The sequence below is a fragment of the Kribbella sp. NPDC006257 genome, from assembly GCF_040613535.1.
GTDB lineage: Bacteria > Actinomycetota > Actinomycetes > Propionibacteriales > Kribbellaceae > Kribbella.
Map to the genome: position 1 here is coordinate 1 of NZ_JBEXSJ010000043.1, position 55360 is coordinate 55360.

A 55360-nucleotide genomic window follows, 5' to 3' on the forward strand; every position below is an offset into this window, starting at 1 on the left:
AAGCACCACGGCGACTGGCAAGTCTTCACCACCGACACCGGCACACTCGTCTTCATCAGCCCCACCGGACGCGCCTACCTCGAACCACCCACCATGCCCAACACCACACCCGGCACACCCAACGCGGAGTCACCCCCCAACACACCCAACGCGGAGGCACACCCCAACACACCCAACGTGGAGGCACGCCCCCACACCGAAGCCGCCTGACACGCGCGCGCTTGGGCAAGGCTCGGAATAGCATCTGGCAGTGACCGACTTGGCTGGTGAGCTGCAGAGACTGCACGAGGCCGGCACGACGGAGGAGTTTGTCGATGCCGTGTGGGATCTGCGGGACTCCGCGTACGACCACCCGGAGGCCTGGACGGGCTTGACTGCGGAGACGCTGTTCAGGCTCCGGGGGAGACGCTGGAGGGTGAGCTGACTCGGAGGGCTGATGACGAGTCGGCCAATCGCCTGCTCGCCAAAGCTTTGAGGAATGCGCTCGGTTTGCCGGACTAGCCCGGCCGGGTGCTAGAGCGAACTCCGGCGGGTTTGTAGGTCCGCTCGGGGGCTCATCTAGGTCCGCTCGGGGTGCTCGTCACCTCGCTCGGGAGGGGGTTCTTCGTCGCTGACGACGGGGTGGGACGCAGCTTAGCGCGGGCTGCCCTTGGTCGGTCGGCGGGAGCGATCGCGGTTGTTCGGCGAGTTGGGGTGCGCGGCATCACGGGCGTGGGTCGGAGGCGCCAAAGGAACAGTCGCCCGCGAGGGCGGTGTCCGATTCACACGCTGAAACCGGCGGCGACGGCATCGTCACTGGCGGCGTGCCTTCCCGCCACAGCAACACCGACCTCGAACTGCTCTTTCGCCTGTGCTGGTTGTGATTTGGGTCATGGGTGGGGATGGGTTTACGCCTGTGGGCCGGGTTGGCGTCTGGGGGTGATGTCACGAATTGGGGCGCTGCGGGGTCGTACAGGTAGCCGCGGGGTTCGCGGCCGGAGTGGACAGTGATGGCGAGAGGACTGGCCGATGCACCGCTCGTTGAGAGGTCTGCGGGGAAGGGTGTTCCCCGACCACTGGTCGCTGTTGTTCGGCCAGGTCGCGTTCTACAGCTTCGTCGTGGTGATGGTGACCGGCGTGATCTTGATGGTTCCGTACGAACCTTCGGTCGATCACGTCGTCTACGACGGACCGTACGGGCCGCTTCAAGGCGTGTCCATGTCGCGGGCACTGGATTCGACCCTGGCGATCAGCTTCGAGGTTCGCTCGGGCTTGCTGGTGCGCCAGGTCCATCACTGGGCGTCCTTGCTGATGGTGGCAGCGATCATGCTGCATCTGCTGCGCCTGTTCTTCACCGGCGGGTTCCGTCGACCACGCCGGCTGAGCTGGCTGGTCGTCTTCGGCCTGCTCATTGTGACGCTCGGCGCCTGTCTCACCGGTACCGCGCTGCCGGACGACATGTTGTCGGGCTCGAGTCTCGCTGTCACCGATGGCGTGGTGAAGTCGGTCCCGTTCGTCGGCTCGGCTCTTTCGAGCCTGCTGTTCGGCGGGGAGTTCCCGGGGAACGTCATCGCCCGCTTCTATCCGTTGCACGTCTACGTTCTGCCCGTCGTACTCGTCGCGCTCTTCATCCTGCTCGCGGTCCTGGCCCTCAAGCGTGGGCCCGCCCAGTTCGCCGGACCTGGGCGAACGAACGACAACGTAGTGGGACGCCCGGCGGCTGTGGCCGCGGTCAAGGGCGCCGGGATGTTCTGTTTCGTGGTCGGCGTCGCGTTGCTGATGGGTGCCACGGCGACCATCAACCCGATCTGGATGTACGGCCCGGCCGATCCCGCCAACGCCTCGGCAGGAATCGGCCCGGCCTGGTATCTCGCGTTCCTGGACGGCGCGTTGCGGCTGGCGCCGGGATGGGAGGTCGTCTGGTGGGGGAGGACCGTCACTCTCGCCGTCCTGCTGCCGGTCGTGCTCTGCACGTTGTTTCTCGCACTGGTCGCCGTCTACCCGTTCATCGAGGGGTGGATCAGCGGCGACCAGGGTGATCAGAACCTGCTCGAACGACCTCGCCACAACCCGACCCGGACTGGCATCGGCGTCGCCGGCATCGTCTTCTACGGCGTTCTGTGGGCCGCCGCCGGCGCCGACACCATGGCCGTCCTGTTCCACCTCTCGGTGAACGCGCTCATCCACCTGTTCCAGGTACTGCTGATCGTCGGTCCGCCGGCCGCCTTCGTCGTGACCCGTCGCCTCTGTGTGGGACTGCAGAACCGGGATCTGGACATCGCAGTGCACGGTGTCGAGACCGGCCGGGTCGTCCGGCTGCCGGACGGCGGGTACGTCGAGGACCACCGGCCGGTGGATGCCTACCAACGCTGGCGGCTAGCCGGCTTCGTCCGTGGTGAACCCGCGCAGCTGCCCGGCACCAGCCGTCGCATCTCCCCGGTACGACGGCTGCGGGCCCGGCTGGCGACATTCTTCAACCAGGACCGGCTGATTCCTCCGGTGACCCACTGACGCCAGGGTCAGAGGAGGGGGCGGATGGACTTCATCAGTACCTCGGCCCAGAACGCCGTACCGACTCCAGCTTTGGGGTGGACGCCGTCGGAGAGGTAGTAGTTGATGTAGTCCTTGCCTCGGTACTGGAGCCACCTGCTCCACGGGATCACCCGGTCCGGCCCCATGGTGTCGTGGATCTGCAGGTTGACCCAGCCGGAGTTGCGTTGGTCGGCAACCTGGACGGCGGAGGGCTCCGACCAGCGGGAGGCATGGGTGTCGACCCAAAGCACCTTGGTAGTCGACGGTACGCCGGCCAGCAGCCGGTTGATCTGCGTCGTCATCACCGACGGGTCGAAGATGTCGTTCGTGCCGGTGGCCATCACCAGGATCTTCGGCTTGGTGGTCAGCGACAGCACCCAGTCGACGGCCGGTGTTGTCGGCCGGCCGGACCAGTAGTTCACCGCGACAGTGTGGCCTTCCGCGGTCATCGCCGAGATCAGGTCGGACCGTCCCAGCGTGGTGATCGAATCCCCGACGACGAACACGTCCGCGACCGGAGTGCCATCGGCTTCGGTCACATCGCCGACGGTCCCGTGCTGGTTCCCCGTCCAGTCGCCGATCGCTCCACTGCCGAAGTCGACCGCCGTCGTACGGGCTCCCGCCGGACCGACCAGCCCGGTCACCACAGCAAGGACAAGCAGGCTGGTCAGGGCCGGCCGGAGGGTGCGTTTGAACATGATCCGCCTCTCGTCAAAAGATCGCGACGAGCGTAGAGCCAGCCCGGCCTGAGACGTGAGGAAGTTGCACCTTGTTGCAGCCGGGTCAGGACCACCACTTCTCGTCAGCAGCCTTGGCTTCCGCGGTGTGCTGTGTGGTGTCCAGGGCATCCAGCGCCGCCATCGACTCTTCGTCCAGGGAGAAGTCGAGCGCGCCGAAGTTCTCCTCGATGCGAGCGGGCCTCGACGACTTCGGGATCACCGAGACGCCGCGCTGCAAGGACCAACGGATCAGCACCTGGGCAGCAGTGCGGCCAGTGGCGGCGGCGATCTTCGCGACAACCGGGTCGTCAAGATGCTCGCCGGTTCCCAACGGGCTGTACCCCTGCGGTACTACACCCGCAGCCAAGCAAGCCTCGACCAACCCCCGCCGATCTACGAACGGGCTGTACTGGAACTGGTTGACCATCGGCGGGACCTCTGCAACTGCAGACACCTCAGCGAGTTCAGCAGCACTGAAGTTCGACACCCCGATGCCCTTGGCCAGACCAGCTGCATGGGCAGCCTCCATCCCCGGCCAGGCAACCGTCGCGCCACCCTGCGGCCAGTGCACAAGATAGAGATCCACGTACGCCGTATCGAGGCGCTCCAAGCTCTTCTCCATCTCAGCCAGCGGATCGCGCCGGCCCGGGTGGAACTTGGTCGTCAGGAAGATCTCCCCCCGCGGCACCCCACTGCTCCGAAGCGCGCGACCAACGCTGGCCTCATTCCCATAGGCCTGCGCCGTGTCGATCAGCCGATACCCACTCTCGAGCGCCGCAGTCACCGCCCGTTCACAGACAGGTCCGTCCGGCACCTGCCAGACCCCCAGCCCCAGCGCGGGAATCTCGCTACCGTTCGCAAGCTTGAGCATCTCTACTCCCAGTTCGGATGTGTCAGCGCTTGGTGGCCAGCAGGACTGCGGCGTCCGGGGCGACCATGACCTCTACTGTGGTGAAGCGTTTGTCCATCAGCCATTCCTGGCGGAGGGCGTCGACGCGGCCTTCGTACATGGGGGGCCAGACCATCGACGGGGTGAAGTCGTCCAGTACTACGAAGCCGCCGGGCTCTACTGCCTCGGCGATGACGTCGCGGGCCGAGAGCTTCGCCTCGCGGGCGTCCACGAAGAGCAGTGAGAACGGGCCGCGTTCGATCAGGGCGGACCAGTCGGCGGAAAGCACCTCGATGCGGCCGTCTTCGGCGAAGAGTTCGGCGACCGCCTTCGCGAGCTGGGGGTCGCTCTCGGCGGTGACGATCTTGGTGTGGTCGGTGGCGCCGGAGCGCAGCCAGGCGGAACCGACGCCGCAACCGGTGCCGACCTCGCCGAGGGTGCCGGTCCGGGATGCCGCGAGCGTCGCCAGTAATCGGCCGGTCTCGTTGCGGGTGGCGCTGACGAATCCGCGCCGGCCGGACAGGCTGAGGGCCGCCGAAACCAGCGGTGGTAGTTCTGGAGGAGCACTCACCGGTTGAGAGTTGCACAGCATTGGTCCAGCAGCGTTACCGACATCTCACATCTCGGGACAGTCTGCCCGCATTGTGGCGAAATAGTCGGACGCCAGAGTATCTTCGGACCCATCATGCAGTTCGTGGTACGCCTTATTCGCTGCCGCGCCGGGGTCCGCTGAGGCCGACCTCCCCGGCGCGGGTTTCGGCGTACTCCCGCCCGGTAGTGCCAGTCGTCGGCCGTTTGTGACAGCACGAGACCAAACGGGAGAGCAGCATGTACGACATGTATCCGGCCAACTGGAAGGTCGTCGACGGACGCGAGCGCAAGGCCGCCCGCCGTCGCCGTCCCGCACCTCGTCAGGCCGAGACCCAACCAGTCCAAGAGGCCATGAACCGCCGCGACAACGGGGGAGAACCCAAGAAGTGAGCACGCAACAGCACTCGAACAAGACGGCGTTCAAGCTGGCAGTGGTCGGTGGCGACGGGATCGGTCCCGAGGTCACCGCCGAGGCGCTCAAGGTCCTCGACGCGGTCAGCGCGAACTACGGCGTCACGTTCGAGCGCACGGAGTACGACCTCGGCGCGAAGCGCTGGCACGCGACCGGGGAGACCCTGCCGGACGCCGAGCTCGAGGAGATCCGCGGTCACGACGCGATCCTGCTCGGTGCGGTCGGCGACCCGACGGTGCCGTCCGGCGTACTGGAGCGCGGCCTGCTCCTCAAGCTCCGCTTCGCCCTCGACCACTACGTGAACCTGCGGCCGTCGAAGATCTACCCGAGTGTCGGCTCCCCGCTGGCGAACCCGGGCGAGGTCGACTTCGTCGTCGTCCGCGAGGGCACCGAAGGCCCGTACGTCGGCAACGGTGGCGCCCTCCGCGTCGGCACGCCGGCCGAGATCGCGACCGAGGTGAGCGTCAACACGGCGTACGGCGTGGAGCGGGTCGTCCGGGACGCGTTCGCCCGGGCGCAGGCGCGGCCGCGCAAGAAGCTGACGCTGGTGCACAAGAACAACGTCCTCGTGTACGCCGGTCACCTGTGGACCCGGACGGTGGACAAGGTGAAGGCGGAGTTCCCCGAGATCACCGTCGACTACCTGCACGTGGACGCGGCGACGATCTTCCTGGTCACCGACCCGGCGCGGTTCGATGTGATCGTCACCGACAACCTGTTCGGCGACATCATCACCGACCTGGCGGCCGCGATCAGCGGTGGGATCGGGCTGGCGGCGAGCGGCAACATCAACCCGGACCGGACCGCGCCGAGCATGTTCGAGCCGGTGCACGGCTCCGCGCCGGACATCGCCGGTCAGCAGAAGGCGGACCCGACGGCGGCGATCCTGTCCACCGCGCTGCTCTGCGACCACCTCGGCCTGACCGAGGCGGCCGCGGCCATCGAGGCGGCCGTGACCGCCGACATCGAGGAGCGCACCGGTTCCGCCCGGACCACCTCGGAGATCGGTGACGCGATCGCCAAGCGCGCGGCTGGGTGACCACTCGCATGACCACTTTGGCAAGAGGTACGGTGCGGTTATGAGCGCCGATCTAGAGTTCACCGTTGAGCCAAACACCCAACCGGCCAGCGACGACCAGCGCGCCCAGATCCTGGCGAACCCGGGATTCGGGCAGTACTTCTCCGACCACATGGCGATCGCCACCTGGACCAAGGAGAACGGCTGGCACGACGCGAGGATCACCGCCTTCGGGCCGCTGGAGCTGTCTCCGGCGACCTCGGTGTTCCACTACGCCCAGACCATCTTCGAGGGGATGAAGGCCTACCGGCATCCCGACGACTCGATCCACCTGTTCCGGCCGGAAGCCAACGCGCAGCGGTTCAACCGCTCGGCGCACCGGCTCGCGCTGCCGGAGCTGCCCGAGGACGCGTTCCTGGACTCGCTGCACAAGCTGGTCGAGATCGACAAGGCCTGGGTGCCCGCCGGTGGCGAGACCTCTCTCTACCTGCGCCCGTTCATGTTCGGTTCGGACCCGTTCCTCGGCGTCCGCCCGTCGGCCCAGGTGACCTACGTCGCGATCGCCTCCCCGGCCGGCTCGTACTTCGCCAAGGGCGTCAAGCCGGTCCGGATCTGGCTGAGCGAGGAGTACACCCGGGCAGCCCCCGGTGGTACGGGCGCAGCCAAGACCGGCGGCAACTACGCGTCGTCACTGCTCGCGCAGGCCGAGGCCACCGCGCAGGGCTGTGACCAGGTCGCGTTCCTCGACGCGGTCGAGAAGAAGTGGATCGAAGAGCTCGGCGGGATGAACCTGTACTTCGTCCTCGACGACAAGACCGTCGTCACCCCGGAGCTGTCCGGCACGATCCTCGAGGGGATCACCCGCGACTCGATCCTGAAGCTCGTCACCGACCTCGGCTACTCGGTCGCCGAGCGGAAGATCTCGATCGACGAATGGCGCGACGGTGCGGCCTCGGGCAAGATCCGCGAGGTGTTCGCCTGCGGCACCGCCGCCGTGATCACCCCGGTCGCGTCGCTGAAGTGGAAGGACGGCGAGGTCCAGGTCGCCGACGGCAACGGCGGCCCGGTCACCGGTGCGGTCCGCTCGGCTCTGCTGGATGTCCAGTACGGCCGGTCCAAGGACCCGCACAACTGGATGACCAAGGTCTGCTAGTAAATCGGATTGCGTCTGGTTCATCGAGCGCCGTACGGTCGGTGCCGATGAACCAGACAGCCGAGCTGTTGCCGCTACCGGACCGGAAGCCTGCCGATGTCGAGGTGGCGCGGCGGTTGATCGCGGCGCAGTTCCCGGAGTGGGCCGAGCTGGAGATCCGGTCGGTCGACTCGCAAGGGTGGGACAACCGGACGTTCCGGCTCGGTGACTCGCTGCTCGTTCGGCTGCCTACTGCTGCGGAGTACGCGCTGGCGGTCGAGAAGGAGCATCGGTGGTTGCCGGTGTTCGCGCCGTTGCTGCCTGCGGAGATTCCGGCTCCGGTGGTGAAGGGCGTGCCTGGTGACGGGTTTCCGCACGAGTGGTCGGTCTGTATCGGGGTGGGCCGCTGACGACGTACGACGGGTGGGCCCGGGCGTCGCTGAAGACCTTGGCAGGAGTGGTCGACACCGAGTTGGCCGAGGAGATCTGGGAGCGGTCGTTGCGGCCGCCGTGGGACGGGCGGGCGGTGTGGTTCCACGGTGATATTGCGGCGGGGAACCTGCTGGTGCGCGATGGATCGCTGGCGGCCGTGATCGACTTCGGGACCTGTGGGGTGGGGGATCCGGCCTGTGATCTGGCGATCGCGTGGACGATGCTGAGCGGCGAGACCCGGACTGCCTTCCGGGATCGCTTGCAGGTGGACGATCCGACCTGGCAACGGGGTCAAGGGTGGGCGTTGTGGAAGGCGCTGGTCGTCTGCGCGGGGGCTGTTCGCGATGGCGAGGAGCTTCCGGCGGACTCGTCGCTCGTGCTGGCGGAGATTCTGGCGGGTTCGTAGTACGGGACTGGGCGCCGTAGTACTGGTCAGCGTACTGGATGTCCGCTTTCCGAGACAATTCTGCTCGATGTGGAAAGCCTGTGGCAGACTTCCAATTGTTATGAAGCTCTACCAGGTCATTATTCTTTAGGCGCGCTCAGCAAGCAGTACCTGAGCGCGCAAACCTCTCGCACCCTGCGGGAGGTTTTTTGTTTGCCTTTAGCAACCCACACCGGAAGGCGACATCCGTGACTACACCCGCCGAGGCCGACGAATTCCACGTCTACGACACCACCCTGCGCGACGGCGCGCAGCAGGAGGGTCTGGCGCTGTCCGTGGCGGACAAGATCGCCATCGCGCAACACCTGGACGACCTGGGCGTGGGCTTCATCGAGGGCGGCTGGCCGGGTGCGGTGCCGAAGGACACGGAGTTCTTCGCCCGGGCGCGCACCGAGTTGCACCTGCGGCACGCGACGTTCGCTGCTTTCGGCGCGACGTGCAAGCCGGGTGCCCAGGCTGCCGACGACGCCCAGGTCGCTGCGCTGCGCGAGTCGGGTGCGGACGTCGTCACGTTGGTTGCCAAGAGCCACGATGCGCATGTCGAGCGGGCCCTACGGACGACGCTGGACGAGAACCTGCGGATGGTCGCCGACACCGTGCAGCATCTCCGCGCGAATGGTCAGCGGGTTTTCCTCGACACCGAGCACTTCTTCGACGGTTACCGTGCGAATCGCGCCTACGCGCTGGAAGTAGTACGGGTCGCTGCCGAGGCGGGCGCCGACGTGGTCGCGCTCTGCGACACGAACGGCGGCACGCTGCCTCGCGAGCTGCAGGATGTCGTACGGGATGTTCTGGAGACGACCGGTGCCCGGCTCGGCATCCACGCGCACAACGACGGTGGATGCGCGGTCGCCAACTCGATCGCCGCCGTCGAGGCCGGCTGCACGCACGTGCAGGGCACGATCAACGGGTACGGCGAACGCACCGGCAACGCCGATCTGCTCGCGGTCGTCGCCAACCTCGAACTCAAGCGCGGCATGCAACTGCTGCCGCCCGGCCGGCTGGCCGAGTCGTACCGGATCGCGCATGCGATCGCCGAAGTGACGAACGTGCCGCCGTCGACCCGGCAGCCGTACGTCGGTGTGTCTGCTTTCGCCCACAAGGCGGGACTGCACGCCAGCGCCATCAAGGTGGATCCCGATCTCTACCAGCACACGGATCCGGCCCTGGTGGGCAACGACATGAGGATGCTCGTGTCGGAGATGGCCGGCCGGGCAAGCGTGGAGCTGAAGGGCCGCGAGCTCGGGTTCGATCTCGGCAACGACCGCGATCTGGTCAGCCGGGTGACCGACCGGGTGAAGGAGATGGAGGCGCGCGGGTACACCTTCGAGGCCGCCGACGCGTCGTTCGAGCTGCTGCTGACCGAGGAGGTCTCCGGTGCCCGGGCGAGCTTCTTCGACGTCGAGTCGTGGCGGGTGATCACCGAGTCGCGCGCCGACGGCGAGGCGGTCTCGGAGGCGACGGTGAAGCTGGTCGCCGGCGGGGATCGCGAGATCGTCACCGGTGAAGGGAACGGGCCGGTGAACGCGCTCGACCACGCGCTCCGGGTGGCGATCGAGCGGGCGTATCCGGTGGTGAACAAGTTCGATCTGCGCGACTACAAGGTCCGCATCCTCGACCAAGGGCATGGCACGGACGCCGTGATCAGAGTTCTGATCGAGACGGCCGACGGCGAGGGTTCCTGGGTGACGGTCGGGGTCGGGCACAACATCGTCGAGGCTTCCTGGGAGGCGCTGGTCGACGGCGTCACCTACGGCCTGCTTCGCCACAAGGAGGTCGTCCGATGACGATGGTCGATACCCGTACCACGGCACCTGCGTACGTCGTACCGGAACGCGTACTCACCACCTTCACCGCGAAGGTCGTCGAGACCCGCGGCCTGTTCGCCCGGATCGCCGTCCAGCTGAACCCGTACGACGTCCGCGAACTCAAGCTCTGCCTCGAGACCTGCACCCTGCGCATCGTCGTCGAGGGCAAAGGCTTCGACGCCGGCCGGGTCGCCGCCCGCCTCGACAAGATCATCGGAGTCCTGGACGTCAGCTACTCCTAGTCATTGGACAGCGGGATGATCCGCCGGCCTACCTGGATGATCGCGCCCGCGGAGCTGGCTTGTTCGTCGGTGACGGCGCGACCGCTGCCGGCGTCCGGTGTGGAGATGTTGACGGGATCCTTGCCGTTCTCGATCAGGGTGTAGCGGTCGCTGTCACCTCCCACGGCGTCGACGACACTGGTGTGCAGGATCGCCTTGGCTGCGGCGATCTGGGTCAGATCGAGGTCTTCCGCGCGTCCTCGTCCCGTCAGCTTCGGGACCTCGCCGCTGACCGTGTCGGCGACCCTCTGCTCGACGACTTTGTGGTCGCGATCGCGTTGCTCGACGACGGCGTAGCGTCCGCTGATTCGACCGGCGAGCCAGGCGACCGACCAGTCATCCTTGATCGGTACCTGCTGCAGTGCGCCGGTCTCCGGCGTGATGAAGACGGCTCGGTTGCTGTACAAGGCGCGTGCGTTGCCATCGACGACATCGAGCAGCTCCCTGAAGTCTGGGCGTAGGAACTCGGCTGACCAGGTTTGCCCACCCGCGAGCGGAGTTCCGTGTGCGACGCGGCGACCGTGCTTCTCGTAGCCGAACTCGATGAAGGTCTGCCCCGCGATGACGAAGTCGTTGCTCTTGGCCTGTACTACGGCCGCCAGCTGCCCGGTGCCGACGTTGAGCACCGCTGCGGGGAGCCTCTTCGACTTCGGGCCGTCCACGGCGATCCACTCGGAGCGCGGCACCCAACGCTGCGGATTGTACGAACTCTGCCCGCCGGAGCCGGCCGTGGCTCGATCGGGGGACGACCAGACCTTCCTGCCGCTGCGGAGATCGAGCCCGGTGGTCGTCGTCTCGCTCGTGAAGACGATCACCTCATCGTTGGCGGTGAACGGCGTCTGGTCGCCGACATCCTGCTTCCAGCTGGTCCTGCCGTCGGCGATCGAGACGATGGCGGCCTGACCGTGCTGCCGTTCGGAGTCGGAGAAGACGAGCAGGGCGTCACCGAGTGGCTGGGTCTTCACGTCGCTCGGGCCGAAGGATTCGCTCTTCCACACCTCGTCGCCGTCCGAGCGTTGGTGGCCTTGCAACCTGCCGGTGCCGGCATCGAACGTGACCGCGATGTCGCCGGCTGCCGCGACCAGGCGGATGTCCTCGTCGATCGTCCATCCGGCTTGCGTGATCGGCGGGATCCGGACCAGGAGAACGCCGGCGGCGACCAGGGCTCCTGCGGTCACACCGGCGGCAATCCGTTGGACGAGCCCGAAGCGCCAGGACGCGACGACGAGTGCGATGGCGGCGAGCGCCAGGCTGAGCCCCCAGACGACCCATCCCCAGTCGAGCGCGACAGTCAGTACGCCGAGGAGGACAGCGACCGCGAGGACGACGAGTGCCGCGACCGTCCTTCGGCGTACCCGGCGACGGCGCTCCTTGGCGATCTCGGCGGCCAGGTCGGAGTCGAGACCGGGGGCGGTGTCGGGCATCTGGATTTCCTCGGGTCGGGTCTGCTTGCGCAGAGCCTCGAATGGGGCTCTGCGCAAGCACTTTAAGGGATCAGTCCCAGCTGAGGCTGCCGCCGGACTGGTATTCGATGACTCGGGACTCGAAGAAGTTCTTCTCCTTCTTGAGGTCCATCATTTCCGACATCCAGCCGAACGGGTTGCGGGTTTCGCCGAAGATGGGGGCGAGACCGATCTGTTCGGCGCGGCGGTCGGTGATGAAGTGCATGTACTGCTCGCAGAGGTCCGCGGTGAGGCCGAGCATGCCGTTGGGCATGGTGGCTCGGCCGTAGGCGACTTCCAGTTCACAGGCCTCGGTGAGCATCTGGCGGACCTCCGCTTGGAACGCAGCGGTCCACAGGTGTGGGTTCTCCTGTTTGATCTGGTTGATGCAGTCGATGCCGAAGTTCAGGTGGATCGACTCGTCGCGCAGGATGTACTGGTACTGCTCGGCGATCCCGACCATCTTGTTTCGCCGGCCGAGCGAGAGGATCTGGGCGAACCCGGTGTAGAACCACATTCCCTCGAAGACCACGTAGAACGCGATCAGGTCCCGGAGGAAGTCGGTGTCCGACTCCGGCGTACCGGTCTTGAACTCCGGGTCCTCCAGATGCTGGGTGTACTTCAGCGCCCAGGCGTCCTTGTCGGAGATCGACGGCACCTCGCGATACATGTTGAACAGCTCGCCCTCGTCCAGCCCGAGCGACGTGCAGATGTACTGGAAGGTGTGCGTGTGCACAGCCTCCTCGAACGCCTGGCGCAGCAGGTAGTGCCGGCACTCGGGGTTGGTGAGCTGGCGGTAGACCGCGAGCACGATGTTGTTCGCGACCAGCGACTCCGCGGTGGCGAAGAAGCCGAGGTTGCGCTTCAGCATCAGCCGCTCATCCTCGGTCAGGCCGTCCTTCGACTTCCACAGAGCGATGTCGGCCTGCATCGAGACCTCGGTCGGCATCCAGTGGTTGTTGCATCCAGCAAGGTATTTGTCCCACGCCCACTGGTACTTCAGCGGCAGCAGTTGGTTCACGTCCGCGCGCGCGTTGATCATCGCCTTGTCGGCCACCTCGACGCAAGCCGCTCCGAGGGTGATCACTGGCAGGCCTCGCAATCCGGGTCTTCGATCGAACAAGTGGCACCTGTGGGCTCGGGTAGTGCAACCGGTACGGCGTTGAGCCGGCCATCCGTTCCTTGCAGAGTGGACTTCTCGACATGCGTGGCCGACTGCGAACGCAAGTAGTACGTCGTCTTCAGCCCGTAGCGCCACGCCGACCGGTACAGCTCGTCGAGCGCCTTGCCGGACGGAGCCGCCATGTAGAGGTTCAGCGACTGCGCCTGGTCGAGCCACTTCTGCCGGCGCGACGCCGCCTTGATCAGCCACAGCGGGTCCAGCTCGAACGCGGTCGCGTACAGCTCCTGCAGATCAGCTGGCACCCGGTCGATCTGGGACAGCATGCCGTCGTGGTACTTCAGATCCGACACCATCACCTGGTCCCACAGTCCGCGCGCCTTGAGGTCGGCGACGAGGTACGGGTTGGCGACGGTGAACTCACCCGACATGTTCGACTTCACGAACAGGTTGCGGTAGATCGGCTCGATCGACTGGCTCACGCCGCAGATGTTGGAGATCGTCGCGGTCGGGGCGATCGCCAGCACGTTCGAGTTGCGCATGCCTTCGCGGAGCACCTTCCCCCGGAGTACGTCCCAATCGAGTTGCTTGCCGGTGTCAACGGTCAGGTCGCCGTTCCGCGCCTGCCGGAGCAGCTCGAGCGAGTCGATCGGCAGGATGCCCTGGCTCCACAGCGAGCCCTCGTACGTCTGGTAGGTGCCGCGCTCGGCGGCGAGATCCGTCGACGCCTCGATCGCGTGGTAGCTGATCTGCTCCATCGAGCTGTCGGCGAACGCGACGGCGGCCTCGGAGCTGTAGGGGATGCGCAGCGCGAAGAGCGCGTCGGCGAAGCCCATCAGGCCGAGGCCGACCGGGCGATGCCGCTGGTTCGCGCGCTCCGACTCGGGCGTCGTGTAGAAGTTCACGTCGATCACGTTGTCGAGCATCCGAACCGCTGTCTTCACGGTGTCGCGGAGGAGCTCTGCATCTAGGCCGGTCTTGGTCAGGTGTGGGACCAGGTTGACCGAACCGAGGTTGCAGACCGCGGTCTCGTCGACGGTGGTGTTCAGCGTGATCTCGGTACACAGGTTCGACGAGTGGACCACGCCGTCGTGCTGCTGCGGCGAGCGCAGGTTGCACGCGTCCTTGAAGGTGATCCACGGGTGACCGGTCTCGAACAGCACGGTCAGCATCCGGCGCCACAGATCGACGGCCTTGACCCGGCGGAACACCCGGATCTCACCGCGATCGGCAGCCTGCTCATAGTTCTCGTACGCCGTGGCGAAGGCTGCGCCGTACAGGTCATGCAGATCAGGCACCTCGTCGGGCGAGAACAGCGTCCAGTCGCCGCCGGCCTCGACTCGCTGCAGGAACAGGTCCGGCACCCAGTTGGCCGTGTTCATGTCGTGCGTACGACGGCGCTCGTCACCGGTGTTCTTGCGAAGGTCGAGGAACTCCTCGATGTCGATGTGCCAGGTCTCGAGGTACGCACAGACCGCGCCCTTGCGCTTGCCGCCCTGGTTGACCGCGACGGCCGTGTCGTTCGCGATCTTCAGGAACGGTACGACGCCTTGCGACTCGCCGTTGGTGCCGCGGATCTTGGCGCCGATCCCGCGGACCGGCGTCCAGTCGTTGCCGAGACCACCGGAGTACTTGGCGAGCAGCGCGTTGTTCCGGATGCCGGTGAAGATGCCGGACAGGTCATCTTCGACGGTGGTCAGGAAGCAGGAGGAGAGCTGCGGACGCGTCGTACCGGAGTTGAACAGGGTCGGCGTACTCGACATGAACCGGAAGGAGCTGAGCAGCTCGTAGAACTCGATCGCCCGGTCCTCACGGTTCTCTTCTTTGAGAGAGATTCCCATGGCGACGCGGAGGAAGAAGGCCTGCGGCAGCTCGAAGCGGGTCTTGTCGATGTGCAGCAGGTAGCGGTCGTAAAGGGTCTGCAAGCCGAGGAACGCGAAGTCGAGGTCGCGCTCGGGCTTGATCGCCGCGGCCAGCTTGGCCAGGTCGAAAGTGGCCAGCTCTGGGTCGAGCAGGCCTGCCTCGATACCGGTCCGGATGTACAGCGGGAAGTAGTCGACGTACGCCGTGGCCATGTCGGCCTGGCTCGCCTGGCGCGGCTCACCGTGCACCCGGCCGAGCGTCTCGCGGCGGATCTGGTCGAGCAGCAGCCGGGACGCCGCGAAGCTGTACTGCGGTTCGTTCTCCACATAGCCGCGGGCCGCCATCACCAGGGCGAGCTCGACCTCGTGCTGGGCGATGCCGTCGTAGCAGGAGCCCAGGGTTTCGTTGAGGATCAGCTCGGCGTCGACGGCGTCGAGGCCTGCCGCAGCCTCGGCGACGATGACGCGGAGTCGCTCGACGTCAAGTGGAGCGGTGCTGCCGTCGGCCGCGCGGACCGTGATGACCGGCTTCGTGCTCAGCTCTTCGGCGGTGCTGCTGCCGTCACGCCGTACGACGGTCAGTTGGGTCGGTGTTTGGTTCGCCACGCCTGGCTGGGTCGTGGTTTGGGAAAGGATTGTCACAAGCGCTCTCTCCACGCGAGTCTTTGACGACCGGGACCCTGTGGCGTGCGCGCATGACGGGACAGCACAGATCCGCACGAGGTCGTGGCGACCTCGTGTCGTCTGCTGTCACGCCCTGCGGCCCGCCCTCGAGGCCTCGGACAGCGTGTACCGGCGGCACACGCACCGGCGACAGGTATTCGGGCTCACGGGACACGTTCCCCGCTTACCGCTGCGGGGCAGCCCCGGATTTCCACAGGATTCCCCTGGTGCCAGTAGTAGGACCTTAGCTCGCCAACCCCTACATCTAGTGGCAGGACGCGCCGTGTGTCGCACATCTTGTGGAGGTGGTTGTGTCGTCGGGCCATGTCAAGATTGCTGCGACGGCTCCGACCCACTGCTGAGAGTCGCCAGCGTGGCGGCGGTCACGCCCTGGGAAGGAACTGGTATGAGCGATCTGCAGGAGCAGGTTCAAGGGGTCATCGACGGCCTGGTCGAGTCGGGTGCCGAGAACGGAATCCAGGCCGCGGTCTACCACCGCGGCACCCCAATCGTCGACGCAGTCGCCGGCACGGCAGGTCCGTCCGTCGACGCGTCTGAAGCGTCCGCTGAGCGGCCGGTGACCTCGGACACGCTGTTTTACGCCGCCTCTGCGGTCAAAGGTGTTGCGGCGACGGTCATACACGTGCTGGTCGAGGAGGGTGTGTTCGGCTACGACACGTTGGTGGCGGACCTGTGGCCCGAGTTCGGTGCTCGTGGCAAGGAGACGACGACGGTCTGGCATGTTCTGACCCACTCGGCGGGGGTGCCGGCGGTGCCGGCCGATCTGACGGTGGATCAGCTGTGTGACTGGGACGGGATGTGCTCGATGATCGCCGCCCTCGAGCCGTGGTGGACGCCGGGGGAGCGGGTCGGCTACCACGCGGTCACCTTCGGGTTCCTCGTTGGCGAGATCATCCGGCGGGCGACCGGGAATCCGATCTCGCAGGTGCTCGCCGAGGGGATCGGTGCGCGGCTGGGAGTCGCCGACGAACTGTTCTTCGGCGTACCGGCGGACGCGCTGGATCGGGTGGCGTACTTCGAGGACGATCCCGAGGGAACGGCGGCGTTTGCTTCGCTGCCGCCGGAATTCCCGTTGTTCAAGGCTGCTCCGATGCAGTTGTTCCCCAATGCTGCTTACGCCAACAATCCGGGGTTGATCAGCTCCAACGTCCCGGCCGGCGGGATCGTGACGGCGCGAGCGATGGCCAAGATGTACGCCGCGCTGCTCGGTGAGGTCGACGGGGTGCGGTTGGTGAGCGCGGAGCGGTTGCGGGAGATCTCGAGTATCGCTACTTCCGGCGATGACGAGATGACCGGCGGACCAGCGCAGTACGGACTCGGTTACACCGTCGGACAGCTCGGCGGCCGGCCGGTTGCGAAGACCGTCTTCGGTCATGTCGGGGTCGGCGGTGGGGCCGCCTACGCGGATACGGCGAGTGGGATCTCGGTCGCGGTCACCAAGAACCGGTTCAACCCGATCGAGCTGAACGCGTTCGACGCCGTCTGGGACCTGGCCACCAGAGCCCTCTCCTGAGCGGTGGTTTGGAGATACGGACCCTGGCGACCAGGCGTCTGCCGTGCCGGGCCGACCCGCGCGCCTCAGGCGGGTCGGCTCGGCTTGTCACCCCGTGGTTGGTCCGGCGCCTGACCAGTGGCGTCCGGGCCGGGGTGGACTGTGGGTGTCAGGCGGCGAGGGCGTGGAGGTCTTGGAGCGTCATGATCTCGGAGCCGTGGTGGATGAGCTCCCGGTTGAGACGGAGGACAACGTGGCCGAAGGGTTCGGCGGCGTCGAGCTCGGTTGCCTGGCTGAGGCCGACCGTCATTGCCTGCTCCTCGTCGAGCTCAGCGATCGAGTCCTGCCAGGCGTCGACCCAATGCGCGAGCCAGGCCACCGCGTCCTGCGCGTTGCCGTGCAGGGTGATGTCGGCCCGCCCCTGTTTGCTGGCGCCGAAGGTCCACTCCCAGCGCTCGAAGAAGGTCTCGGTCAGATGGGCGATCAGCCAGGCGATGGTCCGCGGCCCGCGATGATCCGGTTCGTCCGGCCACTGCGCGACCCATTCGCCGGACCCGAGCGATCTGAACCGCCCGGCGTACTGCCGTCGCACGACGGTCAGCGCCTCGCTGCTCGGGCGCCAGAAGTACTGCTCGTCGGTCAGCGCGGCGAGTCGCCCGGACAACACCATCCAGCTGAAGCCGAGCTGCCCACGCACCATCGCCATCGCAGACGGCCGCTGCAGGATGTCCCAGTCGAACGGCTCCGGCATCACAGTTCCTCACACTCCCCGTTTTGATCTCGCCTCGAACGTATGTTCGAATTGAACCTCGGTCGATCAACGAAAGTCAACTCACGGAGTGTGTCGGTGCTGGCGTCGAAGGGAGTGGTCTGTTAGGTGGACTTGGGTGCTGCCGGGACTGGTCTGCTGGGTGGTTCGATCCTGGTATCCGCGGCGGGGCTGGCGAAGCGGCGTTCGAGGAGGGTGAAGGCGTCGATGAGTTCAGGGGCCTCGTAGATGCGGTTGCGGCGGGCGTCGGTGACCTCGCGGAGGACGCCGGCGGCTGTCAATCGGGTGAGGGCCTGGTTGGCGGCTTGCTGGGAGCGGTCGATCAGGCGGGCCGCGGCGGCGAGGGTGAGAACGGGGGCCGCGGGCAACGTGTTGATCAGGAGCTCGGTGGCGGAGCCGGCTCGGACAGGGGCTGCTCGTTCGCGCCAGGCGGACTTGAGTTCCGCGGCAGTCCGTTCGAAGCGGGCGGCCTCGGCGGTGGCGTGACTGCACGCGATGGCGAACATGAGTAGCCAGCGGTTGGCCGCCGTACGGGCTCGTTGGTTTGTTGCCTTTCCGGTGTATCTGAAGGCGGTGAGTGCTTCGACGTACTGCGTGGCGTGGGTGGCCAGGGACAGGGAGACCGGGGGAACGGTTCGCTCGACCAGGCCTTCGGCGCGCAGGATGAGGTGGATCAGGGCGCGACCGGTGCGACCGTTGCCGTCGGCAAAGGGATGGATGGTCTCGAACTGGGCGTGGGCGATCGCGGCCTTCGCGAGCACAGGCAGGCGGGATTCGCGCACGAAGGTCATCAGGTCCGCCAGGAGTTCCGGGACGAGTTGTGCGGGCGGCGGAACGTAGTACGCCTCGGCGGGGGAGCGGCCGCCGATCCAGTTCTGCAGGACACGCACTTCACCGCCGTACTCCGGTGTAGGTGAATGCGCCATCAACCGCCGGTGTGCCTCGAGCAGATGCTCCACCTCGAGCTTGTCACCGGTCCCGACGGACTCGGTGACCCAGGTCATCGCGTCCACGGCGCCCAGTACTTCGTCCGCCGTAACGTCGTGGTGCCGCTCGCTGTCCCGGAGCGCCTCGGCTTTGAGGAGTCGCCGGGCCCCGACCACGAGCCCTTCGATCTGCGATGACCCGACGGCCTCGGCGCGCAACAACAAGCGAGCGAGCGCCTCGCTGTTGGTCAGTACCGCGGCTGTCGCATCCAGCCGCGCGAGATCCCCGGCCGCATCCTCCAATGCAGCCAGCACCTCGTCGTCCAGGTCGAACTCCCGTCCCACCAGGGGGTCCGGGAAGTAGAGCTCGTACGACCCGCCCAGCCGCTCGGCCCGGGTGAACCCGTCCGGATGCCCCGGCCACCGATGCAACTCCACCCGCGCCATGTCTCCGAGTGTGCCTTATTCAAGCTTACCGAACAACCTTGAATACTCCGAACTTCGGCGAAGGTTGTGCGCTCAGCCAATGAGCGAATCGTGATTACCGAGCGTGGCGATGAGGAGTATGGTCACGTGCAGTGATCGGGCCGGGGGACGACCTCCGGGTCGCGGCCCGAAATGCACTGTCCATTGCATGAGGGGGAAACTCGTGACGCACGACGCGCAGCAGCCTGCCCAATTCCAGCCGCCATCCGGCCAATTCCAGCCGCCGCCCGGACAAAATCCCGCGCCCGGCCAAGTTCCGCCGCCGGGGCAAATGCCGCCCGGGCCGTTCCAGCAGGCGCAGTACCAGCCACCCTATTTCCAGCCGCCGAAGAAGAAGCACACAGGGGGGACACGCCTTCTCGATCGGAAAGCATGAAACGCTGGCCGGCTGGGCGGTCACGAACGAGGGTGACATGTTCTCGATCACCGGCAAGGTGAAGAATGTCAGCGACACAACCTCCTCAGCTTTCCTGCATTTCAAATTTTCCTGAGCAAGGACGGCGAAGTGCTCGGGAATGTCCAATGCGCGAGCAGCGATCTGGAGCCTGGCCAGACGGTCGCCATGGATTGTCTCCCGGACGGCAAATTCAGCAACGCCTACGTGAAGATCACGGCCGAGGCCACCTTCTGAGAGCGGACGGGAGATCGGTAGCAGGGTCTCCCGCCAACTCGCTCACACGCAGTGAGATTCGCTGCTGCTGCTCCCTGCGCTGGAGAGACTGGTTCTCCAGCGCGATGAGGAGGCGGTTCAGTGAGTCTGGATGCGGATGCACTGCGGATGGTGGCGGCCAATGAGGCTGATTGGGATGCGCGGGCTGCGTTGCATGCGGCGAGTGCGTTCTACGATCGGCCGGCCGAGTTCTGGTTTGCGGAGTATGAGTGGGAAGACCTCGGCGAGCTGGATGGGCGGGACGTAGCACATCTGCAGTGTCATCTGGGGACCGAGACGGTGGCGTTTGCCAGGCGGGGAGCCAAGACCGTCGGGCTTGATCTGTCCGGGAAGTCACTGGAAGAGGCTCGGCGGATCGCCGCGGAGGCAGACGAGAAGGTCGAGTATGTGCATGCGAACGTGTACGACGCGGTCGAGGCGTTGCAGGGAAGGCAGTTCGACGTCGTCTACACCGGCAAGGGCGCGCTCTGCTATCTACCGGATCTGAAGGCCTGGGCCGAGGTGGTCAAGCAGCTTCTGAAACCAGGCGGCTCGCTCTATGTCGTCGAGTTCCACCCTTTGCTGAACGCGCTCGGGCCAGTGGCGTTGCCTGGGGACACGGGCGAGTTGATCATCCGCAAGGACTACCTGGAAGGGCGCGGGTCGATCGCACACGACTCGACGGTCACCTACACCGGTGACCAGGTCCCGGGTCGGCAGCGCAGTTACGAGTGGATGCACGGCCTCGGCGAACTCGTCACCACGCTCGCCACGACCGGCTTCCAGATCACCAGCCTCCGAGAGTCCGAAGTACTGCAATGGCCCCGCTGGCCGTCCATGGAACAAACCCCCGAAGGCTGGTACCGCCTCCCCGACGACGCTCCAAGAATCCCCCTCCTGTTCGCCCTCAAGGCCCAGCGAGCGGACTGACCAGGTCTCCGGCAAGTCGGAGGAGTTGCTCGCAGAGGTCGGTGAGTTGGGTGCGGAGGGGGCGGGCTCGGTCGGCGAAGGAGCGTTGGGTTGCGGCGTACGTCGCTTTGCCGGCGGGGGTTTCGATTTCGATGGGGGAGTAGCCCAAGGCCTTGAAGTCGTAGGGGGAGGCGCGCATGTCGAGGGTGCGGATGTCTCGGGCGAGTTCGAAGCAGTCGAGGAGCAACGAACTGGGGGTGAAGGGCATCAGTTTTGTTGCCCATTTGTAGAGGTCCATGTTGGCGTGGAGGCAGCCGCCTTGTTCCAGCGTGGGCTGTAGCTCGCGCGTGGGTTGCAGGACGTTCAGGGGGCGCGCGGGAGTGGTGAAGAAGCGGAAGGCGTCGTAGTGGGAGCAGGCGATCTTGTGCGACTCGACCACCTCGTCGGTGCCGGCTGGGCCGAGGCGGAGTGGCCAGGAGTGGCGGGTTTCCTCGGTTCGGTAGACCATCGCCCATTCGTGCAGGCCGAAGCAGCCGAACTGGGGCTGCCGGGAGGCCGTTGCCGAGAGCAACTTGTGGATCCAGGCGATCGAGTCCGCCCGGCGCGCCAGCTCTGACGGATCCAGGGAGGCCGCGCCCTCGGCGTACCGGTAGCCCTTCTTCGTTCCGTACTGCGTGGCGCCGCGGAGCCGGATGCCCGGGCCGGGGTGCCAGACCCTGAGTTGGTTCGGGCGGGTCGGGTAATAGGTGAAGAGGAAGTCCTCGACCGGGTGCTTCTCGCGGCGCTGCTTGCGGGCCAGGTGATCGGCGAGCAGGGCGTCGACGCGCGCACCATGAGCAGCCGCCAATGGCTCCCACTCGGCGCGGTCGAGAACGGTCACAGGTCCAGGGTGAACGCGTACAGGTCGACGCCGGGGCGGGGGGACCAGTCGCGTTCGGGGAGCCGGGTGAAGCCGAGGCGTTCGTAGATGCGGTGGGCGGTGGTCATCGCCTGCGCGCTGCTCATCACGACGCGGGTGAAGCCGAGATCGCGGGAGCGCTGGATGCAGTGCTCCGTCAGCAGCGTCCCGATGCCGAGACCACGGGCCGCCGCCGCCACCCCGAGCATCCGGAACTCACCCTCGTCGTCGCGGCCGATCTCACGGTAGACCGAGCCCACCGGACAGAAAGTGACCGTTCCTAACAGTTCCGTGCCGTTGGCCGCGACCCAGAGTTCCGCCTTGGCGGCGCGGTCGGCGGCGGCGGCCAAGGTGCGGGAGTAGTCGGAGCCGGGCGGAGTGAAGCCGTCGTTCGCGTACGCCGCGGCGGTGAGTTCGCCGACGGCGTCGTACTCGGTGGGAAGAGCCGGCCGGATGTCAGGTGTCACCGGATAACTGTCTCACCCTGGCCCGGCGGTAGGCTCGGGCCATTCATTCCCGGAACCACCGCGAAGGCTACAACCCGTGCGTATCGCCAGATTCTCCGTCGACGACGAGCCGAAGTACGGCATCGTCGAGACCGATGACCCCGAGGGGCTCGTCGGCACTGTCGCCGTCCTCGACTCGGACCCGCTCTACCGGCCCGTCCAGTTCACCGGCGAACAACTGCAACTGGCGGACGTCCGGCTGCTCGCCCCGGTGATCCCGCGGAGCAAGGTGGTCGGTGTCGGGCGCAACTACGCCGCGCACGCGGCCGAACTCGGCAACGAGGTGCCGAAGGAGCCGCTGATCTTCCTCAAGCCGAACACCAGCGTGATCGGCCCGCGGGACGGCATCGTCTACCCCGAGCAGACCAACGACCTGCACTTCGAGGGCGAGCTGGCGATCGTGATCGGCCGGATCTGCCGCGACCTGCCCAAGGAGCGCGTGCACGAGGTGATCTTCGGCTACACGATCGCCAACGACGTGACCGCGCGCGACCTGCAGAAGAGCGACGGCCAGTGGGCCCGCGCCAAGGGGTACGACACGTTCTGCCCGCTCGGCCCGTGGATCAGCACCGAGCTGGACGTGGCCGACCTGCGCGTCACCACCACGGTGAACGGCGAGCCGAAGCAGGACGGCCGGACCTCGCAGTTCATCTTCGACATCCCCGAGGTGCTGGCCTACATCACCTCGTTCACCACGTTGCTTCCTGGTGACGTGGTGCTCACCGGCACCCCTGCGGGGGTCGGCCCGATGCTGCCCGGCGACGAGGTCGCGGTCAGCATCGAAGGACTCGGAACTCTGACGAACAAGGTGATCGTGCGTGACTGACAAGCCTGCCGCTGCTTCCTTTGACGACGACGGCGATGTTCTCGGCGGCTTGAAGCCCGAGCAGGTGCGGGTCCGTTTCCCACCGTCGCCCACCGGGCTGCTGACGGTCGGCAACATCCGCAGCGCACTGTTCAACTGGGCCTTCGCCCGGCACTACGGCGGCAAGCTCGTCCTGCGGATCGAGGACACCGACAAGTCCCGGAACACCCCGGAAGCGTTGCAGTACACGCTGGACTCACTGCGTTGGCTCGGCCTGAACTGGGACGAGGGCCCCGAGGTCGGCGGCGAGTTCGGGCCGTACCTGCAGTCCGAGCGGATGGACCTGTACGCCGATGTGGTGGCGAAGCTGCTCGCCGCGGGCAAGGCGTACCACTGCTACTGCTCGCAGGAGGAGCTCGACCAGCGACGCGAAGCGGCTCGCACCGCCGGGCAGCACAGTGGGTACGACGGACACTGCCGGGCGCTGACGCCGGAGCAGGTGCAGGCCTACCTCGACGAGGGCCGGCGTCCCGTCGTACGGCTGCGGATGCCGGACCATCCGATCACGTTCGACGACCTGGTCCGTGGCGAGATCACCTTCCTGCCGGAGAACCTGGGCGACTACGTCCTGGTCCGGGCGAACGGCTACCCGCTCTACCCGCTGGTGAACCCGGTCGACGACGCGCTGATGGAGATCACTCACGTACTCCGTGGCGAGGACCTGCTGCCGTCGACGCCCCGCCAGATCGCGCTCTACGAGGCGCTGGCCGAGATCGGCGTCGGCGCCGGCCGGACGCCGCGGTTCGGGCACCTGCCGTTCGTGATGGGCGAGGGCAACAAGCGGCTGTCCAAGCGGGACGCGGGATCCGGCCTCGGTGAGTACCTCGACCGCGGCTTCCTGCCCGAGGGGCTGCTGAACTACCTGGCCCTGCTCGGCTGGTCGATCGCGGAGGACCGCGACGTGTTCAGCATGGCCGAGATGGTCGAGGCCTTCGACATCCGCAAGGTGAACTCGAACTCGGCCCGGTTCGACCCGAAGAAGTGCGAGGCGATCAACGCCTCGCACATGCGGCTGCTCGAGCCGGCCGACTGGGCTGGGCGTGCGGTGCCGTTCCTGGTGAAGGCCGGGGTGCTGCCGGTCGAGCCGTCGGCGGAGCAGCTCGCGTTGCTGAACGCCGCGGTGCCGTTCGTGCAGGAGCGGATGAACACGTTCTCCGAGGCGCCGGACATGCTCGGCTTCCTGTTCGTCGACGAGTCGGCGTTCTCGATCGACCCGGACGCGGCCGCGAAGGTGCTGACCGGCGACGCCGGCGCCGTACTGGAGGCCACGTCGAAGGCGCTCGCGGACGTGTCCGACTGGACCACCGAGGCGATCGAGGCGGCGCTGCGGGCCTCGCTGATCGAAGGGCTCGGGCTGAAGCCGAAGAACGCGTTCGGCCCGGTCCGGGTGGCGATCTCCGGGCGCCGGATCTCGCCGCCGCTGTTCGAGTCGCTCGAGCTGCTCGGCCGGGACCGTTCGCTCAGCCGGATCGCCGCGGCCCAGGCTGCGGTCGCCTCGGACTGAACTGATGCCGTACGACGTGACGCCGCGTCCCGGGTCGCTCGCCGATACCCGGGACGCGGGGCCCCAGCCGTACCACCGGCTGCTCCGGAACCAGGTCACCGAGTCGTGGACCGTGCTGGTCGGGGCGTTCGCCGTACTGGCCGGCTGGATGTGTGCCTCGCTGATCATCCTGAGCATCCAGCAGTCGATCCGGAAGGATCCTGCGGGGACGGTCTCCTGGCTCGGGCTGCTTGCGACGAACCTGTCGCTGATCGTGCTGATCCCGCTCTGCATGCTGGTCGCGACCAAGCTGAACAAGCAGACGCCGGGGCTGCTGTCCTCGGTGGAGGGCCGGCTTCGGTGGCAGCCGTTGGCCTGGTTCGCGCTGGCGGCCGTTGTGCTGGAGCTCGTGGCACTGGCGGCCGTCGAGTTCGGGGGCGTGGAGGTGCTGAACTCCGGGCACAGCGGGGTCGCGAAGGACGCCGTCGGGGTGATCGCGGTGACGTTGCTGACCTCGTCGTTGCAAGCCGCGGGGGAGGAGTACTTCTTCCGTGGCTATCTGATGCAGACCGTCGGTGCGTTGACGCGGAACCCTTGGGTGTCGGTGCTGGTGACCGCGGTGATCTTCACGATGGCGCACGGGATCTGGCCTTGGCAGAGCCCGGCGTTGTTCCTCGACCGGTTCGCGTTCGGCGTGGTGGCCGGCCTGCTCGTCGTACGGACCGGTGGGTTGGAGGCGTCGATCGCGGCGCATGCGGCGAACAACGTGGTGACGTTCATCTATGCGGCATTGACCGACAGCGTCGGCGACAGTCTGGGAGCCAAGGACGCGCCCTGGTCGCTGGTCGTGCTCGACGTCGCGAAGTTCGTCGCGTTCGGCGTCGTGGCGGTGCTGCTGGCGCGTCGGTTGAAGCTGCAGACAACCTGCGACCTGCCGCTCGTCTCACCACCGGCCGCACCGGGAACGAGGCTGGTGTGACGGGAGTGACAGCCGCTGCGGCCGACCCCGTTTTGGTGTCTGGCGCCTTGCTCGGGTAGGCTCAGCGGGCCAGGTTGTGAGGGCGGAAACGGACTCTCAACTCGGTGAAATGCCTTTGGGGTATGGGGTAATTGGCAGCCCGTCTGATTCTGGTTCAGTTAGTCTAGGTTCGAGTCCTAGTACCCCAGCGAGCGATTGGACCCGACCGGTGAAAATCGGTAGAGTTCTTCCTCGTTGCCCGGTCCGAAAAGACCGAGTGACAACCCTCTGGCCCCGTTGTGTAGCGGCCTAGCACGCCGCCCTCTCAAGGCGGTAGCGCGGGTTCGAATCCCGTCGGGGCTACCAGAGAAAGCGCCTCTCACCACCAGGTGAGAGGCGCTGTTGTTTCCCCGAACAATTGCAACAGCCCGCCGCGGGAAGCGGCGGGCTGTTTGTAGTGCGGGGGTTACTCAGAAGCTCGGCGGAGGGCTTCGGAGAGGCGTTCGGCGGCGGCCATGACGGCGGGGGCGTGCATCCGGCCGGGCTGGCGGGAGAGGCGTTCGATCGGGCCGGAGACCGAGACGGCGGCGATCACCTTGCCGGAGGGGGAGCGGACGGGAGCCGAGACCGAGGCGACGCCTTGTTCGCGTTCGCCGACGGAGTGGGCCCAGCCGCGGCGCCGTACGCCGGCCAGTGCTGCCGCGTTGAAGGTCGCGTTGTGGAGGCCGCGGTGCATCCGCTCCGGGTCTTCCCAGGCAAGCAGTATTTGAGCGGCGGACCCGGCCGCCATCGTCAGCTGGCTGCCGACCGGCACGGTGTCGCGCAGACCGGACGGGCGCTCGGCGGCCGCGACACAGACGCGGTACTCGCCCTGGCGCCGGAACAGCTGCGCCGATTCGCCGGTGATGTCGCGCAGTCGCGCCAGTACCGGACCGGCGGTCGCCAGCAGCCGGTCCTCACCGGCCGCGGAGGCCAACTCGCTGAGTCGCGGCCCGAGCACGAACCGTCCCTGCATGTCGCGTCCCACCAGCCGGTGGTGTTCGAGCGCGACCGCCAGCCGGTGAGCCGTGGGCCGGGCCAGTCCCGTGGCCGCGACGAGTCCGGCCAGGGTCGCCGGTCCGGACTCGAGGGCGGACAGAACGAGAGCTGCTTTGTCGAGAACGCCGACTCCGCTAGAGTTGTCCATGAGACGATATTGCCGTCTCGAATCGTGGAACGCAAGTCGCAGAACAGGCCATCGCCGGAGCACTGTGACAGTTGTGGCACACAACCAGCAAACCGCTAAGGAGAAGTCTGATGGGTAGGACGCTGTCGGAAAAGGTCTGGGACGCGCATGTTGTGCGCCATGCCGACGGAGAGCCCGACCTCCTCTACATCGACCTCCACCTGGTGCACGAGGTGACCAGCCCACAGGCCTTCGACGGTCTGCGGCTGGCCGATCGCAAGGTCCGCCGCCCGGATCTGACGATCGCCACCGAGGACCACAACGTTCCGACCTTCGACGTCGACAAGCCGATCGCCGACCCGGTCTCCCGGACCCAGGTCGACACCCTGCGCAAGAACGCCAAAGAGTTCGGCATCCGGATCCACACCCTCGGCGATCCCGACCAGGGCGTGGTGCACGTGATCGGCCCGCAGCTCGGCCTGACCCAGCCCGGGATGACCGTGGTCTGCGGTGACAGCCACACCTCGACACATGGCGCGTTCGGTGCGATTGCCTTCGGCATCGGAACCAGCGAGGTCGAGCACGTCCTCGCCACCCAGACCCTGATGCAGGCCCGCCCGAAGACGATGGCGGTCACCGTCGACGGCGTACTGCCCGACGGCGTCTCCGCCAAGGACCTGGTGCTTTCGCTGATCGCGCAGGTCGGCACCGGCGGCGGCCAGGGTTACATCGTCGAGTACCGCGGCGAGGCGATCCGCGCGCTGACGATGGAAGCCCGGATGACGATCTGCAACATGTCGATCGAGTGGGGCGCCAAGGCCGGCATGATCGCGCCGGACGAGACGACCTTCGCCTACCTGAAGGACAAGCCGCACGCGCCGCAGGGCGTCGACTGGGAAGCCGCGGTCGAGTACTGGAAGAGCCTCGTCACCGACGACGACGCGACCTTCGACAAGGAGGTCGTGCTGCGGGCCGAGGAGGTCGCGCCGTTCGTCACCTGGGGAACCAACCCGGGCCAGGGCGTGCCGCTGTCCGCGAACGTCCCGTCGCCGGACGACTTCGACAACGAAAACGACAAGATCGCGGCCGAGCGCGCCCTGGAGTACATGGGCCTGACCGCCGGTACGCCGCTCCGCGAGGTCAAGGTGGACACCGTCTTCCTGGGGTCGTGCACCAACGGCCGGATCGAGGATCTCCGCGCCGCCGCCGGCGTACTGGCCGGCCGGAAGGTTGCCGAGGGCACCCGGATGCTCGTCGTACCGGGGTCCGGCCGGGTGCGCCTGCAGGCCGAGTCCGAAGGTCTGGACCGGATCTTCAAGGACGCCGGGGCGGAATGGCGTGGCGCGGGCTGCTCGATGTGCCTGGGGATGAACCCGGACACGCTGGCGCCGGGTGAGCGCAGTGCGTCGACCTCGAACCGCAACTTCGAAGGACGCCAGGGCAAGGGCGGCCGGACGCACCTGGTCTCGCCGTTGGTTGCCGCCGCCACCGCCGTGACCGGGACCCTTGCCGCGCCCGCGGATCTGGAGCCCGTCGCCGTACCCGAGAACGTCTGAGGACAAAGGAATCATGGAAGCCTTCACCCAGCACATCGGCACCGCGGCCCCGCTGCGGCGCAGCAATGTCGACACCGACCAGATCATCCCGGCGGTCTACCTGAAGCGGGTCACCCGCACCGGGTTCGAGGACGGGCTGTTCGCTGCCTGGCGCAACGATCCGGCGTTCGTGCTCAACCAGCCGGAGTACGAAGGCGTCTCGGTGCTGGTCGCCGGCCCCGACTTCGGCACCGGATCGTCGCGGGAGCACGCGGTCTGGGCCCTGATGGACTTCGGTTTCCGGGTCGTCGTGTCGTCGCGGTTCGGCGACATCTTCCGCGGCAACTCCGGCAAGGCTGGATTGCTCGCGGCGCTCGTCGAGCAGGAGGTCGTGGAGCAGCTGTGGACCGCGATCGAGACCGACCCGGGCACCAAGGTGACGGTCGACCTGGAGAACAAGACGATCTCCGCCGGTGACGTCTCGGCTCCGTTCGAGATCGACGACTACACGCGCTACCGGTTGCTCAACGGGCTCGACGACGTCGGCATCACCTTGTCCCACGAGGCCGACATCACGGCGTACGAGGCCACCCGTCCTGCCTTCAAGCCGGCAACACTTCCCGCAAAGGCATAAGACCTCAGGGGCAGCCGTGGCCAGACTCCCTGGCTACGGCTGCCTTTTTGGTTGCGCGGTGCTACCCATCAGACGGGCAGTGGAAACTTCGGCGTAACGAATCGCACACTTGGGCCGATAACTCCGGTGTTACCCTTGCGGAGTTGTCAGAACAAGGCTTGCGAGATTTTGGAGGTGGGGCGCCATGAGCAGCGAACCCTCCAGACATACCGATCTCGCTCGGCCTTGAGGCACTAGGTCCTCTTCCAGGTCAGTCACCCCCGGCGCGATCGCTTGGGGTGTGCTGTGGTGCGCGGCAAACAGAGCCGCGGAGGTCGGGCAGACGACGCCCCGTCACTTCCGCTTTGCTCTCCTTGGAGGACTCACCATGTCCGACCTGCGCATCCGTACCCTCCGCGCCTTCAGCCGCACCCCTTCGCTTCGCGCCGCCGCGCGCCGGTACGCCGCCGGCGTCGCCGAGCCGGCCCAGCTGGAGCAGAAGCCGGCCACCCCGCAGGGCCCCAAGCCCAAGGGGCACAGCGTGGTGGACAGTGCGATCTACTGCAACGGCAGCCGGGTCGCCTCGCCGGAATCGTTGGCAGACACCTACCAGGAACTGCACGAGTCGCCGCACAGCCTGGCCTGGATCGGCCTGTACCGGCCGGATCGCCGCGAACTGAACTCGCTGGCCAAGGAGTTCGACCTGCACGAGCTGGCGATCGAGGACGCCATCCAGGCCCATCAGCGGCCGAAGCTGGAGCGGTACGGCGACACGCTGTTCGTCGTACTGAAGGCCGCTCGCTACCGGGACGCGACCGAGGAGGTCGAGTTCGGCGAGGTGCACCTGTTCGTCGGCCCGGACTTCGTGGTGACGGTCCGGCATGCCGAGGCGCCGAACCTGGCCGCCGTACGGCGTCGCGTCGAACGCGATCCGGAGCTGCTGCGGCGCGGGACCGAGGCTGTTCTCTACGCGATCATGGACAAGGTCGTCGACGGCTACGCACCGGTGGTCGCCGGGCTCGAGAACGACATCGACGAGATCGAGACCGAGGTGTTCCGCGGCGATCCGAAGGTGTCGCGGCGCATCTACGAGTTGTCCCGCGAGGTGATCGAGTTCCAGCGCGCGACCCGGCCGTTGATCGGGATGCTCGACTCGCTGCGGGCCGGCTTCGACAAGTACAAGGTGGACGAGGAACTGCAGCGTTCGCTGCGCGACGTCGCCGACCACGTCACCCAGGTGGTGGAGCGGGTGGACGCGTTCCGCGAACTGCTCCGCGACATCCTGACGGTGAACGCGACATTGGTCGCCCAGCAGCAGAACGAGGAGATGAAGTCCCTCACCGTCGCCAGCAACGCACAGAACGAAGAGGTGAAGCGGATCTCTGCCTGGGCGGCGATCCTGTTCGCACCGACCTTGATCGGCACCGTCTACGGGATGAATTTCGACAAGATGCCGGAGCTGCACTGGCAGTTCGGCTACCCGTTCGCGGTCGGGATGATGGCCTTGGTCTGTGGTGGTCTGCACCTGATCTTCAAGCGCCGCGGCTGGTTGTAGATCCTGTGTTTGCAGGCAGGGCACTAGTCTTCCGCCAACAGATCTAGGAGGCGGAAGACTATGTGGTTGTTCCTACGGCGACGACTGATCATGTGGGTCGTGCTGGCGATCGCGGTGCCCTTGCTGGAGTGGCTGCTGGGCAAGGTGAGTGCCGAACTGCGGGCGCGGAAGGGCGAATCCGCTGTCACCAGAGGGCTCGACACCGCCCAGTCCGGGATCCGCACCCTGCGCGGAAAGCGGCGCTGAAAGCCCGCCGGGACACGTCACCGATGGTCGCCGGTTCGTTGCTCTGAAGGGATTCAGAAGGCTCTGAGAGGCCGTTCGGGAAGAAAAGTGGCCCAAATCGCCTGAAACAAGGCCGAATTGCCGCGTTGGTGTTTGTGCAGAGCGTGCAGAGTCCATAACGTTCACGGAAGATCGAGCGCTGTGCTCGACGCAGGAGTTCACGGAGGGAAGACAGTGAACAAGAGCCAGTTGGTCGAAGCGCTCGCAGTGCACTTCGACGGAAATCGCCGTTCGGCCCAGCACGCCCTGGAGTCGGTGATCGACACCGTCCAGCGCGAGCTGACCAAGAAGGGCGGCAAGGTTGCCATCACCGGGTTCGGGGCCTTCGAGGCCATCGAGCGCGGGGCCCGGATGGTCCGCAACCCGCGGACCGGTGAGGTCAAGCGGGCCAAGAAGACGGTGGTTCCGAAGTTCCGCGCAGGTGCGGAGCTGAAGGCCGTTGTCTCCGGTGCGAAGAAGCTGCCGAAGCTGGTTGCGCCGAAGCCGGCCGCCGCCACCAAGGCTGCCGCTCCCGCCAAGAAGGCCGCGCCGGTCAAGGCCGCCGCGACCAAGACGGCCGCCGCCGCCAAGAAGGCTCCGGCCAAGAAGGCACCCGCCACCAAGACGGTTGCCAAGAAGGCCCCGGCCAAGAAGGCTCCGGCCACCAAGGCCGTCGCCAAGAAGGCTCCGGCCAAGAAGGCAGTCGTAGCCAAGAAGGCGCCGGCCAAGAAGGCCCCCGCCAAGAAGGCTCCGGCGAAGCGCGCAGCTGCACGCTGACCCAGCAACACCCGCGAAGGCCGGTCACCCCACCCGGGGCGACCGGCCTTCGCTGTTGTCCAGCCTTCGCTGTTGTCTAGAGAGTGATGAAGTGGACCGTGGTGATGGTGAGGTCGGCGCCGGAACCTGTGGTCTCCAGGCGGACGCGTTGGCCTGGCCGGAAGAACCGGACCGGGGTGTTGGCGACGGCGTGCACGGTAAAGGGCAGCTCGATTCCCGTGTCGGTCAGCACTGCACCGGAAGCAGTCTCGGCGTCGTAGCGACTCACAGTTCCTTGCATGCCGGCTACGTTAGCTCAGCAAGCCAGTCCTTCGGAGCCTGTTGCGGCGCCTAGAACCAAGGACATGACGTCGGCGGTTGCAGGCCCGACACCTAGTTGTACTGCGTGGGCTAGATCGGCTGCGGTGTCGACGTCCCGGCGTACCGAGTCGATAGATGTCAGGGCGATCGGCAAAGCCCCAGAGGTCTGGTGGGCGAGTGCGGAGCCGACGCCGAAGCGCGGGTCGAGTGGAATACCAGGGCCGGCGGCAAGCATCGTCGTACCGGTTCCTGGCTCGTCTATGACGAAGCTGCGATCCGCAGTGCAAGCGGCCAGCACGGCAGACAGCTCAGCCGTCCGTAGCGCAGGCAGGTCTGCAGACAACGCCGCAACGCCCATCCCTGGGTACTGCGCGGCAGCAACCGCCGCACCATGCTCCAGCGCCCCGTTGAGCCCCACACCAGGCAGATCCGGTACGACGTGCGCTCCGATCGCCGTGACGTCAGCGGAGACCACAGGATCATCCGTGACGACCAGGACCGCGTACACCAGGGGAGAGTCGAGTGCAGCCGCAGTAGTGTCGACCGCGAAGGCGTGGGCGAGCTCCGGACGGTGCTGTGGGTAGGCAGCAGCGAGCCGGCTCTTCGCGATCGCCGTACGCTTCACCGGGATCACGAGGATCCAGGACGCGACCTGTACGTCTGACATCAGGCAGGATTCTCCCATGACCGACGGCACCCACGACGACCAGGAGGCTGAAGTGACGGCCAGGAGGCTGAAGTGAACGGCCCGCGGATCACCGAGGGACCCCGGCCGCGCCGCGGTTTCTGGTTCGGCCTGGTGGTCGCCATCGTCAAACCGTTCATGCTGACCTGGACGAAGCGGGACTTCCGGGGCATGCACAACGTGCCGCGCACCGGTGGCGTGGTGTTCGTGACGAACCACATCTCGCATTTCGACCCGTTCGTGGTCGGGATGTTCATCTGGGAGTGCCGGCGGATCCCGCGGCTGCTCGGCAAGGCGTCGTTGTTCAAGCTGCCGATCGCCGGCCGGATCATCACCAGTGCCGGCCAGATCCCGGTCTACCGCGACTCGGCCGAGGCTGCGGACGCGTTCCGTGCGGCGGTTGCCGCGGTGGAGAAGGGCGAATGCGTCGGCGTCTATCCCGAGGGCACCATCACCCGCGACCCGGAGCTGTGGCCGATGACCGGCAAGACCGGTGCGGCCCGGATCGCGTTGATGACCGGCTGCCCGGTGATCCCGATCGCCAACTGGGGTGCGCAGGAGGTCTTCGCGTCGTACGGCAGCCTGAAGGTCCGGCTGCTGCCACGCAAGCTGATGCGGGTGACGGCCGGCGAGCCGGTCGACCTGAGCGCGTTCCAGGGCAAGCCGATCACCAACGAGCTGTTGCACGAGGCAACCGAAGTGATCATGCGGCGGGTAGCCGCCGAACTCGGCGTGATCCGCGGTGAGACCCCGCCCAAAGAGTTGTTCGACCCCCGCAAGAACAAGGAGACTCGATGACCAAAGTTGCGGTGTTCGGCGCCGGCTCGTGGGGGACCGCCTTCGCCACGGTGCTTGCGCAGGCCGGGAACCAGGTGTCGCTGTGGGCTCGCCGGGAATCCTTGTGCGAGGCGATCAACAGCGGGCATGAGAACCCGGACTACCTCCCCGGCCTGGTCCTCCCGGACGCCATCACCGCAACCCATGACCCTGCTGCCGCCGCCGAAGGTGCCGAGGCGATCGTGCTCGCCGTGCCGAGCCAGTCGCTGCGGGACAACCTGAAGGACTGGGCCGACGTGCTGCCGTCCGCCGTACCGCTGGTCAGCCTGATGAAGGGCGTCGAGGTCGGTACGACGAAGCGGATGAGCGAGGTGATCGCCGAACTCACCGGCGCCGGCCCGGAACGGATCGCGGTGGTGTCGGGTCCGAACCTGGCCCGCGAGATCGCCGAAGGCCAACCGGCTGCTGCCGTCGTGGCTTGTGCCGACGAGGGAACGGCCGCCCGGCTGCAGAAGCTCTGCCATTCGCCGACGTTCCGCCCGTACACGAACAACGACGTGGTCGGCTGCGAGCTCGGTGGTGCGACCAAGAACGTGATCGCGCTGGCGGTCGGGATGGCCGTCGGTCTCGGCTTCGGCGACAACGCCCGCGCTTCGGTGATCACCCGCGGCCTGGTCGAAACAGCACGGCTCGGCAGTGCGCTCGGCGCGGACGAGCACACCTTCTCCGGCCTGGCCGGTCTTGGTGACCTGGTGGCGACCTGCTCATCGCCGTTGTCGCGGAACCGGACCTTCGGGGAGAAGTTGGGTCAGGGGATGACGGTCGCCGAGATCGCGGGCGCGACCCGGCAGGTTGCCGAGGGCGTCAAATCCTGTGCGTCGATCACCGAGCTGGCCCACCGGCACGACGTCGAGATGCCGATCGTCGAACACGTCACCAAGGTGGTGGCCGGCGAGATGACCCCGAAGGACATGCTCTTCAGCCTGGTCTCCCGATCGGCGAAATCCGAACGCTGGGGGTGATCGCCCACCTGTTGAGAGGTGGGTGGCACGCGTTTTCCCGGCCAGGATAGCGTCGTGGTCATGTCCACCTCTGCGCGCAAGAGACTCCGGGTCGGGATCGTCGGTGGCGGCTTCATGGGACGCGTGCACGGGCGCTCAGCCTTGGTCGCGGGAGCTCAGGTGGTCGGCGCTGTCGGCTCGTCGCCGGACCGTGCTGCGGCCGCTGCGGAGGCTACCGGCGCCGAGCAGGGCTTCGACACCCTGGACGACCTGCTCAAGGCCGACGTCGATCTGATCCACGTCTGTACGCCGAACAACACCCATCTCCAGGTCGCCCTGCAAGCCCTCGACGCGGGCAAGCACGTCATCTGTGAGAAGCCACTGGCCACCTCCGCCAAGGACGCCACAGGGTTGCTCGCTGCAGCCGAGGAGGCCGGCCGGGTCGGCACGGTTCCGTTCGTGTACCGCTACCACCCGATGGTTCGCGAGCTGCGGACCAGAGTCGCTGCTGGTGACGCCGGGCAGATCACCTCGCTGCACGGAAGCTATTTGCAGGATTGGCTGGCCGAAGCGGATGACGACAACTGGCGGGTGGACGACCAAGCGGGCGGCCCCTCACGGACCTTCGCCGACATCGGTTCGCACTGGTGTGACCTGACCGAGTTCGTCACCGGTGACCGGATCGCCGCGATCAGTGCGCAGACCCGGACGATCCGGGCTACCCGCGGCGGCGTCGCCGTACGGACTGAAGACCTTGCGACGGCGCAGTTCCGGACAGAGGCGGGTGTGGTCGGCACGGTCGTCGTCAGCCAGGTCGCGGCCGGTCGCAAGAACCGCCTGTACCTCGAAGTCTCGGGGACCGAGTCGAGCTTCGGGTTCGACCAGGAGGACCCGGACCGGCTGTGGGTCGGCCGCCGGGTCGCCAGCGAACTGCTGACCCGCGATCCCGAGACGCTGAGCCCACCCGCTGCCCGGGTGAACCGGTTGCCGGCCGGGCACGCCCAGGGCTACCAGGACGCCTTCGACTCGTTCGTCGCGGACAGCTATGCGGCTGCGGCGGACGGCGACCTTCCGGACGGCCTGCCGGACTTCGCGGCCGGTGCCCGGTCCGCCCATCTCGTCGATGCCGTACTCCGGTCCGCCGCCGCCGATGGCGCCTGGACCACCGTCGAACACTGAGGAGCCAGCAGATGCCACGCCCGATCACCCTGTTCACCGGCCAGTGGGCCGATCTGCCGTTCGAGGAGGTCTGCACGCTGGCCGCCTCCTGGGGCTACGACGGCGTCGAGATCGCTTGCTCGGGGGACCACTTCGACGTCCAGCAGGCCGTCGACGACGAGAACTACATCGCCGGCCGGCACGAGATCCTCAAGCGGCACGGGCTGCAGGTGTTCGCGATCTCGAACCACCTGGTCGGCCAGGCGATCTGCGACAACCCGATCGACTTCCGGCACCAGGCGATACTGCCGTCGCGGGTCTGGGGCGACGGAGATCCCGAAGGTGTGCGGCAGCGCGCGGCCGAGGACATGAAGAACACGGCGCGGGCGGCGGCGAAGCTCGGCGTCAACACCGTCATCGGGTTCACCGGCTCGTCGATCTGGCAGTACGTCGCGATGTTCCCGCCGGTGCCGGCTTCGGCGATCGAGGCCGGGTACAAAGACTTCGCCGATCGGTGGAACCCGATCCTCGACGTGTTCGACGAGGTCGGGGTGCGGTTCGCGCACGAGGTGCACCCGTCGGAGATCGCCTACGACTACTGGACCACCACGCTGACGCTCGAGGCGATCGGGCACCGTGAGGCGTTCGGACTGAACTGGGATCCGTCGCACATGGTCTGGCAGGACATCGACCCGGCCGCGTTCCTGTGGGACTTCAAGGACCGGATCTACCACGTCGACTGCAAGGACACCCGGATGCGGGTCGGCGGCGGGCGCAACGGCCGGCTCGGTTCGCACCTGCCGTGGGGCGACCCGCGGCGCGGCTGGGACTTCTACTCGACCGGTCACGGTGACGTGAACTGGGAGGACTGCTTCCGCGTCCTCAACTCGATCGGCTACGAAGGCCCGATCTCGGTCGAATGGGAAGACGCCGGGATGGAACGCAAGGTCGGCGCCGCCGAAGCCGTCAACACCATCCGCGCCCTCGCCTTCGACAAACCAGAAGGCTCCTTCGACGACGCCTTCGCCACCGACAAGTAACCCCACCCGCCACCGCACCCCGAGTTCCGCCCGCCCCAGCGATCTGATTTTCGCACCCTGGATGGTCTCCGCTCCTCTTCCGGGGGTTCGCCTCCTGCTATGGGAGGGGGTGAACCCCGTGAGGGGGAGTTGAGCCGCCGGTTTGCCGCGTTCGGGTGGTCGGCCCGTTCTCCGGCGCGTCCGCGGTCGCGGCGACCCTGGGTTTGGCGGCTTGGGTTGGCTCGGCTCCTCTTGTGGGGGTTCGCCTCCTGCTATGGGAGGGGGTGAACCCCTTGAGGGGGAGTTGAGCCGCCGGTTTGCCGTTGGGATGGCCGGCCCGTAGTCCGGCGCGCGCGTCGCCGTGGCGAGTGGGGTGGGTTTGGCGGGCTGGGGTGGGTGGGTGGGGCGATGATGGGCTTCTGACTAGGGGGAGGGGTTGTTGTGGCAATCGACTGGGGTGTTGGTAGGTATGAGGCGACGGGGGAGTTGCTGGCGCCGGTGTCGGAGGTTGTTGTCGAGTTGGCAGGGCCGCTGACGGGGCGGTCCGTGCTGGATGTCGGGTGTGGGACCGGGAACGCGGCGTTGGCGGCTGCGGCTCGGGGTGCGGTGGTGACGGGGGTGGATCCGGCGAGCAGGTTGCTGGAGGTTGCCGCCGGCCGGGCTGCTGAGCGGGGGCTGGAGATCGAGTTCGTCGTCGGGGATGCTGCGGCGATCCCGGTGAAGGACCAGTCGGCCGAGCTGGTGATCTCGATCTTCGCGGTAATCTTCGCGCCGGACCCCGCGGCGGCAGTGGCTGAACTGACCCGGGTGGTTGCACCGGATGGGCAGATCATCATCACCGACTGGCTGCCGGGCGGTGCGCTCACTGTCATCAACGGCACCGCTGCCAAGTTCATGGGTGAGGTGCTCGGCGGTCCTGCCCCGAAGAGCGCACCTGCGTCGCTCGCCTGGCACAACGCTGAAGCTTTGCGAGCTGCCTTCGCGCCGTACGGATTCTCTGTCGAGGTCGAAGAGCGGAGCCTGGTCTTCGAGGAGGCTTCGGCGGAGGAGTATCTGGAGCAATCGGCGCAGCACCCGATGGCGGTCTCGGCGGATAGGGCGTTGTCCCAGCGTCCCGATGCCGAGGAGTTGCGCGCCGAACTCAAGTCCCGCCTGCTCGCGGCCGCCGAGTCGGTCAACGAAGATCCCGAAGGCTTCCGGGTCACCGTCGGCTACACGATCGCGACGATTCGCCGCAGCTGACGGCGGGATGTCGAAAAGTCTGAGCCGGATTCGTACCAGTGGTGACGGTGTCCATCGGGGACGCCGAAGGCCCAGGGAGTTCTGATGGTGGAGTTGTTGCTGGACGGGTTGGCGTTCGGGGAGTCACCGCGGTGGCACGACGGACGGCTCTGGTTCTCGAACTGGGGGACCGGTGAGGTGCTCGCGGTCGACGGGGATGGCAAAAGCGAGTTGATGGCGAGCGTTCCGCCGGAGACGTTGCCGTTCTCGATCGACTGGTTGCCCGACGGGCGGTTGCTGATCGTGGCGGGGTCACGCCTGCTGCTGGCGGACGGAGCCGAGTACGCCGATCTGAGCGACCTCGCCGACATCTGCAACGAGATCGTGGTGGATCGGCGCGGGTACGTCTTCGTCAACGGGGGCTCGCTCGACTTCTCCAAGCCGGGAGTCGTCGTGGTGGTGACGCCGGCGGGTGAGGTACGGCAGGTTGCCGACGGCATCGTGTTCGGGAACGGGATGGCGGTGACCGAGGACGGGTCGACGCTGATCGTCGCGGAGTCGCACGGCTGCCGGCTCAGCGCTTTCGACATCGAGCCGGACGGTGGGTTGTCGAACCGACGGGTGTGGGCGGATCTCGGCCAAGGGCAGCACCCGGACGGGATCTGCCTGGATGCCGAGGGCGCTGTCTGGTACGCCGATGTGCCCAATCAGCACTGCGTTCGGGTGCGGGAGGGCGGCGAGGTGCTGCAGACGGTCGCCCTCGACCGGGGCGCCTTCGCCTGCATGCTGGGTGGCGGGGACGGCCGTACCCTCTACATCCTCGCGGCCGAATGGGCCGGCTTCGAGAACATGTTCACCCCGGCGCGAACCGGCCAGGTCCTCACCGCCGCCGCCCCTGCTCCCCACGCCGGCCGCCCGTAAGCCGGTGAGGTCTGAAGGATCGAGGGCGGCCGCGCCGCATGAGGGTCGGCTCTAGGCCGTTCGCGGACGTAGTACCGGCGCGAAGAAGACCAGGCCCAAGGTGAGCACCGTGACGACGATGAAGGAGACGGTGAGGTTGGAGGCCTGGGCGATGCCGCCGATGATGGACGGGGCCACCAGCCCGGAGGCGTAGGAGATCGTGGCCACGCCGGCGATCGCCTGGCTCTTGTTCGTGCCGACGTTGCCCGCAGCAACGAAAGCGAGGGGAATCGCGACGGCCACGCCCAGCCCGATCAGCCCGAACCCGATCATCGCGACGACCGGATCCGGTGCGGTCACGACGAGGATGCCGCCGAGCGTCGCCACGGCACCGGTCACCCGGACGGTCCGGACGGGGCCCCAGCGGTTGACGACCGCGTCGCCGGCGATCCGGGCGATCGCCATCGTCAGCGCGAACCCGGTCGTCGCGCCGGCCGCGACACCGGCCGACGTGGTCAGGACGTCGCGGAGATAGACCGCCGACCAGTCCAGGCTCGCCCCTTCGGCGAAGACCGCGCAGAATCCGACCGCGCCGATCAGCAGCGCCGACTTCGGCGGCAGCGCGAACCGCGGCGGCGCCTCCTCGTCGTCGGTCGGATAGATGTTCAGCACGTACTGCGAAGCAACCATCCCGAGCACGGTGAGGACCAGCGCGGCCGCCAGGTGATGGATCCGGGCACTGATGTCGAGGTGCGCCGCGATCGTGCCGACCCCCGAACCGAGCAGCGCACCGGCACTCCACATCCCGTGCAGTCCGGACATGATCGATCGACCCATCCGGTGTTCCACCTCCACGCCGAGCGCGTTCATCGCCACGTCCGCCATCCCGGCCGTCGCGCCGTAGACGAACAGCGCGGCGCACAGCGTCAGCATGTTGGTGGCCAGCGACGGCAGGATGAGCGCCAGCGTCCAGAGTGCGATCAGCACCCGCTGGGCGGCCCGGGTGCCGAACCGGTGGCTGATCCGGGCTGCCAGCGGCATCGACAGGGAGGCGCCGATCGCCGGGAAGGCCAGCGACAGCCCCAGCTGCCCGGCGCTCACCGACGCGTGCTCCTGGATCCACGGCACCCGGGTCGCGAACGACCCGGTCACCGAGCCGTGCACACAGAAGATCGCCGCCACCGCGATCCGCGACCGGCGCACCAGCCGGGCTTCCTGAACCGCCTGCAAGTCATCGACCACGAACGAACCCCTCAGAGCGGGTCTGTGCGTTTGCACACAGAGGGCGAACATATGAACAAAAATCTTGTTTGATCACTCAAGCCGGTGTTAGTTTTTCACAGTGCGAAGCTCAGAGCGGCAACAGGTCGTCATCGAGAGATTAAACGGTTCAGGACGGGTGACGGTCGGTGAGCTGGTGACCGCCACCGGCGCCTCGGACATGACGGTGCGGCGCGATCTCGACTTCCTGGCGGCGCAAGGTGTGCTCAAGCGCGTCCATGGCGGAGCGGTGTCGGCGATGCCGTCCGGAGTGGAGCCGCCGTTCGCCGCGCGATCTACTGCGGAGATCGAGGCCAAGCGGGCGATCGCCCGGGCCGCCGTCGCGCAGATCCGGGACGGCGAGACCGTCGTACTGGACAGCGGTACGACGGCGCTGGAGGTGGCCCGGCTGCTCCGCGATCGCGTGGTCACGGTGATGCCGCTGTCGCTGCATGTCGCGCAGGAGTTGATCGGCGCGCCCGGCGTACGGCTGCTGATGCCCGGTGGTGAGCCGAGGCCGGGGGAGTTGGCGATGGTCGGGCCGCTGACCCTGGCGTCGCTGCGTTCGCTGCGGTTCGACGTCGCCGTACTGAGCCCGTGTGCGTTCAGCCTGGACGCCGGCCTGACCGCGTTCGATCTCGGTGATGCCGAGGTGAAGCTGCAGGCGCTCGCTGTCTCCACCCGGTCGATGGTGCTGGTGGATGGTGCCAAGTGGGATCGAGCCGCGCTCGCCTACATCTGCCCGGCCGAGCGACCCGACCTGATCCTCACCGACGCCACCGCGCCCGAAGGCGATCGCGCGCTCCTCGCCCAGCGCGGAGTCCTCGTGCAGGTCGCCGATACCGAACTCCAGGAGTCCCTGTCTTGACTGCCGCGCCCGCCAGTACTGCGAACGCAACTCTCCAGCCACCCCGTGCCGCCCGCGTCGCCACCTGGGTCTACTTCGGCCTGAACGGGTTCGCCGTCGGCATGTGGGTCGTGCACATCCCGAACGTCGAACGCGCGACCCACATCTCGCACAGCACGCTCGGTCTGCTGCTGCTCGTCCTCGGTGCTGCAGCCTTCCTCGGCATGCAGATCGCCGGGCCGCTCGCGGACCGGATCGGCCAGCGCCGCTTGCTGCCGGCCGCCGGGATCTTCCTCGGCCTGTCCTTGTTCGGTCCCGGCCTGGCCACCAACTGGTGGACGCTCGGTCTGACGCTGATGCTGTTCGGCTTCGGCAACGGATCGATCGACGTCGCGATGAACTCCCATGCGGTGGTGGTCGAGCGGGCCTACCCGCGGCCGATCATGGCCGCGTTCCACGCGATGTGGTCGATCGGCGGCGCCTTCGCGGCGCTGATCGGGGCTGCTGTCCTTCGGGCCGATGTCGACACCCGGCTCACGCTCAGTGCCTGCGGCGCATTTTGCATCGCTGTCTCCCTCCTGGCAGCCCGCTACCTGATCGAGGCTCCCCGGGAGCCTGTCAGCGACGGGAAGGCCGAACTCTCCACCGATGAGCCCGGCAAGCCGTCTTCGCGGTTGGTGTGGCAGCTTGGTGCGCTGGCCTTCGGGCTGATGCTCGCCGAGGGTGTTGCGAACGACTGGGCGGCGCTGCAGTTCCGGGACGTTCTCGACACCTCGGCCAGCACGGCGGCGTACGCGTACGGCGCGTTCGCGGTCGCGATGACCGTCGGCCGGTTCGCGACCGACCGGGTCGCGGCACTGATCGGCCCGGCGGCGATCGTCCGGTACGGCGCGGCGCTCGCCGCCGTCGGGTTGACCACGGTGATCCTGGTGCCGTGGGTCCCGGTCGGCCTGATCGGCTGGGCACTCTTCGGCCTCGGCCTGTCCGGCGGCGTACCGCAACTCTTCACCGCCGCCGGCAACCTCGACCACCGAGCCTCCGGCGCCCTGATGGCGAAGGTGGTGGGCCTCGGCTACGTCGGCCTGCTCGCCGGCCCGGCCATCATCGGCGGCCTCACCCACTGGATGCCCCTCAACGTCGCCTTCGCCCTCCCCGTCATCCTCTGCATCCTCACCTTCCTGTCGGCGAACGTCCTGAAACCCGATCAGACCAAGGACTCCGCCAACTCGTAAGCCGAAGCCGCGGACCCGCACTCCAGTACGCCGCCCGCGACGCACTTCCGAGCCGTCTCGACGATTGCCCACGGCAACAGTTCGGACGGCTCCACGACCGCCTCCGGGCTGTTGACCACCAACCACATCGCCGGCAGCAGCGCTCCGAAGACCCCCGCGAAACCTTCCGCCGGACCAGTACGCCGCGGCCACCGCGAAGCGATCAGTTCGGGCAGCAGCGCCGGCAGCTGCTCGGTGACGTCCCACAGCGGATCAGCACCCGCGTAGACGACGTGCCCGACCCGAGTCATCCGGATCCCGGTCAGGCAGAAGAGACACGGCTGGAGGGAGGTGTAGATGGTCCAGTCGTAATAGTTGCCGGGCATCAGCTGCCCGAGGGCGTCGATTTCCGCGTGGGCGAGCCTGGTGCCGAAGAGGTGGCCGCTCGGGGCGGAGTCCGCGAAGGCGCGGTTGCGGCCGGAGTGGGCGATGTCGCCGGACGGGTCGACCAGGACGGCGCCGACCGGGAAACTGCCGGACTGCAGGGATTCCCAGGCGAGGTCGAAGACCGGGTCCCAGATGTTCACTTGAGGGCCTGGGAGAGGTCGGTCCAGAGGTCGGTGGGGTGTTCGATGCCGACCGAGAGGCGGATCAGGTCGGCGGGGATGGTGGGGACTTCGATCGGCCAGCGGCGGCGGCGTTCGAGCATGGACTCGACGCCGCCGAGGCTGGTGGCGTGGACCCAGAGCGAGGTGCTCTCGCAGACGCGCTGGGCGCCCTCGGCATCGCCGCCGAGTTCGATCGCCAGGATCGCGCCGAAGCCGGACATCTGCGCGGCGGCCCGGGCGTGACCCGGATCGTCCGCGAGACCGGGGTAGCGGACGCGGCTGATCCGCGGGTGGTCGAGTAGCCGGGCGGCGAGGAAGGCTGCGTTCGACTGGGCGCGTTCCAGCCGCAGTGCGAGGGTGCGCAGGCCGCGGAGCGCCAGCCAGGCCTCCATCGGGCCGGGGATCGCGCCGAGGCTGCGGCGGCGGAGCTCGAGTGCTGTCCAGAGCGAGTCGTCGGCGGTGATCACCGCGCCGAGGAGAACGTCGGAGTGACCGGCGATGAACTTCGTCGCCGAGTGCATCACGAGGTCAGCGCCGAGGCTCAGCGGCTGCTGGAGGAGCGGCGTGGCGAAGGTGTTGTCGACGACCGACGTGGCCCCCGCCGTACGGGCTGCGGCACAGAGCGCCGGCAGGTCGGCGACCTCCATCGCCGGGTTGGTCGGCGACTCGACCCACAAGATGTCCGTCCCGGCGAGCGCGGCGGTGACGGCTGCGGTGTCGGCGATGTCGACCCGTTCGACGGTCAGCCGTCCGGTCGCGGCCTGCTGGTCGAGCAGAGCCAGTACTCCGCTGTAGGCGTGCGCCGGTGCCACCACGCGACCGCCGACCGGGACCAGGTCGAGGACAGCCGCGGCCGCAGCCATCCCCGAGGCGAAGGTCAGCGCGCGGCCGCCTTCCAGCTGACCGAGAGTCGTCTCGAGCGCGGCCCAGGCCTCGTTGCCGAACCGGCCGTAGCCGCGGTCCCCGCCGGCGATGTACGTCGAGCTGAAGACGGGCGACGGGCCGAGCGGTGCGTCCGGGACACGGGCGGGCCGGCCGGCGTGCACGACGACGGTCGAGGGATCCAGGTCAGGGGTCATACCTGGATTCTCTCGCGGCGTCAGGGCTCGACGGTGGGGAGGGGGATGCCGCCGCCGCGGAGCAGGCACATCGCCTCCCGGGCCAGGGCCTTGGCGTCGGTGCCGGCCGGGTTCTCGACCCAGGTCTGGACGGTGACCTCGATGACGTTCATCGTGATGCCGGCCGCGAGTGCGGCGGTGAAGCCGATGGATTCGCCGGCCAGCGGCTGGTCGGAGTCCGCCGTCAGCCGGTGGACCAGTTCGGTGCTCAGTTCGTCGCGCCAGCGCCAGATCACGGTGGCCAGATGGGCTTCCACCGACGACGTCTGATCGGCCAGTTCGTACACGGTCCGGACCCGGTCCGGGTTGCTCTCCATCTGGTCCAGCACCCGCTCGACCACACCCTGCAGACCGTCCGGCACGTTCATCGGTGGCTGGTCGCGCAACCAATCCAGCGCCCCGAACAGGCTGGTCTCTACGAACTCCAGGACGAGGCGTTCCTTGGTCGGGTAGTAGCGATACAGCGTGCTGGGACCGACCTCGGCGGCGGCCGCGATCTGCTCGACCGTCGTCCGGCCGAAGCCGCGATCGGTGAACAGCTCGAACGCCTTGTCGGAGATCAGTTGGCGGGTCCGTTCCCGCTTCAGCTCACGCAGCCCCATGAGTACTCCCAACTCGTGTGCGCCGCGAGCCTACCGGTGCCCGACCCGCCGGAGTTTGATTTTGTTTGGGAGATCGTGTCATATGGTAGTCACTTCCATATTACTTTCTGTCAGCAAGTGACTCCTGGGGGTTCTGCCTGATGACCGAGACACCGACGACCGAGGCTCTGCCGACCGACTTCCCCGCAGTACGGCCCAGCGGTTGCCCGTTCGATCCCGCGACCGGGTACGCCGCGCTGCGCGGGCACCAGCGGATCGCCAAAGTGGCAACCCCGGTCGGCGTCGATGCCTGGGTCTTCAGCCGGTACGACGAAGTGCGCAAGGTGCTCGCCGATCCGCGGCTCAGCTCCCGGGTCGCCCCGTCGACGCACGTCGTACCGGGTGCTGATCTGGAACGCGAGGTCGAGTCCGGTTCGATCCTGCAGAGCGACGGTGAGCGGCATGCGTACCTGCGCCGCCTGCTCACCAGTGAGTTCACCGTCAAGCGGGTGCAGGCGCTCCGGCCGCGGATCCAGGAGCTCGTCGAGGAGCACATCGATGCGCTGCTGGCCCATGAGGGTCCGGTCGACCTGGTCCAGGCGTTTGCCCTGCCGATTCCCTCGCTGGTGATCTGTGAGCTGCTGGGTGTTCCGTACGCCGACCGTGCTGAGTTCCAGGAGCGCAGCGCCGTACTGGTCTCCGTCGACAAGCCCGAGGACGAGGTGATGCGGGTCAACGAGGAGCTCGGTGAGTACATGGCCGGCCTCGTGCAGCGTAAGCAGGCGGTGCGGGAGGACGACCTGCTCTCGCGGCTGATCACGCGCTCGGAGGAGCAGGAGCAGCCGTTGACGATCGAGGAGCTGGTGTCGATCGGCATCACGCTGCTGATCGCCGGTCACGAGACGACGGCGAACATGATCGCGCTCAGCACTCTCGCCCTGCTCCGTACGCCGGAGCAGCTGGACGCGTTGCGCGACGACCCGGCGCTGGCGAAGCCTGCGATCGAGGAGTTGCTGCGCTATCTCTCGGTGGTCCAGTTCGGGGTGTTCCGGCAAGTGATGGAGGACATCCCGTTCGGCGACGAGACCATCCAGGCCGGTGACTACCTGATCGCCGCGCTGTCGTCGGGGAACCGGGACGAGCGTGCGTTCCCGGATCCGGATCAGCTCGATCTGACCCGGAAGGCGTCGGCGCACCTGGCCTTCGGGTTCGGCCCACATCAATGCCTTGGGCAACAACTTGCCGGGGTCGAGCTGTACGAGGTCTACACCCGCCTCTACCGCCGGATCCCGACGCTGCGGCTGGCGATTCCTTTTGAGGATGTCGAGTTCAAGGACAACACCTTGGTTTACGGCGTGAAGGCCTTGCCGGTGACCTGGGATCGGTAGGCGCTATCGTCGGCCCGGTGAGTGGAGAACCGAGGAAGCCCAGGGTCGCTGTCGTGTTCGGCGGCCGGTCGAGCGAGCACGCGGTCTCGTGCATCACCGCGGCGAACGTGCTGAAGGTGATCGATCAGGACAAGTACGACGTGGTCCCGATCGGCATCGACACCGCCGGCCACTGGGTGCTGGAGAGCGGCGACCCGGAGCGACTCTCCATCACCGACGGCAAGCTGCCCGAGGTGGACGTGACCGCGCTGCCGGTGCTCTTCGGCGCCGGCCGCGAACTGGTCGTGCACACGCCCGACCAGGTGCCGAGCACGCTCGGCGAGGTCGACGTGGTCTTCCCGTTGCTGCACGGGCCGTTCGGCGAGGACGGCACGCTGCAGGGTCTGCTCGAGATGTCGGACATCCGGTACGTCGGCTCCGGCGTACTGGCCAGCGCGGTCGGGATGGACAAGCACTACATGAAGGTGGTCCTGGCTGCCGCCGGGCTCGAGGTCACGCCGTACGTCGTGATTCGTGAACGCGACTGGGCGCGCCACCCGTCGTCTTGCCGGGATGCGGTCGATGGGCTGGGGTATCCGGTGTTCGTCAAGCCGTGCCGCGGTGGGTCGAGCCTGGGTATCAGCAAGGTGAACTCGCGCGACGAGCTGGATGCTGCTGTTGCCGAGGCCAGCGTGCATGACCCGAAGGTGCTCGTCGAGGCGGCTGCCCGGAACCCGCGCGAGATCGAGGTCGGGATCCTTGGCGGGCTGGACGGGGCCGAGCCGGCGGCGAGCGTGTGTGGTGAGGTGACGCTGACCGGGGGCGGGCACGAGTTCTACGACTTCGAGGCGAAGTACCTGCCGGAAGAGGTCGACTTCGCGGCGCTGAGCGTGCCGGCCGAGCTGCCGGACGAGGTCGCTGCGGAGATCCGGGAGCAGGCGCTGACCGCGTTCGAGGCGATCGAGGGCGAAGGGCTGGCGCGGGTCGACTTCTTCCTCGAGGAGGACGGCCGGATCCTGGTCAACGAGATCAACACGATGCCGGGCTTCACGCCGTACAGCATGTTCCCCCGCGTCTGGGCCGCCACCGGTATCGAGTACGGCGAACTCGTCGACCGGCTGCTCGCGCTGGCACTGACCCGGAAGACCGGGCTGCGCTGAGCCTCGGCGTACCGGCTTGCGGTGAGCTACGAGGGCCGAAAGGGCAGGCTTTCCGGCGTACGGGCGTTGTGCCCCCTGCGGGATTTACTCTCCGGAGGGTGAGACCTGGGGGAGGGCGACGGCGGGGACCAGTGATTCTGGTTCTCTGTGTGGTTGTCGGCGTGCTGGTGATCGTGGCGTCGGCTGCCGGCAGCGTCCGGCCGATCGACGGGTCCAAGAACCAGTGGTCCAGCAAGCCGTTGCCGACGCGCACTCCTGGCCCGAGGCCGGAGGAGCTGCCTGCGGGTGACTGGTGGTCCGGTGTCTGGACGGCGCTCCTGTACCTCGCGGTGTTCGTGTTCGCCGTGCTGATCGGGGTGATGATCTATCTGGCGATCACCACCCGCTCCACGAACCGCCGGCCCAAGCCGATGGACCCGGAGCAACCCCCGGATGAGCAGTTGATCGAGGCGGTCGAGACCGGCCTCGCGGTGATCGATCGCGGTACGCCGAACGACGCGGTGATCGCTTGCTGGGTAGCCCTCGAAGACGCGGCTGCCGCCGCCGGCGTTGCCCGCGATGCCTCCGAGACGGCGGCCGAATTCACCGTCCGCGTCCTCGCCGTCAACGGTGTCTCCGCCGCCGACCTGCACACACTCGCCGACCTCTACCGCGAAGCCCGCTACTCCGACCACGCGTCGACCGAGGAAACGCGTGCACAAGCCCGCGCAGCCCTCAGCAGTCTCCGCAACGATCTCACGGCCACGAATCGGTCCTGGCGTCCCTGGCGTTGAAGACGGTCAGGTGCAGGGGGTGATCAGGGTGTTGTGGGCCTTGATGGCGTCGGAGACGTCGGTGAGGGCGTTGGCTTCGGGGGCGTACTTCGACGGGACCGCGATCTCCAGGTAGACCTTGCGGCCGATGGTCGTGAAGATGTAGCCGTTGGTGACCTGCTTGGCGAACCAGCCGACGCCGTTCACCTCGAAGCATTGCGATTGCGCCTCGGCCATCCCGGCCGGTGGCGCGACACCACAGGTCACCTCGATGGGCGGATCGCCGTACGCCGTGGTCAAGATGCTCGCCGGGTCCGCCTTGCGCTTCTTGCCGTCGAGGACCTTGGCCGGCATCGCCTTCATCAGGCCGTCGCAGGCCTGCGCCACTTCCGGTGCGGGCTTGGGGACGGCGATCTCCACCGGGTCCGGGCTGCAACCCGCCACCAGCAGGACGATCGCGGCAAGCGTCAGCGGGCGTGCCGCGGCGCCCCGGCTGCGCGGCTGGGCGCCTGCGGTGCGGTTGATCGGGATCAGATGTGGACGACGGGGCACGTCAGCGTGCGGGTGATACCGGGGACGTTCTGCACCTTCGCCACGACCAGCTTGCCGAGCTCGTCGACGTTGCGGGCCTCGGCGCGCACGATCACGTCGTACGGACCGGTGACGTCCTCGGCCAGGGTGACCCCCTGCACCTCGGCGATCTGCTGTGCGACATCGGCAGCCTTGCCGACCTCGGTCTGGATCAGGATGTAGGCCTGGACCACCACGTCGTTCTCCACTCAGTCGTCCTCAGCTGGATCCGGCCACGGTACTGCGAAGCGGCCCGGCGTACTCTTCGTTGCCCGGTCACCGTACCGCCTAGACTCACCGGAGCGATATGGGAGGTCTTGCTGACGTGACAGAGACGTTGGGTGGCACGGGTGAATTCGGCCTGATCGAGGCCGTCACCAAGGCGCAACCCCGAGGTGAGGACGTCCTGGTCGGCCCGGGTGACGACGCGGCCGTGCTGGCGGTGCCGGACGGCCGGGTGGTGATCACCACCGACCTGCTGGTCGAGGGCCGGCATTTCCGGCAGGACTGGTCGTCGGCGTACGACGTGGGCCGCAAGGCCGCCGCGCAGAACCTCGCCGACATCGTCGCGATGGGCGCCCGGGCGACCGCGCTGGTGGTCGGCTTCGGCGCACCGGCCGACCTGCCGACCACGTGGGCGCTGGAACTCAACCAGGGGATCGCGGACGAGGCCGAGCTGCTCGGCGCCAGCATCGTCGGCGGCGACGTGGTGCAGTCCGACAAGATCGTCGTCTCGGTCACCGCCTTCGGTTCGCTCGACGGCCGCAGGCCCGTACTACGGTCCGGTGCGCGCCCCGGCGACGAGGTGGCCTTCATCGGCCGGCTCGGCTGGGCCGAGGCCGGCGTCGCCGTACTGAACCGTGGCTTCCGTTCGCCGCGCACTGTCGTGGAGGCACACCGCCGCCCACAACCTCCGTACGCCGAGGGGCCGCGCGCCGCGATCGCCGGCGCCTCCTCGATGTGCGACGTGAGCGACGGACTGCTCGCCGACCTCGGTCATATCGCGGCAGCCAGCGAGGTGGTGATCGACATCCGCTCGCAGGCACTGGCGATCCCGGAGCCGCTCCAGGCGGTCGCGGCCGCCACCGGGGTGGACGCGCTGACGTTCGTGCTCGGCGGCGGTGACGACCATGCCCTGGTCGCGACGTTCGAGCCGGCCGACGTCCCGGAGGGCTGGACGGTCATCGGTTCGGTTGCCGAGGGCAACGAGAACCTGGCGCCCGGGACGATCACGGTGGACGGTACGGCGTACGCCGGCGCCGCCGGGCACACCCACTTCGGCAACTGAGCCCACCCGCACTTCCGCAACTGAGGAGCTTGCCTGATGAACGCCGCGCCGCCCAGGGTGCTGACGATCGCCGGATCGGATTCCGGTGGTGGTGCCGGGATCCAGGCCGACCTGAAGTCGATGCTCGCCAACGGTGTCCACGGGATGAGTGTGCTGACCGCGATCACCGCGCAGAACAGCCTCGGTGTGCAGGGTGCTTGGGAGCTGCCCGCTGAACAGGTCCAGGCCCAGTTCCGCAGTGTGGTCGACGACATCGGCGTGGACGCGGTGAAGACGGGGATGCTCGCCTCGGCGGCGATGGTGCGCGTGGTCGCCGACTTGCTGCGGACGCTGCCGCCCGGCGTACCGATCGTTGTCGATCCTGTGTCGGTGTCGAAGCACGGTGACGCGTTGCTGGCGGCCGATGCGATGGAGGCTGTGCGGGAGGAGATCGTGCCGCTCGCGACTGTGCTGACGCCGAATCTCACCGAGCTCGGTCCGGTGGCGGGGACCAACGGCGAGGATCGCGAGTTGGCGGCGAAGGTGTTGCTGGAGGCCGGGGCCGGCTGGGTGCTGGTCAAGGGCGGGCACGACGACGGGCCGCTGGCGGTCGACGTACTGCATGGGCGTGGGGTGCGACGGGAGTACAGCGCGCCGCGGGCCGACAACAGTCACACGCACGGCACCGGGTGCACATTGGCCAGTGCGATCGCGGCTTATCTTGCGCGAGGTTACGACGTACCGGCTGCTGTTGAAGCGGCGAAGGAGTACATCAGTGGGGCGGTCGCGGCCGGGTTTGCGCTCGGTGGTGGGATTGGGCCGGTGGACCACGGATGGCGATTCAGGAGCGAGCAGTGAACACGAGCCGCCCGCCGGTGGACGGACTGTGCCAGGAGTGCGGTTTCAACTACGACACCGGCGATCTACAGGGCACGGTGACGACGCTGATCCGGCAGTCGGCGGAGAGCAGCATGGCGTTGACGAAGGCTGCTGCCGGGCCGGATGTCAACGTGGTGCGGTTGCGGCCGGAACCGGAAGTCTGGTCGGCGATCGAGTACGCGTGTCATGTGCGCGATGTGCTGGAGGTGCAGCGGGCGCGGATCGCGCAGTGTCTCGCCGAGGATCGGCCGGTGTATGCGCCGATGGATCGGACCGGGCGGCTGAAGGAGCTGAAGTACGAGCTCCAGGATCCGATGGAGGTCGCGGCGGCGTTGATGAAGAACGCCAAGGAGTTCGGGGCCGCGGCGCGGGTGCTGAAGCCGGTGGAGCTCGGGAAGCTGGGTCTCTACAACTACCCGGTCCGCGCGCCGCGCTCCCTCGGCTGGCTGATCCGCCACACCGCGCACGAGATCCGGCACCACCGGATGGACATCATCACCATCCTCGCCAAGCTCGAGCCCCCGATCATCCCAGCCCCCAAGCCGGCCGCTGTCGAGGAGACCGAGGGCGAAGAAGCGGCTGCAGATGGTCAGCCGGGCGGTCCCTCCGAAGCCGACGCTTCTCCGGAGAGCCTGGCGCGGGACTGATCAGCTGAGGGAGGGCTCGGCCCAGGCGGCTAGCGCCGGTTCGGTGGTGAGGTGGTCGAGGCCCAGGGCAGCGGCGCCGCGGAGAGGGCCGTCGGGGCCGTGGGTGGAGTCGAGGACCGGCGGGGGAGAGGCGCGATGGAAGCGCATCAAGCCGTCGCGGTACGCCGTAGCGAAAGCCGCCGGGGCGCCTGCGCGGATCGGGACGGCCAGTCCGCCGAGGGTGATGACGTCGGGGTCATGTGCGTTGACCAGTCCGGCGATGCCCGAACCGAGGGCGGTCGCCGAGAGCGCCACAGCCGCCGAAGCCTCAGCATCCGTACGCCGGAAAACCGCTTCCGCATAGACAAAAGGATCTTCCGGCGCGTCATCCCCAAGTCGCCGCGCCAGCGCCCGTCCGTCGATCTCGAGGTCCCAGCAACCGCGAGCACCACACGGACAGTGCAGGGCACGATCGCCGAACGGCATATGCCCGTACTCACCACCCGCCCCGGTCGCCCCACTAGCCGGCTTCCCGTCCAAGATGAGCGTCCCGCCCAGCCCGACCTCGACGATCAGGTGCAGTGCAGTCCGTGCACCAGCAGCAGCGCCAGTACGGGTCTCTGCCACTCCACCGAGCGTCGCGTCGTTCCCAGCGAGCAGCGGCAGCCCGGTCTCGCCCACCACCGGGCACAGGTCCACCTCACCCCATCCCAGCGTCGACGCCTGCATCAGCCGGTTCTCCCGCACAGTCCCAGCCACCGCGAGGCTCACTACCCGCAACCGATCCCCGTACTGCGCAGCGCTCGCCTCCACCGCCGCACGGATACTCCCAAGCACCTCCTCCGGCTGCCGGTGGTGCGTAATCGTCACCCGATCGTGGAGAGTCCCGTCGAGCGAGACGACCGCAGAGCGCCAAGTGCCCTGCCGCAGGTTCACCGCCAGAACCAGAGGCCCCCGCGGATGCGGCTGCAGCACCGTGGTCGGCCTACCGCGCCCCTGGCTTGGCGCCGGAGTCTCTGTCAGCAGCTGTAACTCCCGGAGCCGTGCAGTCACCTCTGTCGCCGAGCTGGTGCTCAGTCGCAGCTCCCGGGCCACAGCGGCCCGGGTGATGCCGGGCTGCCTTCCCATCAGGCTCAGTACCTCAGCCGCCGTCTGCCACCTGCCGCGCCGGAGGCGCGCACTGTGTACCGTCATGGGGACCGTCTCCCTTATGCTCGGAGAACGAGTTTAATGGAGGAGCCGATGGAGCTGCTGCAGGTTCGGGCCGTGTTGTCCGACATGGACGTGGAGCTCACAGACCTGCACCAGCTAGCCGGTCTGCTCGCCGGATGAGTACCAACGCCCGGCGGGTTGAGCTCGAGGTCGGCCTGGCGCTGGCCGCACTGGGCTATCTGCTGGGCGGCCTCGGCGCCTGCGTCGCAGTACTGGCCAGAGACCTCGACGAGCCTGCTAGCCGGCTCGCCTTGCTGCCGTCTGCGTTCGCGCTCGGTCTGCTGATCATCGCCTTCGTAGGACCGATCCTGCTCCGCACAGGCAGGATCACTGCCGTACTCCGTGGCGGTGCGCTCGTCTGTGCTCTAGGGGCCATCCTGGTCGCCCTGGCGCCCAGCTTCATCACTGCTGTGTCCGGGGGACTGCTGATCGGCCTCGGCGGGGCACTGCTGGTGCTACTGGCTCCGCTGCTGCTCAGTGGCCCCACTGCGGCGGCCCGGCTGACCAAGGTGAACGCGGTGGGCAGTGCGACCGGCATCTTGGCGCCGCTAGCGATCGGTGGACTCGATTCACTCGGTCCAACCGGCCGGCTGGCGATGCTGGTCGCAGTACCGCCGTTTCTTGTTCTGATTGTCATTGCTGCACCGGCGCGGGCTGGGCAGAGCCTGGATCCAACGCCGGCTGGTGAAGGGTCTCCGTGGCTCAGCGCGTTCCGGGGCTGGTCACGCGTCGTGCTGGCCGTCGCGGTGGAGTTCTGCTTCGTGGTGTGGTCGGTGGCGCGGCTGGTGGAGGCCGGTCTGCCGATTGCGATCGCGGCCCTGCTCGGCAGTGCGTTCCCGATCGGCATGGCGGTCGGCCGGTCGATCGGCCCGCTCCATTTCCGGGGCTGGGCGCCGCTGGTTCCGGCCGGCGTACTGGCGCTCAGCGGCAGTTTGCTGGTGAGCCTGTTCGGCTCGCCCGCGCTCGTGGTCACCGGGTTGCTGCTGGCCGGCGTCGGTGTCGCGCCGCTCTACCCGCTGACGATTGCCGAGCTGGTCGCGACCCCTGGCATCCGCCCGGTTCGCCTGGCGGCGCTGGGTGCGCTGGCATCGGCGACCGCGATTCTCGCGGCGCCGACGATCCTGGCCGCGCTGGCGACCGTGATCGACCTGAGCAAGGCTTTCCTGATCACGATCCCGGTGCTGCTGGTGCTGTTCGTGATCAGCCGGCCTTTGCGACCGGGCCGCCCACTGCCCGCAGTACGGGCTCAGGCTGAGATCGGGAGTCCGTAACGGGTCAGAAGTGCGCGCAGGGCGTCGGTGCCTTCGGAGAGGTCGTAGAGCTCCGCGTTCAGGCCCGCGGCGAGAGCGCCCTTGATGTTGGGTTCGTTGTCGTCGATGAAGAGCACGGACGAGCCCTGTTTGCCGACGCTCTCGAGGATCGCGTGGAAGTACGCCGGGTCCGGCTTGGCGAGGCGGAGATCGCAGGAGTAGAAGGTCTGGTCGAACAGCTCGCCGTAGTGCCGCTCGTCCTGCATGATCGCGCGCCGGTAGGAGTGCTGGTTGGTCGCCAGGTGGCAGCCGATCCCGGCCTTGCGCAGTTGCTGGATCAGGTCGACCACGACCGGCTCGGCCTCGAACCAGGCCCAGGGCTGGACCGCCTCCTCGACCGGGGTGGCCGATTCCCAGCGCGCCAGGACCTCGGCGACGGCCTGGTAGAAGTCGCCCTCGCCGCGGATCGACGGCCGTTCGGAGACCATCAGGTCGTCGACGAACTCCTCGGCGGACTGGTCCGGGCGGATGAAAGTGGCGAGGGTGGCGCGCCAGTCGATGGTCGGCCGCTGGATCACCCCATCGGCATCGAACAGGACGGTGTCGATCGCGGTGGTCGGCATGGCCCCATCCAATCAGGTCCTGGCCGGACGGTGGGCGAGACCTTGACCGGTTCAGTTGGTATGCGCTTACCTTGTCTGAACATTTGTCGACTAGTTCTCGCTCAATCGAACACCCGCAAAAGCCCCTCCCGGTTCGCAAGGCGAAGGTGTAGGTGAGGCAGTCCATGGTTGTCAGCAGACGGAAGTTCCTGGGCCTCGGCGCAGGGGGTGCGGCCGCCGTGGCCGGCCTGAGCGGCTGCGGCTCGCGCAGCTCGCTCGGCGCGGCCGACGAGTTGAGTATGTGGTGCTGGACCGGCTCGGTGAACGACTCGCTGATCGCGACCGCGGAGAAGGGCATCCCGGGCGCGACCAAGAAGCTGGCGATGACCCGGATCGGCGGCGACTACAAGACCAAGGTGCTGACCTCGCTGGCCGGCAAGTCGCTGGTGCCGGACATCATCGGGATCAACGACGACGTGGCCACCTACTTCCCCAACGCCGACCAGTTCCACGACCTGCGCGAACTCGGTGCCGGCAAGGTGGAGTCGGAGTACCTGCCGTGGAAGTGGAAGCTCGGTATCACGCCCGAGAACAAGATGATGGCTTTCCCGATGGACACCGGTCCGACCGCGCTGTTCTACCGCCGGGACGTCTTCGAGAAGGCCGGCCTGCCGACCGAGCCGGCCGACGTCGCCGCGGCCGCGCCCGACTGGAACAGGTACATCGAGCTCGGCAAGAAGCTCAAGCAAGCGGTGCCCGGTTCAGTCATCACCGACAACATCACCTCGGTCTTCGACTACGCCCTGTCGCAGTTGCCGAAGCGCTGGATGACCAAGGACGGCCAGTACATCGGCGCCGACGAGCACATCAAGAACGCCTGGGACCTTGCCATCCGGGTCGTCAAGGAAGGGTTGTCGGCCAACGCCCAGGGCGGCAGCACCGACGCGAACGCGGTGATCACCAACGGCCGGCTGGTCGCCTTCATGGGGGCGGTCTGGTGGGCCCAGCTCGGCCCGAAGAACGCCGCACCGAAGACCAAGGGGAACTGGCGGGTCACCGCCGCGCCGGGCGGACCTGGTAACCGCGGCGGCTCCTTCCTCGCGATCACCAAGTACTGCAAGGATCCCGAGGCGGCGATGGCCTTCATCACCTGGCTCGAATCGTCGAAGAACCAGGCCCAGTCCTTCCTCGACCCGGTGCTCTTCCCGTCCACCCCGGCCAGCTACACCGACCCCCGGCTGACCGCGCCGGACCCGTTCTTCGGCGGCCAGCGGATCGTCGACGTCTTCGCCGAGTCCGCGAAGAAGTACCCGGGCGCCTACTTCAGCCCGTACGACACGATCATCCGTACGCCGATCGCCGCGGAACTCGTGAACGTGGAGATCGGCAGCAAGTCGTCCGACCAGGCCTGGAAGGACGCGCAGCACCAGGTCGACCGCGAACTCACCCGGGTGGGGGCGATCTGAGATGGCCGTCAGTGCAACAGTGCGTGAGTCGGCGGAGAATGTGAGCGTGAACACTCCCGAGGGACCACCGAACCGGTTCCGGCAGGCGTTCCCGCAGTACGCCGCTGTGTCGCCTTTCTTCATCTTGTTCGCGATCTTCGGCGCTTTCCCGGTGCTGTTCTCGATCTGGCTCTCGTTCCACTCGTGGGACGGGATCGGCCAGATGAAATGGGTCGGCCTGGAGCAGTACAGCTACCTGCTCACCGATCCGAGCTTCTGGAAGTCCATCACCAACACCCTCGTCATCTGGGTGATCTCGACCGTTCCGATGCTGATGCTGGCCCTGGT

59 protein-coding genes, 2 tRNA genes and 1 riboswitch (1 of these 62 cut by a window edge) are annotated in these 55360 nt (G+C 67.5%); of the genes, 40 read left to right on the forward strand and 21 right to left on the reverse strand.

The window, feature by feature from the left end; genetic code table 11:
• The 3 genes from ABZ004_RS34915 to ABZ004_RS34925 form a co-directional block, all read left to right on the forward strand.
• Positions 1-210: hypothetical protein (locus tag ABZ004_RS34915; protein WP_355685755.1), on the forward strand; the 210-nt coding region annotated here is incomplete at its 5' end.
• Positions 211-250: 40 nt separating this feature from the next.
• Positions 251-424, forward strand: a complete 174-nt coding sequence (locus ABZ004_RS34920; protein ID WP_355685757.1) for a hypothetical protein — start codon at positions 251-253, stop codon at positions 422-424.
• Positions 425-1008: 584 nt separating this feature from the next.
• Positions 1009-2490: a cytochrome b N-terminal domain-containing protein gene (locus ABZ004_RS34925; RefSeq protein WP_355685759.1), complete on the forward strand. Its 1482-nt coding sequence runs from the start codon at positions 1009-1011 to the stop codon at positions 2488-2490.
• Between the two features lie 8 nt (positions 2491-2498).
• Here the strand turns inward: ABZ004_RS34925 and ABZ004_RS34930 are convergent, their stop codons facing one another.
• From ABZ004_RS34930 to ABZ004_RS34940, 3 genes are all read right to left on the reverse strand, one after another.
• Positions 2499-3209 carry an SGNH/GDSL hydrolase family protein gene (locus tag ABZ004_RS34930; RefSeq protein ID WP_355685760.1) on the reverse strand — a complete coding sequence of 237 codons (711 nt, stop codon included), beginning with the start codon at positions 3207-3209 and terminating at the stop codon, positions 2499-2501.
• Positions 3210-3294: 85 nt separating this feature from the next.
• Positions 3295-4101 carry an aldo/keto reductase gene (locus tag ABZ004_RS34935; RefSeq protein WP_355685762.1) on the reverse strand — a complete coding sequence of 269 codons (807 nt, stop codon included), beginning with the start codon at positions 4099-4101 and terminating at the stop codon, positions 3295-3297.
• 22 nt (positions 4102-4123) lie between these two features.
• Positions 4124-4690 (reverse strand): class I SAM-dependent methyltransferase, encoded by a 567-nt coding sequence (locus tag ABZ004_RS34940; protein WP_355685764.1) that lies wholly within the window; start codon positions 4688-4690, stop codon positions 4124-4126.
• Between the two features lie 257 nt (positions 4691-4947).
• Here ABZ004_RS34940 and ABZ004_RS34945 point away from each other — a divergent pair, with 257 nt between their 5' ends.
• The 7 genes from ABZ004_RS34945 (at position 4948) to ABZ004_RS34975 (ending at position 10199) form a co-directional block, all read left to right on the forward strand.
• Positions 4948-5100, forward strand: coding sequence for a hypothetical protein (locus ABZ004_RS34945; RefSeq protein ID WP_020392829.1), 153 nt, complete (start codon positions 4948-4950; stop codon positions 5098-5100).
• Entirely contained in the window at positions 5097-6161 is a 1065-nt protein-coding gene (locus tag ABZ004_RS34950; protein WP_355685766.1) for a 3-isopropylmalate dehydrogenase, read from the forward strand. The genes ABZ004_RS34945 and ABZ004_RS34950 overlap by 4 nt, the downstream gene beginning before the upstream one ends.
• 40 nt (positions 6162-6201) lie before the next feature.
• Positions 6202-7293 carry a branched-chain amino acid aminotransferase gene (locus ABZ004_RS34955; RefSeq protein ID WP_355685768.1) on the forward strand — a complete coding sequence of 364 codons (1092 nt, stop codon included), beginning with the start codon at positions 6202-6204 and terminating at the stop codon, positions 7291-7293.
• Between the two features lie 47 nt (positions 7294-7340).
• The gene (locus tag ABZ004_RS34960; RefSeq protein ID WP_355685770.1) at positions 7341-7682 is read left to right on the forward strand and encodes a phosphotransferase; all 342 of its coding nucleotides are present in this window, start codon (positions 7341-7343) and stop codon (positions 7680-7682) included.
• Positions 7652-8110 carry a phosphotransferase gene (locus tag ABZ004_RS34965; RefSeq protein ID WP_355685772.1) on the forward strand — a complete coding sequence of 153 codons (459 nt, stop codon included), beginning with the start codon at positions 7652-7654 and terminating at the stop codon, positions 8108-8110. The genes ABZ004_RS34960 and ABZ004_RS34965 overlap by 31 nt, the downstream gene beginning before the upstream one ends.
• Before the next feature lie 227 nt (positions 8111-8337).
• Positions 8338-9936: a citramalate synthase gene (gene cimA, locus ABZ004_RS34970; RefSeq protein ID WP_355685774.1), complete on the forward strand. Its 1599-nt coding sequence runs from the start codon at positions 8338-8340 to the stop codon at positions 9934-9936.
• Positions 9933-10199, forward strand: coding sequence for a hypothetical protein (locus ABZ004_RS34975; protein ID WP_355685776.1), 267 nt, complete (start codon positions 9933-9935; stop codon positions 10197-10199). The genes cimA and ABZ004_RS34975 overlap by 4 nt, the downstream gene beginning before the upstream one ends.
• On the opposite strand, the gene ABZ004_RS34980 is transcribed toward ABZ004_RS34975, so the two are convergent.
• The 3 genes from ABZ004_RS34980 to ABZ004_RS34990 form a co-directional block, all read right to left on the reverse strand.
• On the reverse strand, positions 10196-11662 hold the full coding sequence (locus ABZ004_RS34980; protein WP_355685778.1) for a PQQ-binding-like beta-propeller repeat protein: 1467 nt from the start codon (positions 11660-11662) through the stop codon (positions 10196-10198). The two genes, ABZ004_RS34975 and ABZ004_RS34980, sit on opposite strands and share 4 nt — an antisense overlap.
• A 70-nt stretch (positions 11663-11732) precedes the next feature.
• Positions 11733-12767 (reverse strand): ribonucleotide-diphosphate reductase subunit beta, encoded by a 1035-nt coding sequence (locus ABZ004_RS34985; protein WP_355685780.1) that lies wholly within the window; start codon positions 12765-12767, stop codon positions 11733-11735.
• Positions 12764-15268: a ribonucleoside-diphosphate reductase subunit alpha gene (locus ABZ004_RS34990; RefSeq protein ID WP_355685782.1), complete on the reverse strand. Its 2505-nt coding sequence runs from the start codon at positions 15266-15268 to the stop codon at positions 12764-12766. The genes ABZ004_RS34985 and ABZ004_RS34990 overlap by 4 nt, the downstream gene beginning before the upstream one ends.
• Positions 15269-15456: 188 nt before the next feature.
• Positions 15457-15594, reverse strand: a riboswitch (cobalamin riboswitch).
• 137 nt (positions 15595-15731) lie between these two features.
• Here ABZ004_RS34990 and ABZ004_RS34995 point away from each other — a divergent pair.
• Positions 15732-16859, forward strand: coding sequence for a serine hydrolase domain-containing protein (locus ABZ004_RS34995; protein ID WP_355685784.1), 1128 nt, complete (start codon positions 15732-15734; stop codon positions 16857-16859).
• Positions 16860-17007: 148 nt separating this feature from the next.
• On the opposite strand, the gene ABZ004_RS35000 is transcribed toward ABZ004_RS34995, so the two are convergent.
• Together ABZ004_RS35000 and ABZ004_RS35005 are read right to left on the reverse strand one after the other, a co-directional pair.
• Positions 17008-17589 carry a DinB family protein gene (locus ABZ004_RS35000; protein ID WP_355685786.1) on the reverse strand — a complete coding sequence of 194 codons (582 nt, stop codon included), beginning with the start codon at positions 17587-17589 and terminating at the stop codon, positions 17008-17010.
• A 122-nt stretch (positions 17590-17711) separates the two neighbouring features.
• Positions 17712-18980: a Fic family protein gene (locus tag ABZ004_RS35005; RefSeq protein ID WP_355685787.1), complete on the reverse strand. Its 1269-nt coding sequence runs from the start codon at positions 18978-18980 to the stop codon at positions 17712-17714.
• Positions 18981-19524: 544 nt separating this feature from the next.
• On the opposite strand from ABZ004_RS35005, the gene ABZ004_RS35010 reads away from it, so the two are divergent.
• Both ABZ004_RS35010 and ABZ004_RS35015 read left to right on the forward strand, forming a co-directional pair.
• Positions 19525-19650: a hypothetical protein gene (locus tag ABZ004_RS35010; RefSeq protein WP_355685789.1), complete on the forward strand. Its 126-nt coding sequence runs from the start codon at positions 19525-19527 to the stop codon at positions 19648-19650.
• 120 nt (positions 19651-19770) lie between these two features.
• On the forward strand, positions 19771-20598 hold the full coding sequence (locus ABZ004_RS35015) for a class I SAM-dependent methyltransferase (protein ID WP_355685791.1): 828 nt from the start codon (positions 19771-19773) through the stop codon (positions 20596-20598).
• Here ABZ004_RS35015 and ABZ004_RS35020 read toward each other — a convergent pair.
• Positions 20576-21457 (reverse strand): 3-methyladenine DNA glycosylase, encoded by an 882-nt coding sequence (locus ABZ004_RS35020; RefSeq protein ID WP_355685792.1) that lies wholly within the window; start codon positions 21455-21457, stop codon positions 20576-20578. The genes ABZ004_RS35015 and ABZ004_RS35020 overlap by 23 nt on opposite strands.
• A complete protein-coding gene (locus ABZ004_RS35025; RefSeq protein WP_355685794.1) occupies positions 21454-21942 on the reverse strand; it encodes a GNAT family N-acetyltransferase in 489 nt (162 codons plus the stop codon). Before ABZ004_RS35025 ends, ABZ004_RS35020 begins: the two co-directional genes overlap by 4 nt.
• A gap of 76 nt (positions 21943-22018) precedes the next feature.
• Here ABZ004_RS35025 and ABZ004_RS35030 point away from each other — a divergent pair, with 76 nt between their 5' ends.
• The 5 genes from ABZ004_RS35030 (at position 22019) to ABZ004_RS35050 (ending at position 25653) form a co-directional block, all read left to right on the forward strand.
• Positions 22019-22807, forward strand: a complete 789-nt coding sequence (locus ABZ004_RS35030) for a fumarylacetoacetate hydrolase family protein (RefSeq protein WP_355685795.1) — start codon at positions 22019-22021, stop codon at positions 22805-22807.
• On the forward strand, positions 22800-24350 hold the full coding sequence (gene gltX, locus ABZ004_RS35035) for a glutamate--tRNA ligase (protein ID WP_355685797.1): 1551 nt from the start codon (positions 22800-22802) through the stop codon (positions 24348-24350). The genes ABZ004_RS35030 and gltX overlap by 8 nt, the downstream gene beginning before the upstream one ends.
• 4 nt (positions 24351-24354) lie before the next feature.
• Positions 24355-25308 (forward strand): CPBP family intramembrane glutamic endopeptidase, encoded by a 954-nt coding sequence (locus tag ABZ004_RS35040; protein WP_355685799.1) that lies wholly within the window; start codon positions 24355-24357, stop codon positions 25306-25308.
• 116 nt (positions 25309-25424) lie between these two features.
• A tRNA-Gln gene (locus ABZ004_RS35045) sits at positions 25425-25496 on the forward strand.
• 81 nt (positions 25497-25577) lie between these two features.
• Positions 25578-25653: transfer RNA gene (locus ABZ004_RS35050), tRNA-Glu, on the forward strand.
• A 100-nt stretch (positions 25654-25753) separates the two neighbouring features.
• Here the strand turns inward: ABZ004_RS35050 and ABZ004_RS35055 are convergent.
• Positions 25754-26473 (reverse strand): IclR family transcriptional regulator, encoded by a 720-nt coding sequence (locus tag ABZ004_RS35055; protein ID WP_012922430.1) that lies wholly within the window; start codon positions 26471-26473, stop codon positions 25754-25756.
• A gap of 110 nt (positions 26474-26583) precedes the next feature.
• Here ABZ004_RS35055 and leuC point away from each other — a divergent pair, with 110 nt between their 5' ends.
• From leuC to ABZ004_RS35080, 5 genes are all read left to right on the forward strand, one after another.
• The gene (leuC, locus tag ABZ004_RS35060; RefSeq protein ID WP_355685801.1) at positions 26584-28008 is read left to right on the forward strand and encodes a 3-isopropylmalate dehydratase large subunit; all 1425 of its coding nucleotides are present in this window, start codon (positions 26584-26586) and stop codon (positions 28006-28008) included.
• Between the two features lie 13 nt (positions 28009-28021).
• Positions 28022-28621 (forward strand): 3-isopropylmalate dehydratase small subunit, encoded by a 600-nt coding sequence (gene leuD, locus ABZ004_RS35065; RefSeq protein ID WP_355685802.1) that lies wholly within the window; start codon positions 28022-28024, stop codon positions 28619-28621.
• Between the two features lie 367 nt (positions 28622-28988).
• A complete protein-coding gene (gene corA / locus ABZ004_RS35070; protein WP_355685804.1) occupies positions 28989-30155 on the forward strand; it encodes a magnesium/cobalt transporter CorA in 1167 nt (388 codons plus the stop codon).
• Between the two features lie 60 nt (positions 30156-30215).
• Positions 30216-30401 carry a hypothetical protein gene (locus tag ABZ004_RS35075; RefSeq protein WP_355685805.1) on the forward strand — a complete coding sequence of 62 codons (186 nt, stop codon included), beginning with the start codon at positions 30216-30218 and terminating at the stop codon, positions 30399-30401.
• A gap of 213 nt (positions 30402-30614) precedes the next feature.
• On the forward strand, positions 30615-31196 hold the full coding sequence (locus ABZ004_RS35080; RefSeq protein WP_355685807.1) for an HU family DNA-binding protein: 582 nt from the start codon (positions 30615-30617) through the stop codon (positions 31194-31196).
• A 76-nt stretch (positions 31197-31272) separates the two neighbouring features.
• On the opposite strand, the gene ABZ004_RS35085 is transcribed toward ABZ004_RS35080, so the two are convergent.
• Positions 31273-31476, reverse strand: coding sequence for a hypothetical protein (locus ABZ004_RS35085; RefSeq protein WP_355685808.1), 204 nt, complete (start codon positions 31474-31476; stop codon positions 31273-31275).
• A gap of 15 nt (positions 31477-31491) precedes the next feature.
• Positions 31492-32163 (reverse strand): 2-phospho-L-lactate guanylyltransferase, encoded by a 672-nt coding sequence (cofC, locus tag ABZ004_RS35090; RefSeq protein ID WP_355685809.1) that lies wholly within the window; start codon positions 32161-32163, stop codon positions 31492-31494.
• Positions 32164-32235: 72 nt separating this feature from the next.
• Between cofC and ABZ004_RS35095 the strand changes: the two genes are divergently transcribed.
• The 6 genes from ABZ004_RS35095 (at position 32236) to ABZ004_RS35120 (ending at position 38278) form a co-directional block, all read left to right on the forward strand.
• Positions 32236-32979, forward strand: a complete 744-nt coding sequence (locus ABZ004_RS35095) for a lysophospholipid acyltransferase family protein (protein ID WP_355685811.1) — start codon at positions 32236-32238, stop codon at positions 32977-32979.
• A complete protein-coding gene (locus tag ABZ004_RS35100) occupies positions 32976-33980 on the forward strand; it encodes an NAD(P)H-dependent glycerol-3-phosphate dehydrogenase (protein WP_355685813.1) in 1005 nt (334 codons plus the stop codon). Before ABZ004_RS35095 ends, ABZ004_RS35100 begins: the two co-directional genes overlap by 4 nt.
• A 60-nt stretch (positions 33981-34040) precedes the next feature.
• On the forward strand, positions 34041-35138 hold the full coding sequence (locus tag ABZ004_RS35105) for a Gfo/Idh/MocA family oxidoreductase (protein ID WP_355685815.1): 1098 nt from the start codon (positions 34041-34043) through the stop codon (positions 35136-35138).
• Positions 35139-35149: 11 nt separating this feature from the next.
• A complete protein-coding gene (locus ABZ004_RS35110; RefSeq protein ID WP_355685816.1) occupies positions 35150-36157 on the forward strand; it encodes a sugar phosphate isomerase/epimerase family protein in 1008 nt (335 codons plus the stop codon).
• Positions 36158-36577: 420 nt separating this feature from the next.
• A complete protein-coding gene (locus ABZ004_RS35115) occupies positions 36578-37378 on the forward strand; it encodes a class I SAM-dependent methyltransferase (protein ID WP_355685818.1) in 801 nt (266 codons plus the stop codon).
• Positions 37379-37462: 84 nt separating this feature from the next.
• Entirely contained in the window at positions 37463-38278 is an 816-nt protein-coding gene (locus ABZ004_RS35120; RefSeq protein WP_355685819.1) for an SMP-30/gluconolactonase/LRE family protein, read from the forward strand.
• 51 nt (positions 38279-38329) lie between these two features.
• Here the strand turns inward: ABZ004_RS35120 and ABZ004_RS35125 are convergent, their stop codons facing one another.
• Positions 38330-39499, reverse strand: a complete 1170-nt coding sequence (locus tag ABZ004_RS35125; RefSeq protein WP_355685820.1) for an MFS transporter — start codon at positions 39497-39499, stop codon at positions 38330-38332.
• A gap of 100 nt (positions 39500-39599) precedes the next feature.
• Here ABZ004_RS35125 and ABZ004_RS35130 point away from each other — a divergent pair, with 100 nt between their 5' ends.
• Together ABZ004_RS35130 and ABZ004_RS35135 are read left to right on the forward strand one after the other, a co-directional pair.
• Complete coding sequence (locus tag ABZ004_RS35130) at positions 39600-40385, forward strand: DeoR/GlpR family DNA-binding transcription regulator (RefSeq protein ID WP_355685822.1); 786 nt, start codon at positions 39600-39602, stop codon at positions 40383-40385.
• Positions 40382-41596, forward strand: a complete 1215-nt coding sequence (locus tag ABZ004_RS35135) for an MFS transporter (protein WP_355685824.1) — start codon at positions 40382-40384, stop codon at positions 41594-41596. The genes ABZ004_RS35130 and ABZ004_RS35135 overlap by 4 nt, the downstream gene beginning before the upstream one ends.
• On the opposite strand, the gene ABZ004_RS35140 is transcribed toward ABZ004_RS35135, so the two are convergent.
• Genes ABZ004_RS35140 through ABZ004_RS35150 form a run of 3 tightly spaced genes read right to left on the reverse strand, consistent with a single transcriptional unit; the run spans position 41569 to position 43903 of the window.
• Entirely contained in the window at positions 41569-42162 is a 594-nt protein-coding gene (locus ABZ004_RS35140; protein ID WP_355685826.1) for a nucleoside deaminase, read from the reverse strand. The genes ABZ004_RS35135 and ABZ004_RS35140 overlap by 28 nt on opposite strands.
• Complete coding sequence (locus tag ABZ004_RS35145; RefSeq protein WP_355685828.1) at positions 42159-43262, reverse strand: PLP-dependent transferase; 1104 nt, start codon at positions 43260-43262, stop codon at positions 42159-42161. Before ABZ004_RS35145 ends, ABZ004_RS35140 begins: the two co-directional genes overlap by 4 nt.
• Positions 43263-43282: 20 nt before the next feature.
• Positions 43283-43903 (reverse strand): TetR/AcrR family transcriptional regulator, encoded by a 621-nt coding sequence (locus ABZ004_RS35150; RefSeq protein WP_355685830.1) that lies wholly within the window; start codon positions 43901-43903, stop codon positions 43283-43285.
• A gap of 140 nt (positions 43904-44043) precedes the next feature.
• Between ABZ004_RS35150 and ABZ004_RS35155 the strand changes: the two genes are divergently transcribed.
• The 3 genes from ABZ004_RS35155 to ABZ004_RS35165 all read left to right on the forward strand — a co-directional run bounded on the left by ABZ004_RS35155 (position 44044) and on the right by ABZ004_RS35165 (position 47182).
• Positions 44044-45270, forward strand: a complete 1227-nt coding sequence (locus ABZ004_RS35155) for a cytochrome P450 (RefSeq protein ID WP_355685832.1) — start codon at positions 44044-44046, stop codon at positions 45268-45270.
• 17 nt (positions 45271-45287) lie between these two features.
• Complete coding sequence (locus tag ABZ004_RS35160; RefSeq protein ID WP_355685834.1) at positions 45288-46409, forward strand: D-alanine--D-alanine ligase family protein; 1122 nt, start codon at positions 45288-45290, stop codon at positions 46407-46409.
• Positions 46410-46540: 131 nt separating this feature from the next.
• Positions 46541-47182: a DUF4129 domain-containing protein gene (locus ABZ004_RS35165; RefSeq protein ID WP_355685836.1), complete on the forward strand. Its 642-nt coding sequence runs from the start codon at positions 46541-46543 to the stop codon at positions 47180-47182.
• A gap of 6 nt (positions 47183-47188) precedes the next feature.
• Here the strand turns inward: ABZ004_RS35165 and ABZ004_RS35170 are convergent, their stop codons facing one another.
• Together ABZ004_RS35170 and ABZ004_RS35175 are read right to left on the reverse strand one after the other, a co-directional pair.
• Positions 47189-47713 carry a DUF3515 domain-containing protein gene (locus tag ABZ004_RS35170; protein ID WP_355685838.1) on the reverse strand — a complete coding sequence of 175 codons (525 nt, stop codon included), beginning with the start codon at positions 47711-47713 and terminating at the stop codon, positions 47189-47191.
• Positions 47692-47925: an Lrp/AsnC ligand binding domain-containing protein gene (locus tag ABZ004_RS35175; RefSeq protein WP_185449017.1), complete on the reverse strand. Its 234-nt coding sequence runs from the start codon at positions 47923-47925 to the stop codon at positions 47692-47694. Before ABZ004_RS35175 ends, ABZ004_RS35170 begins: the two co-directional genes overlap by 22 nt.
• A 131-nt stretch (positions 47926-48056) precedes the next feature.
• On the opposite strand from ABZ004_RS35175, the gene ABZ004_RS35180 reads away from it, so the two are divergent.
• Genes ABZ004_RS35180 through ABZ004_RS35190 form a run of 3 tightly spaced genes read left to right on the forward strand, consistent with a single transcriptional unit; the run spans position 48057 to position 50524 of the window.
• Positions 48057-49019: a thiamine-phosphate kinase gene (locus ABZ004_RS35180; RefSeq protein ID WP_355685840.1), complete on the forward strand. Its 963-nt coding sequence runs from the start codon at positions 48057-48059 to the stop codon at positions 49017-49019.
• A 36-nt stretch (positions 49020-49055) separates the two neighbouring features.
• Positions 49056-49856: a bifunctional hydroxymethylpyrimidine kinase/phosphomethylpyrimidine kinase gene (gene thiD, locus ABZ004_RS35185; protein ID WP_355685842.1), complete on the forward strand. Its 801-nt coding sequence runs from the start codon at positions 49056-49058 to the stop codon at positions 49854-49856.
• Positions 49853-50524 carry a DinB family protein gene (locus ABZ004_RS35190; protein WP_355685844.1) on the forward strand — a complete coding sequence of 224 codons (672 nt, stop codon included), beginning with the start codon at positions 49853-49855 and terminating at the stop codon, positions 50522-50524. The genes thiD and ABZ004_RS35190 overlap by 4 nt, the downstream gene beginning before the upstream one ends.
• On the opposite strand, the gene ABZ004_RS35195 is transcribed toward ABZ004_RS35190, so the two are convergent.
• On the reverse strand, positions 50525-51697 hold the full coding sequence (locus tag ABZ004_RS35195) for an ROK family transcriptional regulator (protein ID WP_355685846.1): 1173 nt from the start codon (positions 51695-51697) through the stop codon (positions 50525-50527).
• 134 nt (positions 51698-51831) lie between these two features.
• Here ABZ004_RS35195 and ABZ004_RS35200 point away from each other — a divergent pair, with 134 nt between their 5' ends.
• Positions 51832-52986 (forward strand): MFS transporter, encoded by a 1155-nt coding sequence (locus ABZ004_RS35200; protein WP_355685848.1) that lies wholly within the window; start codon positions 51832-51834, stop codon positions 52984-52986.
• Here ABZ004_RS35200 and ABZ004_RS35205 read toward each other — a convergent pair.
• Entirely contained in the window at positions 52962-53588 is a 627-nt protein-coding gene (locus ABZ004_RS35205; protein ID WP_355685850.1) for an HAD-IA family hydrolase, read from the reverse strand. The two genes, ABZ004_RS35200 and ABZ004_RS35205, sit on opposite strands and share 25 nt — an antisense overlap.
• A 164-nt stretch (positions 53589-53752) precedes the next feature.
• Between ABZ004_RS35205 and ABZ004_RS35210 the strand changes: the two genes are divergently transcribed.
• Both ABZ004_RS35210 and ABZ004_RS35215 read left to right on the forward strand, forming a co-directional pair.
• Entirely contained in the window at positions 53753-55033 is a 1281-nt protein-coding gene (locus tag ABZ004_RS35210) for an ABC transporter substrate-binding protein (RefSeq protein WP_355685852.1), read from the forward strand.
• A gap of 46 nt (positions 55034-55079) precedes the next feature.
• A protein-coding gene (locus ABZ004_RS35215) for a sugar ABC transporter permease (RefSeq protein WP_355685854.1) crosses the window boundary here: on the forward strand, positions 55080-55360 show its 5' portion. 712 nt of this gene lie beyond the right edge of the window; only the first 281 of its 993 coding nucleotides appear in the window; it begins with the start codon at positions 55080-55082; the stop codon falls past the right edge of the window.

Bases quoted from the DNA above. Each gene is read 5' to 3' on its own strand.
- ABZ004_RS34925 (WP_355685759.1), top strand. From the start codon at position 1,009: ATGCACCGCTCGTTGAGAGGTCTGCGGGGAAGGGTGTTCCCCGACCAC.
- ABZ004_RS34930 (WP_355685760.1), bottom strand. From the start codon at position 3,209: ATGTTCAAACGCACCCTCCGGCCGGCCCTGACCAGCCTGCTTGTCCTT.
- ABZ004_RS34935 (WP_355685762.1), bottom strand. From the start codon at position 4,101: ATGCTCAAGCTTGCGAACGGTAGCGAGATTCCCGCGCTGGGGCTGGGG.
- ABZ004_RS34945 (WP_020392829.1), top strand. From the start codon at position 4,948: ATGTACGACATGTATCCGGCCAACTGGAAGGTCGTCGACGGACGCGAG.
- ABZ004_RS34955 (WP_355685768.1), top strand. From the start codon at position 6,202: ATGAGCGCCGATCTAGAGTTCACCGTTGAGCCAAACACCCAACCGGCC.
- ABZ004_RS34960 (WP_355685770.1), top strand. From the start codon at position 7,341: ATGAACCAGACAGCCGAGCTGTTGCCGCTACCGGACCGGAAGCCTGCC.
- ABZ004_RS34975 (WP_355685776.1), top strand. From the start codon at position 9,933: ATGACGATGGTCGATACCCGTACCACGGCACCTGCGTACGTCGTACCG.
- ABZ004_RS34980 (WP_355685778.1), bottom strand. From the start codon at position 11,662: ATGCCCGACACCGCCCCCGGTCTCGACTCCGACCTGGCCGCCGAGATC.
- ABZ004_RS34995 (WP_355685784.1), top strand. From the start codon at position 15,732: ATGAGCGATCTGCAGGAGCAGGTTCAAGGGGTCATCGACGGCCTGGTC.
- ABZ004_RS35000 (WP_355685786.1), bottom strand. From the start codon at position 17,589: ATGCCGGAGCCGTTCGACTGGGACATCCTGCAGCGGCCGTCTGCGATG.
- ABZ004_RS35005 (WP_355685787.1), bottom strand. From the start codon at position 18,980: ATGGCGCGGGTGGAGTTGCATCGGTGGCCGGGGCATCCGGACGGGTTC.
- ABZ004_RS35040 (WP_355685799.1), top strand. From the start codon at position 24,355: ATGCCGTACGACGTGACGCCGCGTCCCGGGTCGCTCGCCGATACCCGG.
- ABZ004_RS35055 (WP_012922430.1), bottom strand. From the start codon at position 26,473: ATGGACAACTCTAGCGGAGTCGGCGTTCTCGACAAAGCAGCTCTCGTT.
- leuC (WP_355685801.1), top strand. From the start codon at position 26,584: ATGGGTAGGACGCTGTCGGAAAAGGTCTGGGACGCGCATGTTGTGCGC.
- leuD (WP_355685802.1), top strand. From the start codon at position 28,022: ATGGAAGCCTTCACCCAGCACATCGGCACCGCGGCCCCGCTGCGGCGC.
- corA (WP_355685804.1), top strand. From the start codon at position 28,989: ATGTCCGACCTGCGCATCCGTACCCTCCGCGCCTTCAGCCGCACCCCT.
- ABZ004_RS35075 (WP_355685805.1), top strand. From the start codon at position 30,216: ATGTGGTTGTTCCTACGGCGACGACTGATCATGTGGGTCGTGCTGGCG.
- ABZ004_RS35085 (WP_355685808.1), bottom strand. From the start codon at position 31,476: ATGCAAGGAACTGTGAGTCGCTACGACGCCGAGACTGCTTCCGGTGCA.
- cofC (WP_355685809.1), bottom strand. From the start codon at position 32,163: ATGTCAGACGTACAGGTCGCGTCCTGGATCCTCGTGATCCCGGTGAAG.
- ABZ004_RS35100 (WP_355685813.1), top strand. From the start codon at position 32,976: ATGACCAAAGTTGCGGTGTTCGGCGCCGGCTCGTGGGGGACCGCCTTC.
- ABZ004_RS35105 (WP_355685815.1), top strand. From the start codon at position 34,041: ATGTCCACCTCTGCGCGCAAGAGACTCCGGGTCGGGATCGTCGGTGGC.
- ABZ004_RS35110 (WP_355685816.1), top strand. From the start codon at position 35,150: ATGCCACGCCCGATCACCCTGTTCACCGGCCAGTGGGCCGATCTGCCG.
- ABZ004_RS35120 (WP_355685819.1), top strand. From the start codon at position 37,463: ATGGTGGAGTTGTTGCTGGACGGGTTGGCGTTCGGGGAGTCACCGCGG.
- ABZ004_RS35145 (WP_355685828.1), bottom strand. From the start codon at position 43,262: ATGACCCCTGACCTGGATCCCTCGACCGTCGTCGTGCACGCCGGCCGG.
- ABZ004_RS35150 (WP_355685830.1), bottom strand. From the start codon at position 43,903: ATGGGGCTGCGTGAGCTGAAGCGGGAACGGACCCGCCAACTGATCTCC.
- ABZ004_RS35155 (WP_355685832.1), top strand. From the start codon at position 44,044: ATGACCGAGACACCGACGACCGAGGCTCTGCCGACCGACTTCCCCGCA.
- thiD (WP_355685842.1), top strand. From the start codon at position 49,056: ATGAACGCCGCGCCGCCCAGGGTGCTGACGATCGCCGGATCGGATTCC.
- ABZ004_RS35195 (WP_355685846.1), bottom strand. From the start codon at position 51,697: ATGACGGTACACAGTGCGCGCCTCCGGCGCGGCAGGTGGCAGACGGCG.
- ABZ004_RS35200 (WP_355685848.1), top strand. From the start codon at position 51,832: ATGAGTACCAACGCCCGGCGGGTTGAGCTCGAGGTCGGCCTGGCGCTG.
- ABZ004_RS35205 (WP_355685850.1), bottom strand. From the start codon at position 53,588: ATGCCGACCACCGCGATCGACACCGTCCTGTTCGATGCCGATGGGGTG.
- ABZ004_RS35210 (WP_355685852.1), top strand. From the start codon at position 53,753: ATGGTTGTCAGCAGACGGAAGTTCCTGGGCCTCGGCGCAGGGGGTGCG.